The sequence below is a fragment of the Bartonella vinsonii subsp. berkhoffii ATCC 51672 genome, assembly GCF_902825225.1.
Classification (GTDB): domain Bacteria; phylum Pseudomonadota; class Alphaproteobacteria; order Rhizobiales; family Rhizobiaceae; genus Bartonella; species Bartonella berkhoffii.
In genome coordinates, this window is record NZ_CADEAK010000004.1 from 57,672 (window position 1) to 115,342 (window position 57,671).

44 protein-coding genes, 1 tRNA gene, 1 other RNA gene and 1 pseudogene (1 of these 47 only partly in view) are annotated in these 57,671 nt (G+C 38.5%); 13 read left to right on the forward strand and 34 right to left on the reverse strand.

Annotated elements, in window-relative coordinates:
* Positions 1 to 254: 254 nt before the first annotated feature.
* The 24 genes from ligA to ettA all read right to left on the reverse strand — a co-directional run bounded on the left by ligA (position 255) and on the right by ettA (position 31,192).
* The gene (gene ligA / locus J7R10_RS03095) at positions 255 to 2,414 is read right to left on the reverse strand and encodes an NAD-dependent DNA ligase LigA (RefSeq protein ID WP_010705420.1); all 2,160 of its coding nucleotides are present in this window, start codon (positions 2,412 to 2,414) and stop codon (positions 255 to 257) included.
* A 92-nt stretch (positions 2,415 to 2,506) separates the two neighbouring features.
* The gene (gene recN, locus J7R10_RS03100) at positions 2,507 to 4,168 is read right to left on the reverse strand and encodes a DNA repair protein RecN (RefSeq protein WP_010705421.1); all 1,662 of its coding nucleotides are present in this window, start codon (positions 4,166 to 4,168) and stop codon (positions 2,507 to 2,509) included.
* Positions 4,169 to 4,174: 6 nt separating this feature from the next.
* Positions 4,175 to 5,071, reverse strand: coding sequence for an outer membrane protein assembly factor BamD (locus J7R10_RS03105; RefSeq protein ID WP_010705422.1), 897 nt, complete (start codon positions 5,069 to 5,071; stop codon positions 4,175 to 4,177).
* Positions 5,072 to 5,241: 170 nt separating this feature from the next.
* Positions 5,242 to 6,114 (reverse strand): UDP-3-O-acyl-N-acetylglucosamine deacetylase, encoded by an 873-nt coding sequence (gene lpxC / locus J7R10_RS03110; RefSeq protein WP_010705423.1) that lies wholly within the window; start codon positions 6,112 to 6,114, stop codon positions 5,242 to 5,244.
* A gap of 210 nt (positions 6,115 to 6,324) precedes the next feature.
* Positions 6,325 to 8,076, reverse strand: a complete 1,752-nt coding sequence (gene ftsZ, locus J7R10_RS03115; protein WP_010705424.1) for a cell division protein FtsZ — start codon at positions 8,074 to 8,076, stop codon at positions 6,325 to 6,327.
* Positions 8,077 to 8,141: 65 nt separating this feature from the next.
* On the reverse strand, positions 8,142 to 9,443 hold the full coding sequence (ftsA, locus tag J7R10_RS03120) for a cell division protein FtsA (protein WP_010705425.1): 1,302 nt from the start codon (positions 9,441 to 9,443) through the stop codon (positions 8,142 to 8,144).
* Positions 9,440 to 10,348 carry a cell division protein FtsQ/DivIB gene (locus tag J7R10_RS03125; RefSeq protein ID WP_010705426.1) on the reverse strand — a complete coding sequence of 303 codons (909 nt, stop codon included), beginning with the start codon at positions 10,346 to 10,348 and terminating at the stop codon, positions 9,440 to 9,442. The genes ftsA and J7R10_RS03125 overlap by 4 nt, the downstream gene beginning before the upstream one ends.
* Positions 10,336 to 11,256 (reverse strand): D-alanine--D-alanine ligase, encoded by a 921-nt coding sequence (locus J7R10_RS03130; protein ID WP_010705427.1) that lies wholly within the window; start codon positions 11,254 to 11,256, stop codon positions 10,336 to 10,338. Before J7R10_RS03130 ends, J7R10_RS03125 begins: the two co-directional genes overlap by 13 nt.
* A 239-nt stretch (positions 11,257 to 11,495) precedes the next feature.
* The gene (gene murB / locus J7R10_RS03135; protein ID WP_010705428.1) at positions 11,496 to 12,473 is read right to left on the reverse strand and encodes a UDP-N-acetylmuramate dehydrogenase; all 978 of its coding nucleotides are present in this window, start codon (positions 12,471 to 12,473) and stop codon (positions 11,496 to 11,498) included.
* Entirely contained in the window at positions 12,451 to 13,878 is a 1,428-nt protein-coding gene (gene murC, locus J7R10_RS03140) for a UDP-N-acetylmuramate--L-alanine ligase (RefSeq protein ID WP_010705429.1), read from the reverse strand. Before murC ends, murB begins: the two co-directional genes overlap by 23 nt.
* Positions 13,862 to 14,998, reverse strand: coding sequence for an undecaprenyldiphospho-muramoylpentapeptide beta-N-acetylglucosaminyltransferase (murG, locus tag J7R10_RS03145; RefSeq protein ID WP_010705430.1), 1,137 nt, complete (start codon positions 14,996 to 14,998; stop codon positions 13,862 to 13,864). The genes murC and murG overlap by 17 nt, the downstream gene beginning before the upstream one ends.
* The gene (locus J7R10_RS03150; protein ID WP_010705431.1) at positions 14,988 to 16,145 is read right to left on the reverse strand and encodes an FtsW/RodA/SpoVE family cell cycle protein; all 1,158 of its coding nucleotides are present in this window, start codon (positions 16,143 to 16,145) and stop codon (positions 14,988 to 14,990) included. Before J7R10_RS03150 ends, murG begins: the two co-directional genes overlap by 11 nt.
* 132 nt (positions 16,146 to 16,277) lie before the next feature.
* Complete coding sequence (murD, locus tag J7R10_RS03155; RefSeq protein WP_010705432.1) at positions 16,278 to 17,678, reverse strand: UDP-N-acetylmuramoyl-L-alanine--D-glutamate ligase; 1,401 nt, start codon at positions 17,676 to 17,678, stop codon at positions 16,278 to 16,280.
* 4 nt (positions 17,679 to 17,682) lie between these two features.
* On the reverse strand, positions 17,683 to 18,753 hold the full coding sequence (gene mraY, locus J7R10_RS03160) for a phospho-N-acetylmuramoyl-pentapeptide-transferase (RefSeq protein WP_010705433.1): 1,071 nt from the start codon (positions 18,751 to 18,753) through the stop codon (positions 17,683 to 17,685).
* Between the two features lie 21 nt (positions 18,754 to 18,774).
* A complete protein-coding gene (locus J7R10_RS03165; RefSeq protein WP_010705434.1) occupies positions 18,775 to 20,196 on the reverse strand; it encodes a UDP-N-acetylmuramoyl-tripeptide--D-alanyl-D-alanine ligase in 1,422 nt (473 codons plus the stop codon).
* The gene (locus tag J7R10_RS03170) at positions 20,193 to 21,644 is read right to left on the reverse strand and encodes a UDP-N-acetylmuramoyl-L-alanyl-D-glutamate--2,6-diaminopimelate ligase (RefSeq protein ID WP_010705435.1); all 1,452 of its coding nucleotides are present in this window, start codon (positions 21,642 to 21,644) and stop codon (positions 20,193 to 20,195) included. Before J7R10_RS03170 ends, J7R10_RS03165 begins: the two co-directional genes overlap by 4 nt.
* A gap of 23 nt (positions 21,645 to 21,667) precedes the next feature.
* Positions 21,668 to 23,410: a peptidoglycan D,D-transpeptidase FtsI family protein gene (locus tag J7R10_RS03175; protein WP_010705436.1), complete on the reverse strand. Its 1,743-nt coding sequence runs from the start codon at positions 23,408 to 23,410 to the stop codon at positions 21,668 to 21,670.
* Entirely contained in the window at positions 23,410 to 23,814 is a 405-nt protein-coding gene (ftsL, locus tag J7R10_RS03180; protein ID WP_010705437.1) for a cell division protein FtsL, read from the reverse strand. Before ftsL ends, J7R10_RS03175 begins: the two co-directional genes overlap by 1 nt.
* Complete coding sequence (gene rsmH, locus J7R10_RS03185) at positions 23,811 to 24,809, reverse strand: 16S rRNA (cytosine(1402)-N(4))-methyltransferase RsmH (protein WP_026501296.1); 999 nt, start codon at positions 24,807 to 24,809, stop codon at positions 23,811 to 23,813. Before rsmH ends, ftsL begins: the two co-directional genes overlap by 4 nt.
* Before the next feature lie 252 nt (positions 24,810 to 25,061).
* Positions 25,062 to 25,453: RNase P RNA component class A (rnpB, locus tag J7R10_RS03190), an RNA gene on the reverse strand.
* Positions 25,454 to 25,538: 85 nt separating this feature from the next.
* Positions 25,539 to 26,048: a lytic transglycosylase domain-containing protein gene (locus J7R10_RS03195; protein ID WP_010705439.1), complete on the reverse strand. Its 510-nt coding sequence runs from the start codon at positions 26,046 to 26,048 to the stop codon at positions 25,539 to 25,541.
* A gap of 822 nt (positions 26,049 to 26,870) precedes the next feature.
* On the reverse strand, positions 26,871 to 27,245 hold the full coding sequence (locus tag J7R10_RS03200) for a hypothetical protein (protein ID WP_010705440.1): 375 nt from the start codon (positions 27,243 to 27,245) through the stop codon (positions 26,871 to 26,873).
* Positions 27,246 to 28,170: 925 nt separating this feature from the next.
* Positions 28,171 to 29,109 (reverse strand): ArsR/SmtB family transcription factor, encoded by a 939-nt coding sequence (locus tag J7R10_RS03205; RefSeq protein WP_010705441.1) that lies wholly within the window; start codon positions 29,107 to 29,109, stop codon positions 28,171 to 28,173.
* A 433-nt stretch (positions 29,110 to 29,542) separates the two neighbouring features.
* A complete protein-coding gene (gene ettA / locus J7R10_RS03210; RefSeq protein ID WP_010705442.1) occupies positions 29,543 to 31,192 on the reverse strand; it encodes an energy-dependent translational throttle protein EttA in 1,650 nt (549 codons plus the stop codon).
* A 162-nt stretch (positions 31,193 to 31,354) separates the two neighbouring features.
* On the opposite strand from ettA, the gene J7R10_RS03215 reads away from it, so the two are divergent.
* Both J7R10_RS03215 and pncA read left to right on the forward strand, forming a co-directional pair.
* Positions 31,355 to 31,891 (forward strand): hypothetical protein, encoded by a 537-nt coding sequence (locus J7R10_RS03215; protein ID WP_010705443.1) that lies wholly within the window; start codon positions 31,355 to 31,357, stop codon positions 31,889 to 31,891.
* Positions 31,892 to 31,938: 47 nt separating this feature from the next.
* On the forward strand, positions 31,939 to 32,547 hold the full coding sequence (gene pncA / locus J7R10_RS03220; RefSeq protein ID WP_010705444.1) for a bifunctional nicotinamidase/pyrazinamidase: 609 nt from the start codon (positions 31,939 to 31,941) through the stop codon (positions 32,545 to 32,547).
* A gap of 39 nt (positions 32,548 to 32,586) precedes the next feature.
* Here pncA and J7R10_RS03225 read toward each other — a convergent pair whose 3' ends face one another.
* Complete coding sequence (locus J7R10_RS03225; protein WP_010705445.1) at positions 32,587 to 33,645, reverse strand: DUF475 domain-containing protein; 1,059 nt, start codon at positions 33,643 to 33,645, stop codon at positions 32,587 to 32,589.
* Positions 33,646 to 33,980: 335 nt separating this feature from the next.
* Here J7R10_RS03225 and J7R10_RS03230 point away from each other — a divergent pair, with 335 nt between their 5' ends.
* Together J7R10_RS03230 and J7R10_RS03235 are read left to right on the forward strand one after the other, a co-directional pair.
* Positions 33,981 to 34,520 carry a helix-turn-helix domain-containing protein gene (locus J7R10_RS03230; RefSeq protein WP_010705446.1) on the forward strand — a complete coding sequence of 180 codons (540 nt, stop codon included), beginning with the start codon at positions 33,981 to 33,983 and terminating at the stop codon, positions 34,518 to 34,520.
* A 401-nt stretch (positions 34,521 to 34,921) separates the two neighbouring features.
* Complete coding sequence (locus J7R10_RS03235) at positions 34,922 to 35,101, forward strand: YegP family protein (protein ID WP_010705447.1); 180 nt, start codon at positions 34,922 to 34,924, stop codon at positions 35,099 to 35,101.
* A 253-nt stretch (positions 35,102 to 35,354) separates the two neighbouring features.
* Here J7R10_RS03235 and J7R10_RS03240 read toward each other — a convergent pair whose 3' ends face one another.
* A complete protein-coding gene (locus tag J7R10_RS03240) occupies positions 35,355 to 35,669 on the reverse strand; it encodes a hypothetical protein (RefSeq protein ID WP_010705448.1) in 315 nt (104 codons plus the stop codon).
* A gap of 1,349 nt (positions 35,670 to 37,018) precedes the next feature.
* Between J7R10_RS03240 and J7R10_RS03245 the strand changes: the two genes are divergently transcribed.
* Positions 37,019 to 37,333, forward strand: a complete 315-nt coding sequence (locus J7R10_RS03245) for a helix-turn-helix domain-containing protein (protein ID WP_010705449.1) — start codon at positions 37,019 to 37,021, stop codon at positions 37,331 to 37,333.
* Here J7R10_RS03245 and J7R10_RS09880 read toward each other — a convergent pair.
* Complete coding sequence (locus J7R10_RS09880) at positions 37,257 to 37,439, reverse strand: hypothetical protein (protein WP_015399199.1); 183 nt, start codon at positions 37,437 to 37,439, stop codon at positions 37,257 to 37,259. The genes J7R10_RS03245 and J7R10_RS09880 overlap by 77 nt on opposite strands.
* A gap of 1,192 nt (positions 37,440 to 38,631) precedes the next feature.
* Positions 38,632 to 38,708: transfer RNA gene (locus tag J7R10_RS03250), tRNA-Ile, on the reverse strand.
* Positions 38,709 to 38,883: 175 nt separating this feature from the next.
* On the opposite strand from J7R10_RS03250, the gene J7R10_RS03255 reads away from it, so the two are divergent.
* Positions 38,884 to 39,621 carry an SIMPL domain-containing protein gene (locus J7R10_RS03255; RefSeq protein WP_010705450.1) on the forward strand — a complete coding sequence of 246 codons (738 nt, stop codon included), beginning with the start codon at positions 38,884 to 38,886 and terminating at the stop codon, positions 39,619 to 39,621.
* Between the two features lie 38 nt (positions 39,622 to 39,659).
* Here the strand turns inward: J7R10_RS03255 and J7R10_RS03260 are convergent.
* The 3 genes and pseudogenes from J7R10_RS03260 to dnaG all read right to left on the reverse strand — a co-directional run bounded on the left by J7R10_RS03260 (position 39,660) and on the right by dnaG (position 44,647).
* Positions 39,660 to 40,071 (reverse strand): annotated as a pseudogene (locus J7R10_RS03260) (YkgJ family cysteine cluster protein).
* A 268-nt stretch (positions 40,072 to 40,339) separates the two neighbouring features.
* The gene (gene rpoD / locus J7R10_RS03265) at positions 40,340 to 42,340 is read right to left on the reverse strand and encodes an RNA polymerase sigma factor RpoD (RefSeq protein WP_208436379.1); all 2,001 of its coding nucleotides are present in this window, start codon (positions 42,338 to 42,340) and stop codon (positions 40,340 to 40,342) included.
* Positions 42,341 to 42,709: 369 nt separating this feature from the next.
* Positions 42,710 to 44,647: a DNA primase gene (gene dnaG, locus J7R10_RS03270; RefSeq protein ID WP_010705452.1), complete on the reverse strand. Its 1,938-nt coding sequence runs from the start codon at positions 44,645 to 44,647 to the stop codon at positions 42,710 to 42,712.
* 136 nt (positions 44,648 to 44,783) lie between these two features.
* Between dnaG and J7R10_RS03275 the strand changes: the two genes are divergently transcribed.
* From J7R10_RS03275 to J7R10_RS03285, 3 genes are all read left to right on the forward strand, one after another.
* Positions 44,784 to 46,001, forward strand: coding sequence for a mechanosensitive ion channel family protein (locus J7R10_RS03275; RefSeq protein WP_010705453.1), 1,218 nt, complete (start codon positions 44,784 to 44,786; stop codon positions 45,999 to 46,001).
* 70 nt (positions 46,002 to 46,071) lie between these two features.
* Entirely contained in the window at positions 46,072 to 47,748 is a 1,677-nt protein-coding gene (locus J7R10_RS03280; RefSeq protein WP_010705454.1) for a Na/Pi cotransporter family protein, read from the forward strand.
* A gap of 645 nt (positions 47,749 to 48,393) precedes the next feature.
* On the forward strand, positions 48,394 to 48,645 hold the full coding sequence (locus J7R10_RS03285; RefSeq protein ID WP_010705455.1) for a GlsB/YeaQ/YmgE family stress response membrane protein: 252 nt from the start codon (positions 48,394 to 48,396) through the stop codon (positions 48,643 to 48,645).
* Positions 48,646 to 49,273: 628 nt separating this feature from the next.
* Here the strand turns inward: J7R10_RS03285 and J7R10_RS03290 are convergent.
* Entirely contained in the window at positions 49,274 to 49,546 is a 273-nt protein-coding gene (locus tag J7R10_RS03290) for a hypothetical protein (protein ID WP_026501299.1), read from the reverse strand.
* Between the two features lie 25 nt (positions 49,547 to 49,571).
* Positions 49,572 to 50,141, reverse strand: a complete 570-nt coding sequence (locus J7R10_RS03295; protein WP_026501300.1) for a phage DNA encapsidation protein — start codon at positions 50,139 to 50,141, stop codon at positions 49,572 to 49,574.
* Positions 50,142 to 50,354: 213 nt separating this feature from the next.
* On the opposite strand from J7R10_RS03295, the gene ubiC reads away from it, so the two are divergent.
* Entirely contained in the window at positions 50,355 to 50,873 is a 519-nt protein-coding gene (gene ubiC / locus J7R10_RS03300) for a chorismate lyase (protein WP_010705456.1), read from the forward strand.
* A gap of 897 nt (positions 50,874 to 51,770) precedes the next feature.
* Positions 51,771 to 52,967, forward strand: coding sequence for a glutamine-hydrolyzing carbamoyl-phosphate synthase small subunit (gene carA / locus J7R10_RS03305; RefSeq protein WP_010705457.1), 1,197 nt, complete (start codon positions 51,771 to 51,773; stop codon positions 52,965 to 52,967).
* A gap of 157 nt (positions 52,968 to 53,124) precedes the next feature.
* Here carA and J7R10_RS03310 read toward each other — a convergent pair whose 3' ends face one another.
* Positions 53,125 to 54,366, reverse strand: a complete 1,242-nt coding sequence (locus J7R10_RS03310) for an MFS transporter (protein ID WP_026501301.1) — start codon at positions 54,364 to 54,366, stop codon at positions 53,125 to 53,127.
* Between the two features lie 507 nt (positions 54,367 to 54,873).
* Here J7R10_RS03310 and J7R10_RS03315 point away from each other — a divergent pair.
* A complete protein-coding gene (locus J7R10_RS03315; protein WP_010705459.1) occupies positions 54,874 to 55,713 on the forward strand; it encodes a DUF1460 domain-containing protein in 840 nt (279 codons plus the stop codon).
* A gap of 563 nt (positions 55,714 to 56,276) precedes the next feature.
* Positions 56,277 to 57,671: the 5' end (the start) of a carbamoyl-phosphate synthase large subunit gene (gene carB, locus J7R10_RS03320; protein ID WP_010705460.1), read on the forward strand. The gene runs 2,091 nt beyond the window's last position; 1,395 of the gene's 3,486 nt are visible here — the first part of the coding sequence; the start codon lies at positions 56,277 to 56,279; its stop codon lies beyond the right edge, outside the window.

Genomic DNA, 57,671 nt, shown 5'->3' on the forward strand with positions numbered 1-57,671 from the left:
AGTTTTTTGCTGGTAACGCTAAACTCGCGTGGAACAAGTAGAATAAACTTGCAAGTGAGAGTGCTTTGACTCCTATCCCATCAACTCCAGACAGTTACATCCCCCCTTTTCTTTATAGAAACTTTTATTATATCATCATCCTGAAGGACAATGTTTTACAGCACTAAAGATGATGATAAAATTCCTTAAAAATCGCGCCTTTTGAAGAATGATAAAGATGCGTGAATTCTCATCATACTTGAAGCATCACTTTCCTAAACATATTGTCCTTCAATCAACTGCAACCAAGTCTCTTCATCTATAGCTTCAACCCCTAACTCTTGTGCTTTGGCTAACTTCGATCCTGCGCCAGCTCCAACAACAAGAAGATCGGTTTTTTTAGAAAGTGAACCAGAGGTCTTTGCACCTAATCGTTCTGCTAATGCTTTTGCTTCATCGCGTGACATGCGTGCCAAAGTCCCTGTAAAAACAATAACCTTTCCCGCTATTGGAGAAGAATCTGTCATAACAGGTTCCTCATCCAGAGGTGTTACTTCCTCAAGCAAGACAGATAAAACCGCACGGTTATGCGCTTCTTGATAAAAATCAATAATTGCACTTCCTACCTGTGGTCCAATTCCTTCGATATTGGTAAGCTCCATCCAAGCTTCATTGCCTTTTTCATTTTTCTCATCACATGGTATAATAGCTGCCATCACCGCTGCTTCAAAAGCTGTATAATTTTGATAAGCACGTGCAAGACGCCGTGCATTAACCTCTCCCACATGGCGAATTCCTAGCGCAAACAAAAAACGACTTAAAGGAATTTCGCGGCGTGCATTAATGGCATCATAAAGTTTACGAACTGAAACAGCACCAAAACCTTCCATATTTTCTAAACGCGTCAAAGATTTTTCTTGCCGCCGCTGTAAAGTGAAAATATCAGCAGGTGTATGAATAGAAAAGGTTTCATCTTGAACATGGAAAAAGAACTCCACCTGCTTTTTCCCAAGCCCCTCAATATCAAAGGCATTACGCGAAACAAAATGACGAATACGCTCCATTGCTTGTGCTGGGCAAATAAGCCCACCTGTACATCGACGCACAGCCTCACCCTCTTCACGAACAGCATGGCTCCCACAAGCTGGACATAAGTGAGGAAAAACAAAAGCAGAAGCATCTTTCGGGCGCTTTTCAGCAATAATGTCAACAATCTGAGGAATCACATCACCCGCGCGCTGCACAACCACTGTATCGCCAATACAGATATCACGGCCTTCACGAATAGGCTCTCCTTTATGGCCAATTCCCTTAATATAATCCTCATTATGCAAACTTGCATTGGTCACCACCACACCACCAACAGTAATAGGTGCAAGACGCGCAACAGGCGTTAATGCACCAGTTCGACCAACTTGAATATCAATGCCTTCTAAAAGCGTCATAGCTTTTTCTGCTGGAAATTTATGTGCAATTGCCCAACGTGGTGAACGAGAGACAAGCCCCAAACGCATCTGGAGCATTAAATCATTAACCTTATAAACAATCCCATCTATATCATACCTTAAGGAATGACGGCATTCCTCGATATCATGATAATATGAAAGCATCTCTTCTACTGTCTTAAAAACTTTTATTAATGGGTTGATGACAAAGCCATATTCTTTTAACTTTTTCATCATCTCCATTTGGCTTTCTGCAAACATTTCACTCACTTCACCACAAGCATAAGCGAAAAATTGTAGCTTTCTGCTAGCAGTTATCCGTGAATCAAGCTGACGTAGCGAACCCGCTGCCGCATTCCTAGGATTAGCAAAAATTAACTTGCCTTTCTCCTGTTGACTCCTATTAAGTTCTTGGAAATCTTCCTGCCCCATATAAACTTCACCGCGAACCTCAATAATATCAGGAAATTCACCCTGCAAAACTTGAGGAATATCAGAAATGGTCCGTGCATTTACTGTAACATTTTCACCCACATATCCATCACCACGCGTTGCAGCACGCACAAGTCTTCCTTTTTCATAGCGTAAAGAGAGGGATAAACCATCAATCTTCGGCTCAGCAGTTATTTCTAACGCTTGTGTTGCTGGAAGCCGTAAAAAACGACGAATACGCTCAACAAATTCACGCACATCTTCAGGGTTAAATGCATTATCAAGTGAAAGCATTGCCTGTGTATGAACAGATTTTTCAAATTTCTCAGAAACGGGTGCTCCAATTTTATGTGAAGGAGAATCTGAACGAACAAGCTCTGGAAAAAGGGTTTCAATTTCTGCATTACGGCGACGAAGAGCATCATATTCTGCATCAGAAATTTCAGGCTGGTCATTACTATTATAAAGCACATCATGACGCGCAATCTCTTTTGCCAACCACTCCAATTCACTTTCTGCTTCAAGAGCAGTGAGATTTTTAATTGTGTCCTTGTTCATAAAATCTATTCCAAATTATGGGCTATGACCATAAAATTCTCAACTCTTCTGCACGAATAAAACCTCAATGAACGCATGCGCGTCAATTCTATCTATGTGAGAAGCTTTTGAGCAGCTGCACGAGCTTCTTGAGTAATTTGCTCTCCTGCTAACATGCGAGCAATTTCTTCTGCACGCTCATGCTTCTCCATTTTATGCACCCCCGTCATAAAACGCCCTTTATTATCACTTTCAACTTTTGAAATAAGAAAATGACTATGCGCTTTGGAAGCTACCTGTGGCGCATGTGTAATAGCAAAAACCTGAACAGTTTTTGATAAACACTGCAATCGTTGTCCAATAGCAGCAGCAACAGCTCCCCCAACCCCCGTATCAATTTCATCAAAGATCAATGTGGGAGCTGATCCACGATCAGACAAAACAACTTTTAACGCTAATAAAAAACGAGACAGTTCACCACCCGAAGCCACACTAAGCATTGGTCCCGCTCGTGTTCCAGGATTTGTCCGAACCCAATATTCAATACGATCTATCCCTTCTGCACTTCGTTTTTCAGTATCACTTTGCATTTCAACAATAAACTCTGCTTTTTCCAATTTCAATGCCGGCAATTCAACCATAACACTTTCAGACAAGAGCTTTGCTGCTTCTCTACGCTTTATTGACAATGCTTGCGCTAAAATATCATATTTTTTTTGTGCTTCCCGCGCTTCATGTTCCAAACGCGTTAATGCAGCTTGTGCCTCCTCAAAATGCGCAAGTTCAGCGTCCATTTTATCACGCAACAGAGCCAATTCATCTGCAGAAACATGATATTTACGAGCAAAACCACGAAGAGCAAAAAGACGCTCTTCTATCCGTTCCAATTCACCAGTATCAAAATCCAATACCCGCACTGCCGCTTCGATACCCTCTTGTGCTGTTGCAAGGGCATGTAATGCCTCATCAATAGATTTCACCACAGGTGTAATGAGCTCTTGCGCTTCAGAGATTTTCCGCTCCAAACGTCTCACCAAATTGGAAAGGACAGGAATTGGTGATTTAGGCCCACTTAAGAGATCATCAGCCTCTTTAATATCCATTGCTATTTTTTCTAATTTCAGCATATCTGCCCGACGAAGAGACAGTGTTTCCTCTTCTCCAACTTGAAAATCAAGCTTTTCAAGCTCTTCCACACATGCACGAAGATAATCAACCTCACGTACTGCGTCCTCTACCTTTATACGCTGTTTTTGCAAGTGTTCTTCAAATTCACGCCATATCCGATAGCACTGCCGCAAATTCTCCGTTTCATCCTCAAGCCCCCCAAAAGCATCTAATAACTGGCGATGTGTTGCAACATCAACAAGGGCGCGATCATCATGTTGCCCGTGGATTTCAACCAACAGACGACCAACATGACGCATCAACGCAACACTAGCGACCTGATCATTGATAAAAACACGACTACGTCCATCACTTGATTGCACACGTCGTAAAATGATATCGCCTTCATCATCAAAACCATTTTCACGGATAAGTTGGCGTGCAGGATGCGAAACAGGCACATCAAAGACAGCCGTTACCTGCCCGTGGGTAGCACCATGACGCACAAGCGAAGCATCCCCACGCCCCCCAAGAGCCAATGACAAAGCATCAAGAAGAATAGACTTCCCAGCACCTGTTTCTCCAGTTAAAACCGATAAACCCGCTGTGAAATAAATATCAAGCGTTTCGATCAAAACAATATTATGAATCGAAAGCTGCACCAGCATATAAAATCAACGTGCCTTATTACTTTTACCACCACTTAAAGCATGTGAGATCCAAGAAGATTTATGCTCCTGTGGAGATATGCTATTCTTTTGCAATAAATTATAAGAAAACTTATACCACTCACTTTTAGGATAATTCCGTCCCAAAATAGCTGCTGCTGTCTGCGCTTCTGCAGTTAAGCCAAGAGCAAGATTAACTTCCGTCAAGCGGAAAAGTGCTTCTTCAATTTGATTTGTATCGGAATACTCTTCAACCACCGTACGAAATCTTCTACTTGCAGCAAGGTAGCGGCGACCTTCTTCATAATAACGGCCAACCTGCATTTCTTTACCAGCCAACTGCTCTCGACCAAAACGTATCTTTGCTTTAGCATCCTCCACATACTCAGAATGCGGATAGCGCTCTATGAGAAGTTGCATAGCAGCAATAGCACGCTTCGTATCACGTTGATCTCGTGTAACATCTGCAATCCGACGGAAAGAAGAAAGCCCAATAATATAATAAGCATAAGCAGAATCATCTGATCCTGGATAAAGAGTAATATAGCGCTGAGCCATGCTAATTGAATCATCATACTTGCCAAGTCGATAATTTGTAAAAGCACCCATCACTAAGGATTTACGTCCCCAGTCAGTATAAGCATACTGTTTTTCAATCGTAAGGAACTTTTTCGATGCATCCCCAAGTCGTCCATTATTAAGGCTAGCAAGTGCCTGATTATATAAAACATCCGGTGGATCCATTTTTAAAACATACGCAGAAGGATCAAGGGTATTTTTCTCTTTAAATAAACAACCTGCTAACATGCAAGTGCTCCCCAAAAGCATAACCCCCAATACCTTGCGTACAATATTAGATTTCCTATATGCCAAATTTTCAATACATCTATAAGATTTTATCATAGTTTTCTCGGCCTCCAGAGAATATCACCTTGTAGCAAAAGTTATTTATTAACAATTTCTATACCATATCACTTTAAAATCCACTAACCAATTTAGTGGCTTAGGTCAATCATCCCCTTAAAAATTAAATCAACCATAAGAAAAGCTTTTCAATCTTTCTCTCATACCACTTATAAATAACTTTCTTCGTAACACGATTCGTCTGCCAAAACAGCTTTCACCAATTGCGAATTAATCCTATGCCCACTACAATAGGAGCGAAATAATCCAATAAAAGGTGCTCCAAGTAAAGCAGTATCACCAATCGCATCAAGCATTTTGTGTCGCACACATTCATTCTTCCAATAAGGACCATCTGGATTCATGATTTTATCATCAAGGCCGATAACAAGAGAATTTTCCAAAGAAGCGCCTCTCCCTTTTCCAGAAACCCATAATTTTTCCACGTCTTTGACAAAACCAAAAGTGCGCGCACGGGATAAATCATCTCGAAATCCCTTTGTCGTAAGATCAAAAATGAAGTGTTGCTTACCAATAGCAGAAGAAGGAAAAGAAATCGTAATATCAAAACGACGCCCATTAAACGGCAAAAACTCTGCAACACCGCTATCAACTTCAACACGCAGTGGCTTTTTTATGATAAAATAGGAACGCAACGCATTCTGCTGCACAATGCCAACTTCTTCAAAAGCTTGACAATACTGCCATGCAGAGCCATCTAAAATAGGTATCTCATGAGTTGACACTTCGATAACAAGATTATCCAAATTATACGCAGCGATTGCAGCCATTAAATGTTCAATTGTTTCAATTCTGTATTCTCCATGCCCAAGCACCGTTGATAATTGAGCCACTCCCGTTTGCGATGCATGTGCTTGAAATATTTGATCTGTTCTGTCTAATCCACAACGCTTAAAAACAATCCCACACCCAATATCGGCTGGATAAACCTTTACCACAGATAAATCTCCACTATGAACACCGTAACCCTTAAATGTCACAGCTTTTTTAAGAGTGGATTGATATTTTTGCTCCAGATTCATCACATCACTATATTGAATTGCTTTTACGCTTTTTAAAAATAGTTATAAAACCATAAAAATGATATGCATAGTAAATAATAAACCCACTTATGAAAAGCGGGTTTATAAAAACAAAATATTTCCTCAAGAACGCAGTATATCTGACTACACAAAGCCTTTTTTCACTATAGAAAAAGGAGTAAAATTCCTCTCTTTGCTCACTTTTGCCAGTTAATTGGCCTGACGACGCAAAAACGCTGGTATTTCTAACTGGTCTTCTTCACTTATGAAATTACGTTGATCTTGTGGTACATGGGGGTGTAAAGCACCAGAACGACGTGGAACATAAACAGACGCATCCTGAGACAGTGCCTGAGAACTTTTATTATAAACACGTGCTTCTGGCTGCTGAGAAGATCTCACAGCGGGCTCTAGGCGAGCTTCTGGCTCTACTTCCTCACGATGTGTCAAACTTTGTTTCAAACGCTGCCAAAGATTACGAGGACCTTGGCCAGCTGCAGATGACCTCACACGTTGATCATGAACAACAGGGGGAAAATCCTTTAACTCAGGCATACGCAGCGGTGAACGTACTTGCATCTGTTGTACCTGCTTGTCTTTCTGTTTTACAACTTCTGTCATCTCATCAAGAACATGAGCCGTTGCCTCCATGCTTACTGGTGCAATCATAGATTGCGGAGAACCACGGCCAACTTGCATCCGTGGCGTATTTGACATCTGCCCATGCATAGCACTTGCTCCATAAGGAGCAGTATTCGCATTTCGTGCAACAGCATCTGCAGGTTGTGCAAAAATTTGACTTTTAGGACGGAACTGTTCTCCAACCGACTTGCCGTTTTCTATTTCAAGTGCTTCTATTACTTCTACCATTGTCTCAGAACGTAAGGGAGGTGACTGAACATGCAAAGCAGTTTGCGGCACAGCAGGATCGCTCTTGCGCATGGAAGGTGCAGGTTTCTGAAATTGAGGATGAGAGGGTTGAACAATCTCACTAACCTCACGATCAATACCCGTTGCAACCACAGAGACACGAATAACACCCTCTAGTGACTCATCATCAATAGCGCCAAAGATAACATTCGCATCGGCATCCACTTCTTCACGAATACGATTAGCAGCTTCATCTACTTCAAAGAGAGTCATATCACGACCGCCAGTAATGGAAATGAGTAAGCCACGCGCACCACGCATAGAGGTATCATCCAACAATGGATTTGCAATAGCAGCTTCAGCAGCAGCCAAAGCACGCCCATCACCAGATGCCTCACCAGTTCCCATCATTGCACGCCCCATTTCATGCATAACAGAACGAACATCAGCAAAATCAAGATTAATGAGCCCTTCTTTAATCATCAAATCCGTAATGGAAGCAACACCAGAATAAAGCACTTGGTCAGCCATAGCAAAAGCATCAGCAAATGTTGTTTTTTCATCCGCAATACGAAAAAGATTCTGATTAGGAATAACAATCAATGTATCGACAGACTTTTGTAATTCTTCAATACCAGCCTCTGCCGTTTTCATACGGCGTGCACCTTCAAACTGAAATGGCTTTGTCACAACACCAACGGTCAAAATACCTTTTTCACGTGCTGCACGAGCTACAACAGGCGCCGCCCCAGTTCCGGTACCACCCCCCATACCAGCAGTAATAAACACCATATGGGAATCCGCGAGATGATCGATAATTTCATCAATACATTCATCTGCAGCCGCTTGCCCCACTTCTGGCAAAGCACCAGCACCTAAACCTTCTGTAACTGCTGCACCAAGCTGGATAACACGTTCAGCCTTTGACATAGCCAAAGCCTGTGCATCTGTATTTGCCACAACAAAATCAACTCCCTGAAGACCAGCATTGATCATATTATTCACGGCATTCCCACCACCACCGCCAACACCAAAAACGGTAATGCGTGGCTTCAATTCCGCGATATCTGGCCGATGCAGATTAATCGTCATTTCCTTTTCCTTCTCATAAGACACCGCAAGCTAAAGCGATGAAATTTATACCTCTATAGACTTACTTAAAAACTCTCACGCAACCACTGACCAACACGCTGAAAATACCCACGCGTACCCATCGATAAATGATTCACTGCACCCTGCATTGTTTTTTCTTCAAACCCCATCAATTGCGGATAAATCAACAATCCAACAGCAGATGTAAACGCCGCCCCTTTTGCAAGAGAAGGAAGCTTTGAGATACCCAAAGGCCGTCCTATACGAACATTTCTTCCTAAAATACGCCGTGCCATCTCTGGCAATCCTGTTAACTGGCTTGCTCCCCCAGTCAAAATAACACGTTTACCAATAATGTGACAAAAACCAGAACGATTTAAACAATCACGTACCATCTCTAAAATTTCTTCAACACGTGCGCGAATGATACGACCAAGAACAGCACGAGGATATTGCGTTTCACGATATCCATTCCCAATCTCTACTACATTAATCATATGCCGCTCATCAGCACTTGTCTGAAGTGCTGAACCATAGACCACCTTTAAACGTTCTGCCTCTGTAAGTGACATAGAAAATCCACGCGCAATATCAAGCGTCACATGATGACCACCAATTGCAAAAGCATCCGCATGAACAAATTTTCCCTCAAAAAACACTGAAAATGTTGTTGTCCCACCACCAAAATCAATACATGCCGCCCCTAAATGCGCCTCATCATTCATCAAAACAGCAAGACCACTTGCAAAAGGAGTTGCAACCATTACTTCAACACTCAAATGTGCACGATTAATGCAAGTTTCTAAATTACGTAAAGACGCTGTTTCTGCTGTCACCACATGCACATCCACACCAAAAGAATCCCCTGTCATGCCAACAGGATCAGAAATTCCTTTATCCCCATCCAATACATAAGAGACTGGAATGGAATGCATGACATGACGCTCTGCATCAAAAGCTTTGCGAGAAACATCTGAAAATGCCATACGCACATCATGGCGTGTTATTTCACGGCCATCCAAACGGACCATGCCATTAATAAGAGCGCTCTGTAACCGGCTTGAAGAAAAGTTTACAATTACCGAATCCACCACCAAACCAGCCATTTTTTCTGCCGCATCAACAGCCAAACGTATTGATTGCTCTGCTTCAAACATATCCATCACAACACCAGATTTGATACCGCGTGAGCGCTGCACTCCAAATCCTAGGATCTCGATAGAATGTGTACGACCATGTAAATAATGCGTATGTTTCAAAGGACGCAAACAAGCAATAAAACAGACAATCTTACTTGAGCCGACATCAAGAACCGTTAAAAAACGTGTTTTACGTCCCCCCATATGATGTGATCCGAGTAACATCATAGGCTTCCTGCCTTTCGTGCTTTTAAAATGCGTTCTTCTTCTGCCACAACAGCAGCACGACGTGCTAACGCCTCATCCGACAAAGAAACTGTAATACGATCAGAAAGACGCAAATCAAGACTGAGAATATCGCGAGAAAAAAGATCTTGTGCTGTCTCTGTCTTAAGAAGAGAAGAAAGCCTTTCAAGTGCGCTCTTTTCAGGTAACATCACGCGCACACCATTATCCAAGACCAAATCCCAACGCCGTTCACCTACACGCACAAAAGCACGAACACGACTGTACAACTGTGGATAGATTGAAAGCTCTTGAAGAAACATTTTAGCAGCATTTTGCGCACCCTTGCCAACCACAAGAGGCAACTCCCGAGCGACTCCTCCTTTAAAGGGCAAAATAACACGACCTGTATCATCAATAATATCCATCACGCCATCATGTTGCCAAATTGCATAAGGTTCACGCTCCACAACTGAAATACGCACTCTATTGGGATAAATTTTTTGAATATTAGCCGATTGAACCCAAGCTTGCTGCTCTAAAAGAAAACGCGCCCTGTCAACATCAAAAGTGAATATAGATTCAGCAGTATCAAGTCCTAAAATTTTCAAAACTTCCTTTTTTACTAAGCGTTTATTACCATTTATATCAACATCAGTAATTACAAAACCAGTATCTGTTATTACAGTCTTCACAATCATTCCCATATGACCACTTGATGAAAGTCCATAAAGCGCTGTAAAAAAGAAAAACAATAAAACTGCAAAAGATCCCAAGTGGCGAGGAACATGGATACCGGCTATAAACTCAAACATAAACCGGAGCACACGACGATAAAGACGTGGCAAAACTGACACGAACAACACCTCCATCGAAACATTTGTTTTATCAACACTCAACGCATACACGACGCGTCCTCCACCATCCACTGAACAATATCGCCATAAGTACGACCACTCGCTTTTGCAATATCAGGGAAAAGAGACGTTGATGTCATACCGGGCTGGGTATTAATCTCAAGCCAAACCAATTCTCCCGTTTCCTCATTAAAACGAAAATCAGAACGGCTAACACCTCGACAACCAATCGCCTGATGCGCAGCTAATGACATTCTTTGCACCTTTTGGTAAATATTTGATGAAAGTGGTGCAGGACAAATGTGAAGAGAGCCACCAGTTTTATATTTTGAATCATAATTATAGAATTGAAAGTGCTGATCGGGGAGAATTTCACAAACATCCAGCACCTCATTTCCCAAAACAGCACAAGTAAGTTCGCGACCAGGAATATATTTTTCAACGATCACCTCATCCGCATAACCCCATTCAGTCCCCACAACATGATGGGGCGGCGCAGATTCATTTTCTTTGACAATCACCACACCAAAACTGGACCCTTCACACACAGGCTTAATGACATAAGGAGGCTCCATGGGATGTACTCCCCCAACAGCAAAACGGTTCATAACACAAGAAGACGCAACAGAAACTCCAACGCTCGCAACAACAATTTTTGCACGCCCCTTATCCATCGCCAATGCTGATGCCATCACTCCAGAATGGGTATAAGGAATTTTCAAATATTCAAGAATACCCTGAATACGACCATCTTCACCAAAAGGCCCATGCAATGCATTGAAAGCGATATCAGGCTGCAACTCTTCAAGAACAGAAGCGATATGACCATCAACATCCACGCGGCTTACACGATACCCCTGAGCTTCAAGAACATCAGCACAAGCAGTACCTGAAGACAAACTTACAGACCGTTCAGAGGAAAATCCCCCCATTAATACAGCTATATGTTCATCTTTCATAACAACTCACCCTCCTCTGTCTACTATATATAGACCACCTAAAAACCACTCACACCATATACAGAAAATACTAAGATTTATCCTTGCGAATCAACAACCTAGCATTTTTCATAATGAATCAGACTCAGGCGCAAGACGCAAGAGCCTCTCTGTTAATTTATTGATTCTTAATGGATTTTTTTATTATCTCTTTGAAATGACTCAATTTTTTATTGTAGTTTTTTATTGCACTCAATAAATTAATGGGAGTGCTCAAAAAAAGGAACATGACGACCTTGTTCAAATTGACCAACACGCCATATCTCCCACTGTAACAGGTGAGATGAGTAAGCAAAAACACGAGCACGCACTGTTTCACCCAATGCTTCAAGATCATAACCTGTTGCTTGCCCCGTATTAATCATAAAATTACAGTGCATTTCGCTCATTTGAGCACCACCAACCCGCAAACCACGGCACCCTGCCTCATCAATAACGCGCCATGCAGACGTACCTTCAGGATTACGAAAAGTTGATCCACCTGTTTTTTCGCGAATAGGCTGTCCTGTTTCTCGATGGAGTGCAACTTCATCCATAGATGCCCTAATCTTGTCTTTATTTCCTCGTTGTCCTTCCAACAAAGCAGCAGTAAAAATAAAGTCTTCAGGAACATTACAATGGCGATAGGAATACTGCATATCCTTCAAACTCAAGATATGACGTCGTCCTTTACGATCAAAGGCATAAACCTCAACAACACGTGCTGCTGTCTCAATACCATTCGCCCCTGCATTCATTTTGAGTGCGCCTCCAAGACCTCCAGGAATACCATGATAAAAATGAAAACCTGCAATCTCAGCTTCTAAAGCCGCTGCTGCTAAATGTTTATCTGCCGTAGCAGCGCCAACAAAAAAACGCGTTGGAGAAACTTGCTGCACTTGGCTAAAACCTTTAGCCGAGAGACGAATAACAACACCGGGAATCCCCCCATCACGCACCAGAAGATTAGAACCAATCCCCACAATCGTTACAGGAATAGATTCAGGAAGATTTTGAAGAAAAAGAGCTAAATCTGCTTCATCTGCAGGTTGATAAAAAAGTTCTGCTCGTCCACCAGTGCGAAACCACGTCACTTTACGCATCTCAACATTAGGTGTAAGTTTACCTTTTATTCCGCCCAACATCGGTTGCAATCGCGCCAACAGCGCTTCTCCATCAATGCGCTGAAAATTTATCATTGTTATCAAGTACCGCCAAGTGATGAGGCAACGCACAAGCCCACTGTGTGATATTGCCAGCACCAAGAAAAATAACAGAATCGCCCCAGCGTGCAAATTTAGAGACAATCGAAACAACATCCTCTAGACCATGAATCAAACGGACATCGCGATGACCTGCCATTTGAATATGTTCCACCAACTCTTGAGAACCAAAACCAGAAATAGGCTCCTCACCGGCTGCATAAACGGGTGCAATCAACACTGTATCTGCATCATTAAAACAAGCAGCAAAATCATCAAATAAATGATACAAACGCGAATAACGATGTGGTTGTGCAATCGCAATTACACGCCCTTTTGTACTCTCACGCGCCGCACATAAAACAGCCTTTATTTCAATAGGATGATGCCCATAATCATCAAATATTTCAATACCACGCCAACTTCCTGTTTGCGTAAAACGCCGTTTTACTCCACCAAATTCTGCTAAGCCCTTTTTTATCGATTCATTTGAAATACCAAGTTCATGCGCAATAGCAATCGCTGCTGTCGCGTTAGAAACATTGTGTTGTCCAGACATTGGCAAAATCAAATTTTTCAACTCAGTCTTTCTACCTGTTTTGCGCGAACGAATAAGAACATCAAAATGCGTTTTTTGACCATCCATCGAAAGATTAAAAAAACGAACATCTGCCTGTGGATTCGCACCATATGTAATCACCCAACGATCATCAATACGACTAGCCAATGACTGAACCTCTGGATGGTCAAGACACAAAACAGCAAAACCGTAAAAAGGAACATTCTCTACAAATTGCAAAAAAGCCTGACGTACAGCATCAAAGTTCCCATAATGATCCAAATGCTCAGCATCGATATTCGTAACAACAGCAATATCAGCAGGTAACTTTAAAAATGTACCATCGCTTTCATCGGCTTCAACGACCATCCAATCCCCTTCTCCCATACGCGTATTCGTACCATAAGCATTGATAATACCGCCATTAATGACCACCGGATCCAAATGACCAGCGACAAGAAGTGCGGCTACTATTGATGTGGTTGTTGTTTTACCATGCGTACCACCAACAGCAATCGCCCGACGAAATCGCATAAGCTCCGCTAGCATTTCCGCACGTTTTACAAGTGGCAAATGTCTTTCTTTGGCAGCAATATATTCAAGATTTGTTTTTTTTACAGCAGTAGAAAAAACAATAACTTCTGCATCTCCTAAATTGTCAGCATGATGCCCTATATGAACGTGAATTCCTTTTCCCCGTAAACGTTCAACATTTGCACTCTCAACTTGATCTGACCCTTGAACTTTATAGCCAAAATTATGAAAAACCTCAGCAATTCCACTCATGCCAATACCACCAATTCCGATAAAATGGATAACGCCTATATTAAGCGGCATCTTCATCAAAAAACTCCTCTTTTATATCTGACAATGATTGCCCCGCAATCAATGCTTCAGCCATATCAGCAAGGCGAATGGTTGCATAAGGTTGTCCAACTTTTTTTGCAGCAAGTGCTTGTTTTTCCAATAAGTGCGGTGCACAACAGGCTTCTGTTAAGAGAGAGGCCAGTTTTTGCTCAGTTAAATCTTTTTCCAATACAATCTGAGCAGCTCCCACACGTGCAAGAAGTGCTGCATTTTCTGCCTGATCATGATCTAAAGCATAAGGATACGGGATAAGCAAAGCAGGCCGACCAATCACAGCTATTTCACAAACGGATGAGGCACCAGCACGTGATAAAATAAAATGAGACCGTGCCATACGTTCAGCCATATCATCAAAAAAAGAGGCAATCTCTGCTTGCACACCCATCGCCTGATAGATTTTTATTAATTCTCCAACCTCACCCCGAACTTGTTGGACAATCCGTAAGCGCTTACGGTTTTTATCATCCAACAAAGCAATTGCTGCAGGAACAATTTTCGAAAAAGAAGAAGCCCCTTGGCTACCACCAAAAACCAAGAAATGAAAAGGCTTTTCACCAGTTGATGGATGATAAGGAATTTCTGCTGCTTTAAGAACAGCCTCACGCACAGGATTGCCCGTAAGAAATATCTTATGTGCATAAGTATGATTTTGTGATAACATCCCCCCTGCTATTGCACGCACAAAAGCTGCCAATACCCGATTGGCACGCCCCATAACGGCATTTTGTTCATGAACAAATGTTACACGCCTCATAAAAGCAGCCACAACAAGAGGAGGAAAGGTAGGATATCCTCCAAACCCACCAACAAGAACAGGACGCAATTTATAAAACAACGCCAATGATTGCCCCATTCCTTTTAACAAAGCCCAACATGTTTTTATGAGCGCGAAAGGATGACACCGTGTAAATGTTGCTGATGATAATATATGCGTATGCTCCTCATCAAAGCAGCGAACAAAACAGCGAGCTCTTTCATCTGTTGCCAAATGGACATCATATCCACGCTGTCTTAATTCCACAGCAAGCGCTTCTGCAGGAAAAAGATGCCCACCTGTACCACCAGCCACCAAAACAATAACTTTTTTATGAGTCATAAGTGGTATCCAAAACAGAAGAAGAAGGAAAAGCTGAAAGGCGTGCTTCTGGCCACCGGCGTGTTAAACTAAGCAAAATACCCATTGAAAATGCAATCGCCACCATAGACGAACCACCATAAGAAATAAACGGCAATGTCATACCTTTTGGAGGGATGAGATGAAGATTAACTGCCATATTAATGGCCGATTGAAAGCCAATCATCATCGCTATGCCAGTAATACCAAGACGTATAAATGAATCACGTGTATTTAATGCTATATACAATGAACGTATAACAATAAAACCAAAAAGCATCATAATGAAAAGACAGAGGATAATACCATATTCTTCAGCAGCAACGGAAAACACAAAATCTGTATGGCTATCAGGAATGATACGTTTCACTGTTCCTTCTCCTGGTCCTTTCCCAAACCAACCACCATTCAAAATAGCATCACGTCCTACATCCACTTGAAAGGTATCTCCTTCACCGGTCAAAAAACTATTGATACGTTCACGAACATGATGAAGAAAAAGATATGCGAAAACAATTCCTATAATGCCTAAAACAATAAACAAGAAAATAATGGTAAGAGGCACACCAGCAACCAAAAACAAACCACCCCATGTAGTACTTATTAAAAGTGTTTGACCAATATCAGGTTGTAGAACAAGAAGCACACAACAAACAGCATAAAGTACAGTAGCTAATGTGTAGCCGGGGATACCTCTTCCCCGTATATGTTCCGAAAAAAGCCAAGCAGACATCACTACAAAAGCTGGCTTCATAAATTCTGAAGCTTGTACAGAAAAACCAAAGAGAGGAATCCACCGCCGCGCTCCCTTTAATTCTGGACCAACAAACAAGGTCGCAACCATAAGAACAAGCGTTACAATGAGCAAAAGAGCACATAAACGGCGAATATTACGAAGCGAAAAAAAAGAAATCGTAACCATCGTAAAAAACGCTGGAATACTAAAAATGATATGCCATCTAACAAAATAAAAACTATCAGCAATTCCGATTTTTTTTGCAATAGTGGGGCTTGCTGCAAAAGACAACATAATGCCAATCCCCATTAAAATCAAACAAGCCGCAAAGATAGAGCGATCAATCGTCCACCACCAATTCGCAATTGGGTCTCTATCTGCACGCGTGACCATTATAATCTACCTTATTCTTTTCATCATTCTACTCAAAGTGATAGGTTTGTCACCTTTTTTAGCAAACATTTTAAAAACTGAATTACACAAAAAAAGATTCCGGAGTCTTAACGTAAAAATATTTTTTAAAATTTATGCTTCTTTTAACTGCATAACAAAAGAAACAAACGCTTCTCCACGCATTTCATAATTTTTAAATTGATCATAACTAGCACAAGCGGGTGAAAAGAGAACTGCAACCTCTTTCGCCCCACAACACAAAGCATCAGCAGCAGCTTCACGCACCGCATTTTCCAAAGTTACACTCATTGAAAAAGGAAAAGCAGATCCAATAACGCTGGCAAATTCTTCCACCGCAGTCCCAATTAAATAAGCTTTTCGAATTTTAGGAAAAAAGCCTTTCAAAGACTGAATCCCACCCTCCTTTGCTTGCCCTCCAACAATCCAAAAAATATTATGAAAAGCAGAAAGTGCAGGAGCTGATGCATCTGCATTTGTAGCCTTGCTATCATTGATAAACAAAACCGCTCCCATTTTACGCACTTGCTGCATACGATGAGGCAACCCTTTATAATTCGCCAAATACTTTTCTATCTGAGGATCTGTTATTCCTAAAGCCTGCAATGCTGCTAACGCCATAAGAGCATTTTGCGCGTTGTGACAACCACGCAATGCAGTGATATGAGCAAGATCTGCAAGCAACTGACGCCGCCCATGACGAACAGAAAAGAGCTTCGTTCCCTCTGCATAAAAACCATTTTCAACAAAGTGTTCTTTAGAAACGGCTTCAACTTGATGATCTTCATCAAGCAATTGATGATACAAAGCCTGACAAGCGGTATCATCAACTGAAATCAAAGCATGAGAAGCCCTAGCAACTAAATGCCGTTTGGCTTGCACATAAAGATCAAAGCTACCATGGCGATCAATATGATCCGCCGTCATATTCAATAAAAGTCCAACAGTTGGCTGTAGAGAGGGCGTGAGATCAATTTGAAAGGATGAACATTCAATCACATAAATACGTTTTTTAACAAATGGCTTAAGCGTTAATATTGGAGTTCCAATATTTCCCCCCATCTGCACATCATAGCCCATTTGTTCTAACAAATGAGTAAGCAAAGCTGTCGTTGTTGATTTCCCATTTGTGCCGGTAATAGCAATGAACGGAACATCCTGATCGCAAAAACCATAGTGCTGTAAAAAATGACTACGTGCACGAACAAATAATTCAATATCACCGATAATTTCTATATCTTTTTGACGTGCTTTCTCAACAACCCAATGAGGCTTAGGATAAGTTAAAGGAACTCCCGGAGCTAAAATCAATGCAACAAACTCTGACCAATCCGCATGACGAAAGTCTCTCGTTGGAATATTTTGCCGAAAAGCAGCTTGTACACCTGAAGGATTGTCATCCCAAGCAACCACTTCTGCACCGCCCCTGATCAGAGCTTGCGCAGCAGATAATCCTGATTGCCCTAAACCAAACAAAGCAACTTTTTGACCTTTATAACACGCAACAGAAATCAAAGTTTTACCGCAATTTAAGTGTTGAGAGACCGATGAGAGCAAGAACAATTGAAATAATCCAAAAGCGTATTACAATTTGACTTTCAGTCCACCCTTTTTTCTCAAAATGATGGTGTATCGGCGCCATGAGGAATACACGCTTTTTTGTTAATTTGAAATAACCAACTTGAATAACCACCGAAAACCCCTCCAGAACAAAAAGTCCACCAATAAGAGCCAAAACAATTTCATGCTTGGTTGCAACAGCGACAATACCCAAAAGCCCTCCAAGAGCCAACGAACCAGTATCCCCCATAAAAATAGCCGCAGGTGGTACATTGAACCATAAAAAGCCAAGCCCCGCACCAACAACAGCCCCCAATAAAACAGCCAATTCACCTGTTCCTGATACATACCGAATTTGGAGATAATCCGCAAAATTGATATTACCAGAAAGGTAAGAAATCAGAGCAAAAGACAAAGCTGCAACCATCACAGGAACGATAGCAAGCCCATCTAGACCATCGGTCAAATTTACCGCATTACCAGTTGCGACAACGACAAAAGCAGAAAAAGGAATGAAAAACCAGCTCAAATTGATGAAATACTCTTTCACAAAAGGCAGAGCCAATCCAGGAGAACCAACCTGTAAGAGAACAAAAGCAGCAATCGCTGCAACCAAAAACTCTAAACTTAACCGTGCTTTACCAGAAAATCCTTTGTGTGTTTGTTTTGTCACCTTAAGATAATCATCATAAAAACCAATTGCCCCAAAAGACAGCATAACAAAGAGAGATACCCAAAAATAAAGATTTGATAAATTACACCATAAAAGTGCCGATACCACAGTGCCCGTTAAAATCATCAATCCACCCATGGTAGGCGTGCCTGCCTTCTTAAAATGTGTTTGAGGACCATCAGCGCGAATGGGCTGCCCTTTTCCTTGCCGTAATTTAAGAGAAGCAATAATGCTAGGACCAAATAAAAACACAATAAGGCCTGATGTAAGCATAGCAGCTACAGTGCGAAAAGTAATATAACGAAAAACATTGACGCCTGGAAACCAATCACTAAACGAAGAAAGAAACAACATCATAATACAAAAAACCTCTTTAAATTAGAGAGAAACCCTTGGATAGCGATCAAGCAGTGCAGTCACAATATCTGATGAATAAAGACTATGGGATGATTTAATCATAAGCAGATCTCCATTAGAAATTTCTGCAAAAATAAGTGGTAAAATTTGTTCAATATTTTCAGCATAATGAACTTTCACATATGCGGACAGATCAATGGCTAAAAACTTCATTGCCTCACCAAATAAAAAAACCAGATCAGCACCAGAAAGAGACACCGGCTTTACTAAATCACGATGGAGTTTTTCACTATAAGTTCCTAACTCCAGCATATCCCCTAAAATAGCAATTCGCTTTCCCCCTACCCCTACTGGCCCTGAAGCAAGCAAATCAAGAGCAGCACGCATAGAAGCGGGATTAGCATTATAGCTTTCATCAATTAAATGAAATTCGCCCCCACTTGGTAAAGACAATCGATAACGAATACCACGCCCCTTTTGAAGAGAAAAACAACTCAAAGAACGCAAAACACGCTCCAAATCAACGCCAATGGCATCACAAACGGCAAGAACACCTAAACTATTCTGGAGAATATGTCGTCCGGGAGCACCAATCTTAATCAGCCTATCTTGTCCAGAAATATGGACACGCATAGAAGAATAATCTGTTAAAAGACGTATATCCCGCGCTTGATAATCACAATTTCCAGTCTCACCAAAGCTTAAGATCTTTTTCACACCCCATTGCTTCGCCTTTTGAACTAAATAAGAAAAAAAATCATGATCCGCGTTTAAAATGGCAATGCCTTCTTCATCTAACCCTTCAAAAATTTCAGCTTTTGCATCTGCAATTTCTTCAAGATTTTTGAAGTAACCCATATGCCCTGCAGAAATATGCGTAATAAGAGCCACATGAGGATAAACCAACTTAACAAGAGGGCGAATTTCATCTTTATGATTCATACCAATTTCAAAGATACCATAATCACTCTCCATAGGCATCCTTGCTAAAGTAAGCGGTACTCCCCAGTGATTATTCAAAGAAGCAAGATTCGCATGAACCTTCCCCACAGTTGCAAACACTTGTTTGAGAGCCTCTTTTGTCGTTGTTTTTCCAACAGAACCTGTTATCGCTATAATCTTAGCTCTTGAACGCTTGCGTGCGGCTTGCGCAAGTTGTTCTAAAGCTTGCAAAACATCAGAGACAACAAGCAGTGGAGCGGATATTTTTTCCATATCAGTCAAATGACTTTCCGCAACAACAAGAACGCCTGCCCCTCGTGCATAAGCTTGCGCAGCAAAATCATGACCATCAAGATGATGTCCTTTAATACAGAAAAAAATATCACCTTCCGTAAGAGTACGACTATCAATAGAAACTCCAGAAAAACTTTCTGGCATGCTCCCCACTACAAAGCCATCAATTGCAGAAACAAGCGCTTGTTTATCCCATAAAGCTATCATCTATTGCGCTCCTGCAAAGCATCAATCGCTTTTAGACGATCTGAAAAAGGAGTTGTTTTTTGCCCTATAATCTGACCATTTTCATGTCCTTTTCCAGCAATAATTAAAGTATCCCCTGCTTTTAGAAGTCCAATCGCATAAGTAATAGCTTCACCACGATCTGGAATTTCTATTGCTCTTGGGACTGCTTGTAAAATATCCTTGCGAATTTTTTCTGGTATTTCTGTGCGCGGATTATCATCCGTTACAATAACAATATCAGCCTTCTGTTCTGCAATTTTTCCCATCAAAGGCCTTTTTCCTTGATCACGATCACCTCCGCAACCAAAAACAAGGATTAAACGTCCTTGGGTAAAGGGGCGAACAGAAAGCAACACCTGCTCTAAAGCTTCTGGTTTATGCGCATAATCTATATAAACAGGCGCATTATTTTCTGTCTTTCCAACCAATTCTAATCGCCCAGGAGCTCCTTGCAAAGTTTCAAGCGAACGAAAAACCTTCTCAGGACAAACACCTGTTGCAATTGCTAATCCCGCGGCCATAAGCGCATTAATTACCTGAAAATCTCCAGCTAAAAGCAAATCAAATGTATAAATATTATTTTCCATACGACATTCAACACGCTGCTTAGAACGCTGATGCTCAACACGATTAATAGTAATAAATTGTCCTTTCCGTCCAATTGTTAAAACACGACGACCTGCTTTTGTAACTTGGTCAATAACCTTTTGTGAATAAACATCATCTGCAAAAATCAGAGCTGGAGCATCTTGTGGCAAAACCGTATCAAACAACCGCATCTTAGCACGTAAATAATCCTCTACACACGTATGATAATCCATATGATCACGCCCTAAATTAGTAAAAGCCGCCGCAGTTAAATGGACACCGTCCAATCGGCTTTGATCAAGACCATGCGAAGATGCTTCAAGAGCCACATGTGTAACACCTTCATTGGAAATTTCATAAAGGAGGCGTTGTAAGACTACAGGATCAGGTGTTGTGAGAGAACCAGAATCATTCCTATGAGGGGAAACAACACCTACTGTCCCTATGCTAGCAGCACAAAATCCAACATGAGTCCAAATTTGTCGAGTAAAAGAGACAACAGATGTTTTTCCACTTGTTCCTGTCACAGCCACAACCGTTTCAGGCTGAGAACCATACAAACGTGCAGCTGCCATCGCTAAACTATGACGAGCATCATAAACGCGTAAAAGGGGAACAGATAAATTCTCAAAAACAACAGGACAATCCGTAACGATTGCTCGTGCACCACGCTTTAGCGCATCATTTATATAATGTTTGCCATCACCTTGCTTTCCTTGCACAGCCACAAAAACATATCCCGGCAAAACTTGCCGGGAATCTGCACTTATTCCTGTTATTTCCATTGAAGAAAGAACTTCATCTTCAATACATTCTGGAAAAACTGTTCCAAACAACATGATAACACACCTTTATATTAATTTTACTGTTGTTTCACAACTCTCGAACTGTTCTTTGTGTTCAAAAGAGGTTCATATTCTTTTTCAAAATCTGGTTTTATTCCCAAAAAACTCGCTGAACGGCGAATAATATTAGCAAGCATCGGCCCTGCATTCATTGCTGCTGTTGCTGAACGCTGTCCATCTTCAGGCTGAGGTTCATCGATAATTGTTAAAACAACATAAGCAGGATTTTCAATAGGAAAAGCAGCAAGAAAACTATTGAAATTTTTTGTTTTAGAATATTTCCCATTTTCAACTTTTTCAGCTGTCCCCGTCTTACCACCAACCCGATAACCCTCTACTTTTGCATTACGCCCAGAGCCAATATCGCTATTTAACTTATAAAGATAACGCATATTTTTACTCGTTTTGGGTTTTAAAACCTGCTTTGCATATTTTACAGCTTCTGCTTGTGTGCGTTTCAAAAAGGTTGGTTCAATCAACCACCCATCATTCATCAAAGCAGCAGCTCCTACTGCTGTTTGTAAAGGCGTTGTTGCCATCCCATGTCCAAAAGCAATTGTCATAGAATGGATATCTTTCCAATGACGTGGCGCAACAGGATGGGCAACTTCAGGCAATTCTGTTGTCAATCGATCAAGTAAACCAAGTCGTCTCAAAAAATTACGATGTCCATCGATCCCTACCGCCAACGCCTCCTTAGCAGAACCAATGTTAGAGGAATAAATAAAAACCTCCCAAAGTGCTAAAGGACGATTTTTTCCATGAAAATCACGGATAAAATAATTTTGTCCTGCTTGAAGAGGCTGTGAAGCATCAATGACACTCTTTAAATGAAAAAGCCCTGAATCAAGCGCCATCGCGGTTGTAAAACTTTTAATGATAGAACCCATTTCAAAAATTCCAGCAGTCATTCGATTGAGGCGATCACTTTTGAGAGCTTCAACGGGGTTGCTAGGATCAAAATCTGGTAGTGATGCTAAAGCCAAAACTTCACCAGTGTGGATATTTAAAATAACAGCTCCTGTAGCAAGCGCTTTATAACGTTTCATTGCCTTCATAAGTTCATCATGCACAATAGTCTGAATACGCACATCAATCGAAAGCTGAACTGGTTTTAATGATTCTTCCGTTGCAAGACCAGCAGCACGCAAAGCACTCAAACCAGCATCATCAATATATTTTTCCATCCCCGCTATGCCCTGATTATCAACATTAACCATGCCGAGAATATGCGAAAACACCGATCCACTTGGATAAAAACGACGAATTTCAGTACGAAAACCAATTCCTGGAATACCAAGAGCCATAATTTGCGTCTTTTGCGTTGGTGTTAAACCACGTTGAATCCAAGAAAAACTAGATTTTTTTTTGAGACGCTTATAAGTTTCCTGCCAATTAAGATCGGGCAAAACTGTTGAAAGTAATTCGATTGTTTCATCTACATCAAGAATGCGTCGTGGTTCCGCAAAAAGCGAATAAGTCTTAATATCCGTTGCCAATAAACGGTTATTACGATCAATAATATCAGGGCGTGCAGTTAACTGAAGGACCGTTGGCCCTTTTGCTTCTTCAATCTGCCCACCTTCAAACCCATAAGAAATAAGGCAAGCCCCCATAACGCCATATAAAATAAGGAAACAGAACAAAGAAAAAAGCAAGCGTGCACGACTAGAATACGAACGACGAACGGGAAAGTTATGTACATCCAACTGGGGCTTTAAGCGCTTTTTTTTCTGTGAGAATAAAAAGTATGATTTCATCACTGCACGCCTTTTTGAACACCGCCATTTACCTGAGAAGCACGATTATTCGCCAAAATATCCTTACTTTCTTCCAAGATATTTTGTTTAATGACTTCTTCAATTTGATCATGGTCACGTACCGGAATATCCTCGAATTCTACAATTTGGCGCGGCTGTATAATCTCTAAACCAAGCTCTTTTTGATAACGTCTTGCAAGTTTTTGCATGCGTGAAGGCTCTATCATCATAGCCCATTCAGCATGAAGCAAATTTACCGTATTTTTTTCTGTAGCAATTTCATGTTCAAGACGACGAATTTCGTTCATCCGTTTTTGAACATCATATTTTACCTTATATGTAAGACCTGCCATACAAATCATAATCATCACTAAAATCATATCAAATGTACGAAAAACTGTCATTTCTTGCTGCCTTCAAAACGAGCAATCTCTGCCATACCAAATAATTTCATATCTGTGCTAAGACTTTCTGCCTTTGTACGTACACCAATACGCAACCGCGCAGAACGTGAACGAGGATTTTGCTGCAACTCCTCTTCATTTGCAGTTATGCCACCTTTAAACAAAGGCAAAAATGTTGCTGGAGCCGTCTCTATTTCAGGAAGATAGCGCGATCTCACACGCTCTCCTGAACGAGTAGAAAAAAATCTTTTGACCATACGATCTTCAAGAGAATGGAAACTCACAACACCTAAACGGCCTCCTGCTTTTAAAACACGTTCAGCAGCAAATAAGCCACGCGCAAGTTCACCAATTTCATCATTAACATAAATGCGAAGAGCCTGAAAAACACGCGTTGCAGGATGAATGCGGTCTCCGCTTTTACGACCCACCAATGCCTTGATAGCGTGAGCAAGATCACCTGTACGTAAAAAAGGCTGAACGCAGCGACGCTTTTCAATCATCCGTGCAATTCGTCCCGCATGGCGTTCTTCTCCCAATATTTTAAAGATTCGAGCTAAATCATTGCCTTTTAAACGATTCACAACATCGGCAGCAGTAAAACCAGTCTGCGCCATTCGCATATCTAAAGGACCATCTTTTTGAAAAGAAAAACCCCTTTCCGCTTCATCAAGCTGCATAGAAGAAACACCTATATCCAAAATAACAACATCCACCTTTTCTTCAACGACACGATCCAACTGTGAAAATTCCATTTGCACCAAACGAAGCCGTGGAAAAAATTCGTCAACAAGCGATTGTCCTTTACGAATGGCATAAGGATCACGATCAAGAGCAATAACCTGTGCACCCGCATTTAACAGAGCACGTGTATAACCACCAGCACCAAAGGTACCATCAATCACTCTTGCCCCAACCAATGGCATAAGTCCAGTTAAAACCGGCTGTAATAACACTGGAATATGGCATTCAGCTTTATGAACTTGTTTTGTCAAAATAATTCGTCTTGATTTATGCTTTTTCAAATCAACAGCCAGCAAAGGCAATTGATGTCAAAATAACAAAAACTTTAACTCTCATATCTATTACAATGAAAGCGAAAGTTAACCTGATGCACATCCTAATGCATTATACTTAAAGAAATGTTATAGTTGTAAAAAATACTCTTCATTTGAGTGTACACTTCAAGAGATATACACTTCATAGAAAAATTCCTGACACTATCAATCAAAGAGAATTCAATCATAAATATCAGTCGGCCTATAAGCCGGGTTCTGTATGGTAAAGTTTACACTTTCCATGGCAACCATTCATCTGGGACGGATGTTACCATCCGCCTCGTGCAACCTACCCGAATGACTCGCCCGGAAACCGGCTGCAAGTTAAACCTTGCGCGTCATTTCTATTTGGTCTTGCTCCCGGTGGGGTTTACCTTGCCACATTCATTACTGAATGTGCGGTGGGCTCTTACCCCACCCTTTCACCCTTACCTATAAAAATAGGCGGTTTTCTTTCTGTGGCACTCTCCCTAGGGTTACCCCCGCCGGGTGTTACCCGGCACCGTTTTTCCATGGAGCCCGGACTTTCCTCACCTGCACGCCTTTAAGCACGAAACAAGCGCGGCTGCCCAGCCGACTGACATATCCCTTATAAAACATTTTTCGTCACGTGCAAATAGCACCTTCAAGATATTTTAAAGTAAAAACATCTCCTTAAGGCTCTTTTTATCTTAATGAAGCCAGATAAGTTTTTACTTTTGAGCAATATTTTGCTGAAATGGAATTCATTTTTCTTGCCCCATGACCTGCATTATATTTAAGGATTGTACCACATGTATTTCCACCACTGAGTGTATATGCCCGCGCCAAATAACGCATACCATATTCAAGATTGGTCGCAGGATCATAAAGATCTTGAACAGAACCATTAAAACCCAATCCTCGTGCAGTAGATGGTTTAATTTGCATCAAACCTATTTCGCCAGCTGCTCCCTTGATACGTGCCTTATAATTACTCTCAATTCTTACAACAGCATGCGCTAAGTTAACAGGAACATTATACTTATTTGCAAATTTCTGAATAAGAAATTCATAAGGACGAGCAAGAATCTTAGAAGAAGGAGGCACTGAGCTTTTATTTGAACCTGCAACATTTAAGCTCGTATGAGTCCAACTTATATCAAACACAAAAAATACAGCAAATGCTGTATTTAAAAGGAGTTTCAAAATTCGCATTTTTTTCTCTTCACTCAGACATTTTCAAATCCTAACGGCAACGGTATTGCGAGTGCATTCTACAGAAAAAGAAAGCGAAAGAGCGGCTTGAAAATGAAAATATTAAGACAATTTCAAGATATTTTTTTGTACCAGAAGAAAGTTACTCAACTTACTTATTATATCCTTCTATATCGCATAAGAAATCGAACAATAAAGAAACTATAATGAAAGTTTTAACATGCTAAAAAAGATAATATACTCTACAAATTGTTGTTACAATTACAACACAGCCAAATTTTAGCAACCGAAAACAGTATTCAAAATGCCTCTACTATTTTTTACATATGATTATTAAATTCTTTTGTGAAGTCAATTCCATAATTGCAAAAAGCAACATAAACGAGAACGCCTTCACCAAAGTCCCTTGATAACACAAAAGTCTGACTCAGAATAAAAACCGCTATCTACGCTTTTCATTGGCTAATAAATACTGGCTACCAAAAAACCTCTACTAAATAAGCTATCCACCAAAATCAACATCGTGTATGGAAAGCATACCAATATACATAAATACAATAGTTCTGGGTCCTATAACAAAACTCAATAATTATGTCTATCTGTTTTTAGAAAACTCTATAAAGAGGCAAAATAAAAATCCCAAAACTGCCTGAATAAAAATTCACATCACTCATTTTCATTCAAATATTTTCCCACATACTGTGATTTCATCAAGCTTGCACACCCCCCATCTTTAGGACTTATACAATGAATAAAGATCTTGAAATTCACGAAAAGCCAAAAAACACCCTTAAGATCACATAAAAGCACATTTTTAAAAAACTAAAAATAAGCATCAGCAATGGAAGGATGTAGAATCGCTTTTGATAGAACCATAACAACAGTTTCTCCCAATTTACGAGCCTGTTCACTGCTCTGACCATTTGCAGATGCAGCAGAAATCACATCACGACGGAATTCCTCAATTAACTGCTTCTGTTGCTCAGAATTAAGCTTAGAGAGTTGCGTTATAATATCTGGAAACAATACTGCCAATCTCTCTAGAAGAATTTCCTCTGTAACATCAACCTGCTGAGAAGAAAAAGAGCCTCCAAATAAAAACTTATGAACTGCAACATTTCGAGAAGCAAAAAGACTGGCAAAAAAAATGAAAAATACAAATAAGACGAAAAGGATACGACGCCAGCAAAATCCCATTATCTCTTACCTAAGCAAAAAAATCTCCAAAGAAAAAATTCCTTAAAGCATCCAACAAATTTTCACCAAGGAAGAATTTCCTTATGAGCAAAAACCACCACTCAGCTCTTAACTATTATCTTTACCCTATACCATGTAACACTAGATACCTATACTTGCCCCCTTATAAAATTTTAACAAACTTTATAGATAGAGCCTGACTGAGGAAATCCTCAGTCAGGCCAGACAATCTAAGGGATCCACGCGGGGGGGGGAGGAGGTTCCCTGATCGTCTTCTTACATCAACTATTAAGATAGCCGATGCAATATCCTTGCTATGGAGTAAAATATTTTAAACAACAAGAAATTCTTGTCATCTTTTAAGCAAAAAAAGACAAAAAAATTATAAATCGTTTGAAAATGGAAAAATTTAGGCAAAAAAATATTCAAAATGATCCAATTTGAAGCAATTTTATTCCAAGAATCATCAATACGAATCTATAAACATCATCATTTTCATATTTTCCCAGAAACTCCAGTTTGTATAAACTTCCCTGATAAAAAGCATAAAAACAGAAATAACTTATTCAAAAACTCTCACCGCAATAATCTCAATCATGGATCTTTTAACTCTTTTAAGTTTATAGAATTACGCCTTTTCGAACGTCATTTATTCCGAATCATTCATCATCGAGGATTAAGATGAGGACGGGTTATTTTATAACCAGCAACAAATTCAAACACATTATAAATGACTGCTCTCACGGCCTTGGCTTTATAAAAGTGCCTTTAGAAAGATCCTCAATAAACACAGATTGACGCATCACTAATCCCATGCAAAAAACACAATGCGCAAAAAAGCGATAAGGTTTCAAAGACTTAACAAAAACTCTGGTGCCTTTAATTGAAAAAAAATCAAAGAATATAACACGTAAAAAAAATATAATTATGCAAACTGCACTTTTTTATCTTTAAGGTCATCTACCAGTAAACGTGGATCACGTGCAAGCCAAAGCTCAACCAAGAGTCCTTCCTTCTTTTCATCTTGCATAGGAACAAGAGACACTGTTTGTTCCAGAATAAGGCCCGCATTTTCAAGCCATTGTTCTATGTGTGAATCTGAAAGTCTAAGATTTCTATGAGCATGATAAGAATATGAAGACTCAACTTCACCGCCAACAAAATCTACAATCAGCAAACGTCCCTGAGGACGTAAAATACGTGCAACCTCATGAAGAGCCATCTTAGGATTCTCAAGAAAATATAAAACCCAATGAAGAATGACCAAATCAAAAGTTGTATCTCCAACAGATAAATGCAAAATATCGCCATCTAGTGCAACTTCAACTGCACGGCTATAAAGACCTGAAAACAATTTTAAGAGAGAGCCTGTATCTGTACCGATACCCATCATAGTCTCAAATGGTTTATTGCCAATAATTTCAAGTAAAGCATTTTCCACAATCGGATTTGCAATATAGGATAACCGTAATGCTTCCCACTGCGCTATCTTTTTTAAAAAACACTGTCTCTCGATTGTTTGGCGCTGTTTTTTAACATCCACCAAACGTGCTAAATCACACGCGAACATCACATCGTGCTTTGGCAAAGCTGAAAGAGCAGCCATCACAATGTCTTTACCAAAATAGCCGGAACAAAACTTAAAATAAGTCCGTTCCCTCTTTTGATAACAAGAAACCAACCCTGCCTCATATAATGAGCGTAAATGCCGTGATACATGTGATTGAGACTGGCCAAGGATAAAAATAAAATCAGAAATTGTTAAATCATCCTGATACAAGAGTGCAAGAATACGTAAACGACTTATCTCCGCTATCGTTTTCAACAGTATAATCAACGCATCCAAACTTAATGGTTTTTTCATCACTATTCTCTCAGAGAAACATTTATTTCCTACGAATAGAAAATGAAGAAGAAGGCATAGAGTTGCATCACTTCTGTTGATAGTGTTTTCTGTTATATAAAAAACAAACAATTGTTAAAGAACAAACAGCACTCCTTCCCGCTATCCCTTAAAAAAATAGCGGAGTTACTTGCATTGTAACCTGTCAACTGCATATAAAAACTTGCGTCCTTCCATTATAACCTGATGTGTAACAGGTTCTCATATACATCACCAACATATAAAACATAACGACGTATTGCGTAAAAGATACTATCAGGATTCCACACTGTGATTCTTAATCTTGGAGTAACAAATAAAAACCTTACAACATGGTCGATACTCTCTCTTTTGAAAAACAAAAATACGAGACAGCATCACCATTTCTCAATGAATTTCAAAAAAATAAGAAATTCTAGCGTGTAAGTGGTTTATAATTGACACGCTTAGGATTAAGAGCGTCCGCACCAAGCCGGCGAACCTTATCAGCTTGATATTCGGCAAAATTACCTTCAAACCATTCAACATGCCCATCCCCTTCGAAGGCCAAAATATGTGTTGCCAATCGATCAAGAAACATACGATCGTGCGATATGATAACTGCACAGCCTGCAAAATTTTCCAATGCATCTTCTAGTGCACCTAATGTTTCAGTATCAAGGTCATTTGTTGGTTCATCAAGGAGAAGAACATTGCCTCCCTCTTTTAAAAGCTTAGCCAAATGGACACGATTACGCTGCCCACCTGATAAATTTGCCACCTTCTGCTGTTGATCTGTTCCCTTGAAATTAAAAGCACCACAATAAGCGCGGCTATTCATCTCATATTTACCCAACTTAATAATGTCATTTCCGCCAGAAATTTCTTCCCAAACAGTTTTATCTCCCTCTAGAGAATCGCGACTCTGATCAACGTAACTCATATGAACTGTTTCACCGATGCGTATTTGACCTGAATCTGGCTTTTCCTGTCCCGTCAACATTTTAAACAATGTAGACTTTCCCATACCATTGGCCCCAATGACTCCGACAATACCACCCGCAGGAAGCTTGAAAGAGAGAGAATCAATCAACACACGCGTACCATATGCTTTAGAAAGGTTATCAACTTCAATGACAACCTGCCCCAATCTTTCGCCAATAGGAATAATGATTTGTGCCTCTCCAGGACGGCGCTCACGTGCAGCTTGAACTAACGCATCATAAGCCTTAATACGAGCTTTTGATTTTGCTTGTCGCCCTTTTGGACTAGAAGCTATCCATTCTTGCTCACGCGACAAAGCACGCTGACGTGCAGCCTCTTCCCGACCTTCCTGAGCCAAACGCTTGGCTTTCGCCCCCAAATAAGCCGAATAGTTCCCCTCATAAGGAATACCTTTCCCACGATCTAATTCTAAAATCCAACCTGTCACATTGTCGAGAAAATAACGATCATGTGTAATCAAAAGTACCGCACCAGGATATTCACGCAAATGCCTTTCAAGCCAAGCCGTCGTTTCGGCATCTAAATGGTTTGTCGGTTCATCCAAAAGCAACAAATCAGGTTTTGACAAAAGCAATTTACAAAGCGCAACACGCCGTTTCTCACCTCCTGAAAGCTTTATCACACTCTCATTAGCTGGTGGACAACCAAGAGACGCCATAGCCATTTCTACTTGACTTTCTAAATCCCAAAGATTCTGGCTGTCGATAATATCCTGAAGACGTGCACTTTCATCAGCCGTTTCCTCACTATAATTCATCATCAATTCATTATAACGCTCAACGATTGCCTGTTTATCTGCAACACCTTCCATCACATTGCCCCGCACATCTTTGCTTGTATCAAGAAGAGGTTCTTGCGGCAGATAACCACAACGCGCCCCTTCAGAAAGCCACGCTTCTCCAGTATATTCCTTATCTAGCCCAGCCATAATCCGTAAAATAGTTGATTTACCTGCACCATTCGGTCCTAAAATACCGATTTTTGCATCTGGATAAAAAGACAAATGAATACTTTCTAAAATTTTTTTATTGCCGTAAGACTTGTTAAGCCCAGCCATGTGGTAGATAAATTGACGTACCATAAATTTCTCTTTATATTGTGCAGTATTCAAAGATGAGGACTTTGAAAAAAATCTTTTGCTTTTCTTACACTGTGCGGTAAAGAACGCTTGCATTGTAACGAAAGCTTTTCGCTTTATATTGATATATTTTTTCTGTTCTCACAAGCCCCACCACGGTTCTAAATGCAAAAAAGTGCCCATTCGAAGAGCAAAAAGCAAATCTTTTTAGCTGTACCTGAAACATGTTATCAAACATCACCTCTCTTTTCCATACCAGATACAACATTGTGTTTTTATCGTATTAAACCAACATATCAATGGAGTATGGTATCACCAAGAAAACCAATTCTCTATGCTCCTTCTTTTTTTGCGTTATGGGCTGTTCATTATGCGGTAAAAAACCCCTCTCTTTTTTCATCAATTTTGTGTCACGGAAAACAATGGGCTTCACCTCTTGCATTGCTCTGGCTCAAATTGTGCTTACAAAACGACCGCCGCCTTATGGGATCTGACGTTCCAAGCTTGAGAATCATGAAAGCTTTACACAGACATGTAGCAATGAGTGACTATAGTGCCCTCCCCATTGGTACATGGTTACAATTCGTGAAAAACTATAAAAAAAACTGTCAAAACCTATCCCTCCCCCTTTTGTGGCTTGATAATTACAAAAATAATAACAATATCCGTGAGATTATCTCGAAACTTCAAGATGAAATATAGCTTCTTAAAAGTCTCACAAAAGGTAAGCCTTCTATAGGAATATGTTCATGGAAAAAAAAGCCTTAATCGTTATTGATGTTCAAAATGACTTCTTACCAGGTGGAGCACTTGCAGTACCACAAAGCGATACGATTATACCTGCTATTAATAATCTTATAGACCAATTTGATCATGTTATCTTAACCCAAGACTGGCACCCCAAAAACCATTGCAGCTTTGCTTCTTCCTATTCTGAAAAAGCACCCTATGACACCGTTGAGCTTGACTATGGCCCGCAAATAGTTTGGCCTGATCATTGTATACAAGGAACACAAGGAGCAGAATTTCATACATCTCTCAGAATTGAGAAAACACAACTTATCCTTAGAAAAGGCTATAATAAAAAAATTGATAGCTATTCTGCCTTTTTTGAAAATGATCAAACAACACCAACAGGCTTGCAAGCTTACCTTAAAGAACATGGTTTTACAAAGCTTGCTATGTGTGGCTTAGCAACGGATTTTTGTGTAGGATTTTCCGCACTTCACGCCATACAATGTGGCTTCAAAGTAAGTGTTTCACTCAACGCCTGTGCTGGTATTGATCTCAACGGATCATTGAACACTATGCTTAAAACTATGAACGAATCCAGTATAGAACTTTTAATGGCTTCCTAAAATATCTTCTTCTGCCTTGTTATGGCAACGTATAAAAAATTAATTTTTCTCAGAGACACCATGTTTATTCAGACGTTGGCGCTTAAAACGAAGAGACGAATAAAAAGCCATTCCAAGAATACAGCTCCCCACCAATCCTGTTAAGACTTCAGGAACTGATATAATCGTTTGCAGATACATAATCACCGCGAGAACCAAGATAGCATAAAAAGCTCCATGCTCCAGATAACGATAATGCAACAATACCCCTGATTCGACCAGCATAATCGTCATAGAGCGAACATAAAATGCCCCTATACCAAGACCAATTGCGATAATAAAAAGATTGTGTGAAAAAGCAAAAGCACCAATAACACCATCAAAAGAAAAACTAGCATCTAGAATCTCTAAATAAAGAAAAGCGCCTGCCCCTCCTTTGGCAACCGTCGTTAAAGCTGTTTTTGGAGCATCTAAAAGTGAACTGATGGCTTCCACACCTATAAACGTCAAAAGTCCATAAAGGCTAGCAAGCAAAAAAGCCATTTTATCTTCTCTTGCAATCTGTTCTGAAAAAAACAATATCAAAGTTAAAACGATTGCAATATCAATGCCAGCAAGAGTTCCAAGCTTTTGAGCCGGTTTTTCTATAAAAGCAAGCCAATGCACCTCTTTTTGGGAATCAAAAAAATATCTCAAACCAACCATTATCAGGAAAGTCCCTCCAAAAGCGGCAATCCCCACATGAGCATCTGTTAAGATTGCAGCATATTGATGTGGTTCCCATACCGCTAATTTCACTGCTGCAATTGGATTAATTCCAACAGCAATAGCAACCACCAATAACGGAAAAACAATCCGCATCCCAAACACCGCCACCAAAATACCCCATATCAGGAAACGGCGACGCCATAACGGATCCATTTTTTCAAGAACACGCGCATTAATAATAGAATTATCAAAAGAGAGAGAAATTTCTAAAATTCCTAATACACAGCAAATAAAAAAATATTTCAGAAAACCACTAACACTTTCTGTTTCAAACCAACCAATCGCCCCTCCCATAAAGACACCAACAATTGTGAAAAAAAAAGCCCATCTAAAATAGCCTAATAAGGCCATGATCATTCCTCACAATTTACTTCTTTAATTTGTAGCATTAATCGAAAGATTGCATTCATTAATGTGAAAAGAGAAAGAATCCACATGACAATTTTATATGGAATCTCTAGAAAAACAAGAAAAGCACAGAAAATTTTATATTCCCTCTAAAATGAATACCAATTTTAAATAATATGTAATACGATAAGTTGAAAATCGCATTCTATTCATTAAAATTAAAAAAATAAAGAAAAATAAAACTATAAATATTGACATTACATCATGAGTTATTAATACATAGTGTGCCTTTAATGGTTAAAATCTATACCATGATGATTTACTGAGGGAGATAATTCGTGGCACGTCCTGAAACTGAATCAAAAACTATATTTGGAAAACGTTTACGTTATGTACGCCTCGCTTTAGGGGATCCATCACGTGAAGCACTGGCTAAAAGTTTTAGCATGACAAAAAACTCCATTGCCTTTTATGAGCGTGGAGAAAGAGAACCCAATCTGAGTGTCTTACAAACATATCGCACATTGTACGGTGTCAATATTAATTGGCTTTTAACTGGACAAGGAAAAATGTTTGATAGCGAGTATACTAAAAGCGACTTCGATTGGAACTATTTTATAAAAAAAATGGAGGGGCTTGAAAAAATTCTTGCCAACAGTGATCGTAGTGAAAAAATAAACCAAGAAAAAGTTGATGGCTCTTATGAAAAGTTGCAGCAATATTTGTCAAAACAAGGCTTATCTCATAGCCTTAATCCCAAAGCTGCAACTTCTCTGATGGATATGAAGGCTAAAATGGCAAATTCTTATACCCTTAGCTTATTCATTGATTTACTCATTCGAAGTGTATCGCAAAAAGAGATGATAGCTAATCAATAAACATCCTGATCATAAGGGATAAAAAACGGATATAAGCTTTATCAGCACGGAAAGAAGCACTCTTTTTTTCCATGCTGGTGGAATTTTATGTGCCATGTGGGATTTATTTTGTTAACCCAATATACTTTCTTACCGAAAAAAAAAATTCTAATATCAACCCGAAATACACCCTAATTAAAGTTTAAAAAAGCCAGTTTTGTAGTATGAAATACCTATTTACAGCTTATTGACAATAAATATTTTCTTGTTACTATACACACAGCCCTCATAGAAATTTTGTTTAAGACACAAAAATCAAGGGGAATATATTGACTACTCGCTACAGAGACATACCTTAGCTCATAGTCGTGGTGGTCGAGTGTTTATCCTACAAATTACGGCTATTTTATGAGGTGGAAAGCATGTTTTTTGAGGTATTTCAAGGTGTTCACAATCAATGGTACTGGCGTTTAATCTCTGGAGACGAACAAAAGATTGCTTTTTCAAGTAAAGGTTATCCAACAAAACAAGACATCTTAGTAAATATTGAGCAGATAAAAGAAATTACGCATAAAGCCCTTATTAGAGAGTTACAATTCTAACGTTCCTACCATTAAAATAAAAGTTCACACTTTTTATATGTGGAATCTCGCATCACACTTGAGTGATGAATAAAGAAGAGCTCTTTTTTTTTCGATGAAGGGGAATTTTTATGTGATTTCTAACGTACACCAAAAACCTACAGTCTTTTACAATTAAGGGTTACCCCTTTCTCTCTCCTGCTTCTTTTTATTTCCTTATTTTAACACCTCTAAAATCTTTTAGTACAACATCCAATATAAAATGTAGACACAATTACCTTTTCATATCCTCTTTAGATTTTACTCCATCTTGATATTGTTTCATGGCCTCTTCATATTGCTTAATTTGTTCTTTCAGTTTTTCAATTGCTTGATCACGTCTTTTAATCACCATACTTTGCTCTCTAATCGCCCTATCTCGTTCTTCAGTCATCTTCATAGAATCTCTAAAGAACTCATGCTTTATCTTTTTTGCTTCTTCTTTAAGAGCTTTAACCTGATCACGATAATAAAAAGCAAAACGAAACATGAATCCACTGCAAACCAAAACGACAATCACCACTCCTAATAAAATTTCATTTACACTCATTTTTATCTCCTTGAAGTACCATTAAATTGACCATACCGACCAATTTTTTGTTTCGCTTTCCATCAAAAAAGAACGCCAAAATTACAACGTACTAGATAAACAAACTACGCTTAGTACCCTTATTTTCTCCACCAAACACTCTAACAAACAACGCAAAACAAACCCTATGAAGCTGCCAATCCCACACCCTCATACAATCGGCGCCGTATTTATTTATATAAAACGCTAAGAATATAACTAATCTCAAACAATTTTAACGACGCAATGCACTCCATAAGCACCTTCTCCTTATTATTCTTGCCATCTTTCTTTGACTATGGAGAATGCTGATGCACCCATACAAAATTCTTTGCCATTGCAAAAAACTTTATCGTTAAAAACATCCGTGTTACCATAAACTTTTGCTTTCCTATGAAACTCTGTATAACCTTAATTAAAGCGTTGACATAAATTTTAACATTTTTGAGAATCCTATCGTTATAAACTTGAACATTACTGTAAAAACGATTTCCTCCATTAACATGTGCATTGCTATTAACCTTGAAATGACAATAAAGCTTCATCTTGTCATAAACATACAGCCTACTGCGAATCTCTAAACTTCAGTTGTGCATTACGGCACACATGAAAAAAGCTGGAAACAGGCAACATACAGTTCATCTGTGCACTATCATAAAGAGTGTTGTCATTACCAAACACAGGCATCATTATAAAACATGGCATTAGCAAAAACGCATCCATCTTCGATAAAACGTCTAGCACTTATATTATACTCTACCCAACAATCCCCTTCATGATTGAAAAGACTTTCATGTTCTATAAAATCACTAAAATCATTTTTTTGTTATTTTTTAAATCTCTTAACGCACACATGCGACATACCATCTATAAGTAACTTAATTTATTAAAACAAAAGAAAAAACAGCGTCCTGAACCAATGAATTTGTTGTATTTTTTACAGCCATGACCTTGTTCCTTAAGGCTGTGGAGCTTCATTACATCCACACGCCACCTTAATGCAGAAATTTCTTACAAATGCCAATGTTGGGGTATATCTTGATTCACAATGGCGCTGCGTATACTATCAGTGACATTTCATGAACACGCTAGGTGTATTTCCATCTCTGGATTATACGCATCCACTCCGTCACGATCGTGAAACTGAGCAACCATTTTTTACTGATTCAAATCTGAAAGTGTATGGGAACATTTTGTTATTAGTTAAAAACAACTCTATATCCTTCATAAGCGAAAAGCTACGCATGGGTATTTTTACGCTCCTTGTATCATGTACTCTAGATTCGCAGTGTAGTATTAACGCTATAGCGTAAATATGTAAAGGTCTAAAAATGACAAAGACTGAAAAAGATTGGTTCCAACGCTTAATTGAATTAATAAAAAGCGATGGACGCACAATGATTGAAATAAGCAAAGCAGCAGGCTGTGGACAAAACTACGTACAACAAATGATAAACGGAGGGAAAAGACCCTCTGTAGATAAACTCATGGCTATTCTTAACACACTTGGAAATGCTAGCGCCATATATGTAATAACTGGTTTTAACATCTCTGATGAAGATTTAAAACTTATTGCTTTGATTTCGTCTGGAGATAAAAAGAAGATTGAAGCTTTAAATGTTCTGTTGACTGAGCAGCATTTGTAGAATTTTCTACTATTTCCAATATTTCTTGCTTTTGAGCTTTAGACAAAGCCTCCCATTTCACAATAATATCGGATAAAACTGCCTCAATTTTTTTGTCATTCTTCATAGTTACACTCCACATAGCCAAACTATATAACGCTAAAGCAGTTCAATATATTCCATACCTTAGAAACCAATATTTGCAATAGACCATATGGAAGCAGTTGCGTATAAACTGGTTTTATAAAATCAAATGGAATTCTGTTAATTATGTACCATGGTGAAACAGAAAACATCGCACAGTTCAGACCTTTTTATAAAAAAAACTGGCATCATCATTTTTATCAACAACGCTAATAATATTACTCAGATCTCGTGATTCGAACCAAGTGCTAATCGATGTGAAGATATTTCTGAAAATACTGCCAACCTCTACGTGAGAGAATAGGAAAAAGCTTATTTTGAAAGAAGAATATATCACAATTTTATTCTATACAGCACGACCTATATTTTTTAAACGATATCGCAAAGCAAAAATACAACAATGCGATATGTATAGTTCTTATGAACAGCAGCGCTGTCTACGACACTATGATATCCCTTCAAAAAAGACAGCCTCCTCTCGAAAGCATCCTTGAGATAAGCATAGAGATTTATCATGAACAAAAATGGAAATACTTTAAAAAATACAATGGGTCAAGCCCGAATGACGTCCACACATACATTACACAAGAATTTACAAAAAGAAAAAAGGTTCTTAAGCTTGGAAAAGAAAACAGCGATAGATATTATCATTGTTGACCACATAGAACACATAAACATTTCTAAATTATGTTTTTATTGAACCTGAAATCATGATGATACGGTTCGGAGTCAGCTGTAAAGGCGTAACAGCAATACCATTCACTTAAAAAAATAGAAAAAACCACTTTAAAAATAAGTATTTTCTTCCGACTTTATATGACAAAACAAAAAACCTTAGAATTTCTCTTATGTGGATAAAATATTCACCTATAAAAAAACAACTCCTTAAAGAAAACTTTAATACGCCGGTTTCATGAAACAATATCACGCAGCAGAAATTAAAAAAATGAGCTGATGAATTTAAGAAAGTGAACGACAATACATAAGCTTAGAGAGAATGTGGTACCGTAAATAAAAGTCTTTTTCTACTGAACTGAAGAGTGCAAAACATTATTCTACACCTAAATAGCGGGTAGGAAAACCACTCACAACAGAACAAACATTAAAAATTTCACGATAAACAAAAAAACAAAGAAGGAAAAATCCTGAAACTTTTTTATACTCTGTTTATTTAATGGTGGGCCCGGAGGGACTCGAACCCCCAACCAAGCGGTTATGAGCCGCTGGCTCTAACCAATTGAGCTACAGGCCCCACACAGGTTGCTTTTCTTTAAACTAAAATGCCCTATGACACAAGAGCTTTTACTTAGAATCATAACCCATCTTTTCCTTTTTATCTATCGGTTTTTTTATCAAGTACCCTAATTTCTTTACAAGAACTCCCAAAAATGAGAAAGTAGTAAACTAATAAAGATAAAGGAACAGATATGACAAAAACAATTTTCCAACCGCTGAATCATTATAGCATTAAAATAGCTATGGTAGCACTCGCGCTGATAGCCAGTTCACTCTCCATACATGCTGAAGCAAGCAAAATAAAAAACGCAACCATTACAGTCACTGCAATTGGCGAAAGCCAAGCAGCACCGGATATGGCTATTATCAATCTAGCCGTTGTTACAGAGGATCAAACCGCCCAAAAAGCATTAGCAGCCAATAATAAATCTATGAATGATATTGTAACTGCCTTTAAGAACAATGGAATCCAAGCAAATGATTTACAAACATCAGGCTTGTCCATTTATCAATCTAGCCCTGAGAAACCTCATGACAAAAAGAATCATGAAAAACTTTATCATGTTTCAAATTCTTTAACAGTGCGTATTCGTGACCTTGCCAATGCTGGTAAAATATTTGATCAAGCAATGGCCCTGGGCGTTAACTCAGTAAATGGCATCACCTTTACCAATGCCGATACAAAACCATTTTATCAAGAAGCACGTAAAAAAGCGATTACTGAAGCCATTGAAAAAGCTGAAACTATAGCACAGGCAGCAAATTTAAAATTAGGAAAAATCATTGAAATCAATGAAAATAATGACAACTATTATCCCAAGCCACGCCTGATGAGCATTGCAGCACATGCAAACTATGCTGATACCAACTTCTCAGGGGGTGAATTAGGTTATAATGTGAGCGTTACAGTAGTATTTGCTATAGATTAAATCATATGCGTCATAAATTATTGCGTGAAACAATCATATCACTTGCCTTCACAAAGAAGTCTGGTGATATGATCGAGATAGGTTTCTTCACACAATAATTCATCGTCGTGAACTTCTATTTGTCCACGTGCAGAAAATTGTGTTTGGTGTACGGTCTGCCAATTTCCCGACACCAGTGGATGCCACCATTGAAGATCTTTTCCTTCATTAATCAGCCAATAACGATATACAGTCTGGAACAATTGATTTACGGTGAACATAGTTTCGGCACCGACAAGTTTCCGCGTCTAAAAGACGATAAGCAACACTGGTTGCATAAATATCTCCAGTATCATCATCTTCTACTTTGTGTAAACAACAACATCCACAGCCATCGCAGAGATTCTCCCACTCAGAAATAGAAGTTTCTTCTAATTTTTTTACTTTCCAAAAGGGAATTTCTTTACTCATAAAATCAGTCATATCTCTTTGAAAGACAAAAAACTACCAAAAGCAAAAGGAATAAAATTAAATCCTTATAATTTCACACCGCGTATTTGTTATTTTTATAAATGACATCATAAATATCAAAGCTAAAGAAATATTGAATACCGAATTTTTTATAGATCGCTCAGTATCTAGCTTTTACCTTTCTAAAAAAGACCAGAAGAACTAGATTATATGTGTTTTATCTCCATTCATCAAGAAAAGATACATTTTTGAAAATGCGCCCTCCTTCTTAAGAATCAAGAAAACTGCGCAATTTGCGTGAACGGCTAGGATGCTTTAATTTACGAAGAGCCTTTGCTTCAATCTGACGAATACGCTCCCTTGTCACTGAAAATTGTTGACCAACTTCTTCCAAGGTATGATCAGTATTCATCCCTATACCAAAACGCATTCGCAAAACGCGTTCTTCACGAGGTGTTAATGACGCAAGCACGCGAGTTGTTGTATCCCGTAGATTAGCCTGAATAGCTGCATCAATGGGCAATAATGCATTTCTATCCTCAATAAAATCACCTAAATGAGAATCATCTTCATCACCAACAGGTGTTTCAAGTGAAATAGGTTCCTTTGCAATTTTAAGAACTTTTCGCACTTTTTCTAACGGCATAGAAAGTTTGCTTGACAATTCTTCTGGTGTGGGCTCACGTCCAATTTCATGGAGAATCTGACGCGAGGTACGAACAATTTTATTAATTGTTTCAATCATATGAACAGGTATACGAATAGTGCGCGCCTGATCAGCAATTGAACGGGTAATTGCCTGACGAATCCACCACGTTGCATAAGTTGAAAACTTGTACCCACGCCGATATTCAAACTTATCGACAGCTTTCATCAAACCGATATTGCCTTCTTGGATAAGATCAAGAAACTGCAAACCACGATTGGTATATTTTTTTGCAATTGAAATCACAAGACGGAGATTAGCCTCTACCATTTCTTTTTTAGCAATTGTTGATTCGCGTTCACCTTTCTGCACTTGGGTCACAATACGACGAAATTCACCAATCGAAATAGCTGTTTCCTGTGCAAGACTTTGTATTTCGCTACGCAGTCTCTGAATTTCTTTCGCTTCGCGCCTTGAAAATTCTTTCCAACCAGATCCTGGCAAAGTTCCAATATAATTTAACCAATCCGCATCCAACTCACGGCCTCGGTATTCTTTTAAAAAGTCCTCATGTCCAATGCCATAACTGTTGGCTATTCTTTTCAGCTTACCCTCATTATGAATCAGTCTCTTGTTAATGTCATAAAGCTGCTCAACCAAAGATTCGATACGATTTTGGTTCAAAGAAAGGGATTTTACTGCTTGAATCAACTTACCCTTTAATTGAATATATTTTTTCTTCTGAGAAGATGAAAGAGCGCCCTCTTTACGCTCTGCCAAACTGCTTTCAACATGTTGATCTTGTAATTTTCGTAATTTTACATAGGTTTGTGCAATAAAATCCAATGTTTCCATGACTTGAGGACAAAGTTCATTTTCCATTGCAGCAAGTGACAAGTTAACCTCGTCATCATCCTCGACGCCCCGCTCTCCCGCAATCCCCTCCATATTACGCATAGCAGAAGAGGTCTTTTCCTCTTTTATCTTATCAACTTCACTTCGTTCAACAACAGGAGCCTGCTTTGCCTCTGGACCAGCATAAGTCATTTCAAGATCAATAATTTCACGAAGAAGAATACGCTGCTCTCTCAGTTCCTCACGCCAGATAATGAGAGCTTGAAAAGTCAAAGGACTCTCACAAAGTCCGGCAATCATTGTCTCACGCCCTGCTTCAATACGCTTAGCAATAGCAATTTCGCCTTCCCGCGAAAGCAGCTCAACAGCTCCCATCTCACGCAAATACATACGCACGGGATCATCTGTACGATCTGTTACTTCACGCTTATTGATTGTCGTTGCAATTGCATGGCTAGAGGCCTCTACTAAATCCCCTCCCTCTACGGTGACTTCTTCCTCATCGTGTTCAGAATCGACCTCATCTTCGTCGTCCACAACATTAATACCCATCTCAGAAAACATCGCCAAGATATCTTCAATTTGTTCGGAGATAACCTCTTCAGAAGGAAGAACTGCATTCAATTCATCCATCGTCACATAACCATTTTTTTTAGCGAGTTTCACCATTTTCTTGATGGCATCATCAGAAAAATCAAGAAGAGGGCTATCCAAACTCGCTTGGGTTATTACTTCCACATTATCTTTCTGTTTAACCTTTGTTGCCATACCGTAACTCCACTTGATCACTCCACAGCTTCCACGTGACCAGCTTTTTGCGTTCTCACTTAACGTATCAACAGTTTCTTATATATACTTCCTCTTAAAGGAGATTACTCTTGGAAAGAATACATTTTGTATACGCGCTTCATCGACACAAAAACGCGGGAAAACTCCAGAAGTTTCCCCGACACCTCTCAGCCTTTCTGAGATAATCTCTGCAGCATATAGTAGCATATAGTAAGAACCAATTTCCCGCTTTTCCTAAAATTCCGTCGTCATTCTTTACAAACGTCGTCATTCTCTTACAAAAATGTTGCTCTACATAAACTTCCTCATCTTAAGCCTTAGGTGACAGATTCGCATCAAAAAAGCGAATCATTTTATTGTCTCTTGATTATTCCCGTCTCTTTTTTCATCCAACCAACCTCCAAACCCTTCAATTAATGCTTCTGTCGCCTGCATCTGTTGCAGCTCACTTTGTATCTCACGAATCAGATCAAAAACCTCACTCTTAGGATTTTCTACGAGTTGCTCTTCAATATCTTGTAATCTCTTATGTAGGTGGTGTTCTTGAAGATGCAAGTAGATAGCCTGTTTTAATATAGCACGAGCATCTTCTAGAGGAGCTCCAATAAAGACAGTACGCATACCAACATGTTGTACAAGATGTTTCATACGCTCTAAAAGAGCTTTTTGTCCTTTTTTTTCTAAGAGCGCAATCATTGTCTCTTTATCATGAAGCTGCTGATTTCCAAGAATTTCCAACATGGATTGATGGAAGCACACTAATTGTGTATTTTTTAATTCCAATTCAGCAAGAACTTCGAAATTTTCATACCACAACTCAGGATAGTAAGCTAAAATCAATAAAATAACAGCTTCACGCAGAGGAATAGATTGCGAAGAATTGCGCACTATATCGGAGTTTGCCAAAACAGAAAAAGATTGGTCTTTAAATATCTTATTTTGGGAAAACTGGTGGTGTCTCCCCGTACCTTTTTTTTTCGAAAAAGAAGAACGAAAAAAATCAAAAAGCCGTTTTTTTATATCTTGCAAATAATAACGGCGTATATTTTCATCCTTAATTGTAAAAATTTGCTGTTTCAGTTGTTTTTCTAGAGCCGCTCGAGCTTCTGGAGTTTCAAAGTTTTTTCCATAAGCAGCACGCCACCACAAAAGCTCAATCAAAGGAATTGCTTTTTGCAAAAAAGAAGAAAAAAGTTGTGCACCGCCAGCAGAAATAATTTCATCTGGATCTTTCCCTTGTGGCAACAAAACAAAGCGCACAGAAACACCTGCCTTTAAAAGAGGAAGCACACGATCAGCAACACGAAAAGCAGCTTTTAAACCAGCATCATCTCCATCAAAACATAAAATGGGATCCGTCCCTATTTGCCATAAAAGCCCAATTTGCGCCTCCGTTAATGCTGTCCCCAAAGGAGCCACGGCTCCTTCAAAGCCAGCTTTAGTCAACGCAATCACATCCATATAACCTTCAACAACTAAGAGTGAATGATTTTTTTCATCGCCAACCAAACGGCTATTTTTGCGAGCAGTAGCTGCATTATAAAGCATATTTCCTTTATGAAACAACACGGTTTCAGGACTATTGAGATATTTTGCAGGTGCATCTTTCTCTAACGCACGCCCTCCAAAAGCTACCACGCGTCCGCGTAAATCTTCAATCGGAAACATAATACGATTTCTAAAACGATCATAGGAAACCGTTTCATCTTTACCCAGTTTGAGAAGTCCACAATCTTCCATCTGTTTTATTGAAATACCACGAGCACTTAAAGCTTCTCTCAAAGCTGTACGTTTCATTGGAGCAAAGCCAATTCGAAAACGCTCTACAAGCTCTGGGGTCACACCACGTGCATCAAGATAACGACGCGCCTGCATACCACCTTTATCGTGTAAGCTACGTTGAAAAAAATCCGTAGCCATTCTCATAACATCATAAAGATCAGCCTTTTCCATCCGACGTTTGTGACTTTGTGGATCAAAAAGAGGTAATTTTATCCCTGCAAGATCAGCCAAATGCTCGACACTTTCTGAAAAATGCAATCCATCAAGCTCACACAGAAAAGTAAAAATATCACCACTCACACCGCAACCAAAACAATAATAGTGACCTTTACGATCATCACAATGAAAACTTGGCGTTTTCTCACCATGAAAGGGGCAACAACACCAAAAATCTCCTCGCGAAGGCTTGCTTTTTTTAGGATCAAAGACCACCCTTTGGCCAATAACTGTTGAAATTGGTAATCTGGCGCGGAGATCATCAAGGAAATCAGGCGGAAAGTGCATTATCTCTCACAGAGTTTTAAAATTCTTTTTTGCATATTTAACGAGTTTGAAGCATAATTCCAATACTTCCTCTTAAGTGGTTTTTTTAAAAAATAAAAGTTCAACCGCATATTTTTCAGAAATGGAGAGTGAAAAAGTGATCAAATTTCTTGTTCAATATCCTTTGCTAGAATCTATTGTTTGGCTTATTATTCTTATCATTATCGCACTTTTAGTCAATTTTTTAGCACGAAACCTCCTCTCTCATGGAGCAAAACGGCTTTCTTCTTTTCTTCCTAAAAATACCAGCGTTGATATTGAATACACCATTGGGTACATAGCAAATATTGTTGCAGCCTTTATTCTCTCAATCGGTATTAATTTTATTCCGACACTCCCTGATACATTTAGCACCATTATAGAAAATGTTGCTAACGCCTTCATTATTCTTTTTGCTGTTCTCGCAATTTCTTCTTTCCTTAATGTTATTAATATCCTCTACGAACAACAACCAACAGCGCGGTTAAAACCAATAAAAGGTTATATTCAAATTGCCAAAATTGCGCTTTTTACTGTAGCTGCGATTCTCATGGTAGCAACATTAATTGACCGTTCACCTCTTATCCTTTTATCCAGTCTTGGTGCAATGGCCGCTGTCTTGATGTTGATTTTTCAAGATACACTCCTTTCTCTCATTGCAGGCATTCAAATTTCATCTACCGATATGGTTCGTGTTGGCGATTGGATTCAAATCCCCAGTCTGGATGTAGATGGCGATGTCACTGAAATTGCACTCCATACTGTCAAAGTTCAAAATTTTGATAAAACAATCACGACCGTCCCTATCCGTAAACTGGTGACAGACCCTTTTAAGAATTGGCGTGGAATGGAGGAAGCAGGTGGACGACGCATTAAACGCTCCCTCTTTATTGATCAATCAAGCATCCGTTTCCATACAGAAGAAGAACAACAATATCTCTCCCGCTTTAATTTGTTAGAAAATTATCTCACACAAAAAATACCAGAAATCCATGAATGGAACACGCAATTAGATAAAAATCCGGACGTCTTAGCCAACACCCGCCGTTTAACCAACATTGGAACTTTCCGTGCTTATGTTTTTGCATATTTAAAAAACCATTTAAATATCGAACAAAACATGACCCTGATGGCACGACAATTACCACCGACGCCAAATGGCTTGCCCCTGGAAATCTATTGCTTTACCAATACAACTGCTTGGCTAGAATATGAACAAATTCAAGCTGATATTTTTGACCACCTTTATTCCATTCTTCCTAGTTTTGGTCTAAAAATTTTTCAAAATCCAAGTGGCTATGATTTCCGTCATGTCTTAGAAGCGAAAGAAAAGTAAAATGATAAACTTCAATTCATCCATTTTTTAAATCACCCTTATTTATAACAACAACGAAAGAAAAAGTATCATGAATGGTTCACTGGTACTCCTTCATCTTGCAGGTGCTGTTTCTTTACTTCTTTGGGCTACACGCATGGTACGTACGGGTGTTGAACGTGCCTATGGTGATAAGCTTAAATACAAAATGTGCCACGTTATTTCCAAACCATTATTTGCTGTCAGTTTTGGACTTTTTACAGCAATGATTTTACAAAGCTCTACAGCAATAACACTCCTTGTTGGTTCTTTTGTCGAATCTGGTTTTGTCTCTGGATTAGCGGGGCTTATGGCTGTGCGTGGAGGAGAATTAGGATCGGCACTCGTTGTTAAAATTCTCTCCTATGACCTCACTATCGTTGTGCCCCTGTGTCTTTTAATTGGCACCTGTATTTTCATGACAACTGAAAAACGGGATTGGCGTCAAATAGGACGTATTGTCATTGGTATTGGCCTTTTGATTTTATCTTTACAGATGATAAGTGAAGCAACCGAACCTTTACGTGATAGCGCTATTTTACCAAGCATCATTCGTTATCTTTCTACCGATCCTGTTTCTACCTTTTTGTTGGCAGCCACATTAACTTATCTCTTACACTCATCCATTGCTGGAATCATTTTGCTGATCAATTTTGCTAATTATGACCTCATCCATGCTCAACTTTGTGTTATCATGGTTCTTGGCGTTAATTTTGGTTCTTCTCTTATAGCACCCCTTTTAACACGCAACGCCTCTCCTAATACCCGCCTCGTTCCCTTGGGGAATTTACTTATGCGCGGCGCTGGTTCAATCCTTGCTCTTATCTTATTTCTTTCCTTTCAACCACCAATCACATGGTTTGGTGATAAGCCCTCTACTCAAGTTATCAACGCCCATATCATTTTTAATGTCTTCATTCTTCTTGCTGGAATACCACTCTCGAAATGGGTTTTAAAACTAACCACTCAAATTGTTCAGATAAGTACAAAAAAAACACAAGGCGATAAAACGCTTAATTTATCTGATCAAACCGCCCTTGATGATAGCGTTATTGAACGCCCAACTTTAGCACTTTCTAATGTCAAACGTGAGGTCATCCATATTTGTGATCTTGTGGATATTATGCTAGAAAAAATCATGGGACTTTATGAGAAACCTGATCCTGACATCATCCGTGAACTCAACCAGCTGAACACTATATTGGATAAAAAACATATCGCAATCAAACTTTATCTCGCACGATTAGCTGGACAAAAATTGTCTGATGAAGAAGCTCTTCAAACACAAGAACTTTTAGGTGCTTGTATAAAATTGGATCAAGCAGGAGATATTATCATTCATAATATGCTTATGCTGATTAAAAAGAAACAACAAAAAAATTTACAATTTAGCAGCGAGGGATGGGACGACCTTCTTCGTTTCCACGCTATTGTCCTAGCCAATGCGCATATCGCATTTAATGTTCTTGTCTCACATGATACACATACCGCACATTTATTGGTACAGAAAAAAGATCAGCTTCGAAATTTAGAAAAAGAGATGAGTTTGAAGCATTTGAAACGCCTTCGTGAAGGTGATCTCACAAATGTAGAATCGTCAAACCTTCATCTTGACACTGTACGCGATTTGAAACAGATCAATTCCCTTTTAACCTCAATGATCTACCCAATCTTAGAAGCACAGGGACTTCTCCAAAGTTCCCGCCTACGCAATCCTGCTGAACAGTAAACGGCTAAATCTTCACTTTGAGGATATTTAAAAGATAACGAATCATATCGATCATGATATTTAAAAATTCAAAATGTCTTACTCAAATACTCTTACCAAAAGTACACCATTTCATAACATCAAAGAAAAAACACGCCATGAGAAATAAAAATATCTGTCAGATTACAATAATGGTAATGTTTTTACAGATTCAACCTATACAAGATTTTATAAAGAATTAAACAACATCACTTCAAGAGTCATTGATATCCTAATAATACGCTTTTTTAAAAAAATTTTGGATATCCATTTTCTCATTATTTTAGGCATATCATTTTAATTTTTCCAGAATTTTTTATAATAATTGGAAAAATATACTTATAAATACACTTTTATACTATAAAAGTACTTTTTAAGACGTTTTTTTACATAAAATAGTTGCACACTTCAGTGTTTTTTTGTATTATTGAGATAGTGATGTGTATCTGTGATTTTATGGATATAATACTGCACGCATAAGATGTTCGCGTGAGTTGAAAAAACAACGAAGTAAAAATAAAGTTTCCAACAGCAATATCCTTTCTCTGGGGAAAAGAGAGTCTTGACCTTTACAAAGCTTACCCTAGTTAGAACTAACAGTTTAGATTCAGGCAAAGGAGAATATAAATGGAAGACGCAAACATTGGCTGGATTGCAGCTATTATTATCGGTGGTCTTGCAGGTTGGGCTGCACAGTATCTTATGAAAAGCCAGACAGGTGTATTTCTAAACATTATCCTAGGAATTATTGGAGCCGCATTAGCGAGCTTTGTTTTTGGCCTTTTAGGCGTGAGCTTTGCTGGATGGCTTGGCTATCTTATTTCAGGTTTTATAGGAGCCTGCATTCTTATATGGATAGGAAGAAAAATTCGCCCATAAATATTTGTTCATTTCTCTAAAAGCATCTTTTGGTGCTCAATAGAATAAGTGAAGTATTTCTACCATAGTTTTAAATATAGCTATTGGTGGAGTGATGGTTAGATGCTTAAACAGCCATCTTTTTGCATCACCATCTTTTTTGGGCAACATTTTGTCTTTTTGGGACCACTATTTTGGGGACCATTATTATTGTGTCGTTAAATGAGAAACGGCAAAGATTTGTGATTTACCATCCCCTATCAATAGCTATAAGCATTTATACGAATAGAGATGATGCTGTTAGTTTAGTGCAATACTGTATTCGTTTCATTTTTTACAATTCGCGTTCAAGATCTTGAAGAACTGGTTACTCCAATACTCTTCCTATACTCAAAATTCCGCTAATAAAAAAATATTACAAGATAATATATACCCCATTTTTCTTTCATTTTTTTCATTAAATAATTTTTATAGTCAACTGATTTGTAATCATAAAGCAAAAAAACAGAATATATTACATTTTATTTTAAATAAATAAATCAAAATTATTTTTTCTAAATAAGAAAAAACAATACACTTATGGTATATATTTATTTTATGTGAATATTTGACATTATTAATGTATATTATTTCATAAAATCAGACCTTTTTAATGAAAGGTTCCATAGGCTCCTTTTACAGCCGGTGTATGAAAACAAACATTACCTTCTCTAATAAATTTAGCTAACTGTTTTAAATGGGAATCTCTTGAAACTTTTCCTTTAATTGCATTTTCATACAAAACATCATTATCTATACTATATGTAATATATCCATTACTTCTCCCATTTTTGATGAATAGTTTCTCATTTGCAAAAAATATAGCTAACTCTTGCCCATCTATAATAAGATTAATGAATGGATTTTTATGTACAGATTTCATCTTGTCTACAAAAGCAAAATCGTCTTTAAGAAGGGTGTTTGCTAATTAGAATACTCCAAGAGTTATAATGAGTAAATTCATTATTTTCATGATTATGTAATGCAAAAAAGTCAAAATAAGGATTAGATCTTGAATGACTACTTCCAAAGCATATTACTCTACCATCATTACGGTTTTTGAAAACAGTTTCACATAAGCTTACTAATTTTTGTGGTTCATCTCTTAAGTACCTATTATTTTCACAAATATATTCCTCGAATATAATCGTTTTAACGTTTGGAAATGCGTTCTGTTTGTACTGATGCACTAAAGCTAAAGGTATGAGGTAACCACATATTTTATCATGTTTAGGCTTAATTATAGGAGGCCTTTTGTAACTCTTACTCCATTTCACTCTTTCTAAATTATTTAAATGCGTTTCTGAATTATAAATAATACAATCACCTTTACATCTAAACTCAAATGGTCCGAGTATTCCTTCATTCCTTTTTTTATATGCATTACAAACGAATTTTAAGGTACTAAATGTTTTTCCCAATCCCCTGTTGCTATCAAGAAAATTCCACAGTGCATTGTATGAAAGAGCTTTAGACAAATCGTAATATATTATATTTTACCTTTTCTCATAGAAATACGACCCATCATATAATTTTCATATCTCCTTTTCTTAAGAGCTCTCATACCATTTTCCCTTATATCTTTTTTCCGTTTAAAAACTTGCTGCCTTTGCCTTTCTATATTAAAATGGGAATATCTATTTTTATCACTTAACATGGCGTACGGAACACGGTTTTAGATATGGAGTGAAATGATTTCTAAACCAAAAGACTCCATCTTGCCCCCTCTCAAATGGCTATCTGATCAAGACCCCTCAATACCAGAGAACATTCGTGATTGGCTCATGGAAGCGAACTCTATGACACTCCGATTGAAAAACTATTGTACCTGCATACATGTCGAACCACAACGGGAATGTTTCATTACGCGGGATAAACTAAAAGAAGAAGCTCAACATCTCCCTGTTAGCTCACGTTATTGGTTACGCGAAGTCATACTGATGGGAGACAATCAACCTTGGCTTCTTGGACGCACTGTAATCCCGCAAGAAACTCTCTTGGGACATAATCAAGCACTTATGCATTTGAGTACTATACCATTGGGACACTATCTATTTAACAGTGGCAAATTAACCCGCGATTACATTCATATTGGCCAAAAAAATGCATTGTGGGCACGCCGTTCCCGTTTGCGATTAGCAAACAAACCATTGTTGCTAACCGAACTGTTTTTAGCAGCTTCACCGCTTTACACAACAAATCTTACGTAAATGAAAAAAACAATATCTTAAAGAAGAAGAGTATAACGTAAAATAGATGACAGATGTCTTATTGACTCATTAATAAAAAGAACCCATCTGTTTACTTTAAAATACGCCTTTTGTTGTAATTTTCCTAAAAACTGTTGCTTATTTACCCCTGTCTCTTTACGAAAGAGCACTAATGATAAAATATTTTCAGACACACTGTGTTGCTGGATTAAAATTTACTGCAATTTTTTACAAAATCTCTTGCCAACCTTAGAAAAATTCATTTTCTCAGTAGAGCGTTTCTTGAACATACTATAATCTCTTACCAATATCACTGAAGAATCCTGTTTCTTCTTGCCCTAAAACTTTACCAAGCAACTCCCCGCCTTCCTTTTTATCAAGCTGATAAGAAAAGAATTCGTGAAAGACTATTATTTTCTCTTGTTTCTCTCAATTGTAAACAAACAGATTCGTATAAACGTGCATAAACTCCTTATACCATTTTATTATTTTAACTAAAATAAACTGCCTCTGATAAACATCTCTTTCTAGTCTCCTTTTATCACGCTCTCTAATCGGCCATATTAATATTTAACTAAAGTACCCCAAGAATAGCGTTATCCTGCGCCTTCAAATAATATGAAGCGCTCCGCCAATCTGATTAGAAAATATAAATTTATCTCATTCTATCTACTGAGAAAAACTGCTTTTTCAGCAATCCTTCTACGTCTTACAATATACAAAAAATAATTAATCGGAGATTTTAGAAAAATTCAAAAACAGGACTTTACCTCCTTATAGAATATACCTATACTCTCTATCTCAAGCGAAACATTGTAAACAATATACACAAAAGCTGTTATGCTTTTGCGCGGTGTTGGTTATTATACCTTTCAGAAATAATTGTGGATGCACACTATGACACAAACTACCCCATCTTGCGATCCTTGGAGTGTAAGAAAACCTACAGCCCTCTTAGTATTAGCTGATGGAACAGTTATTGAAGGTAAAGGAGTCGGTGCTACAGGCATTGCTGAAGGTGAAGTGTGTTTCAACACCGCCATAACAGGCTATGAGGAAATTCTTACAGATCCATCATATACGCAGCAAATTGTTAATTTTACTTTTCCTCACATAGGAAATGTAGGGACAAATAGTGAAGATATTGAAGATCTCACTCCTCTCAACTTTCATGGTGCCATCGGTGCTCTTTTCAAAGCAGACATTACACGTCCCTCCAACTATCGCGCAAATGAAAACCTGCATCAATGGCTCAAAGCACGTAAAATTATCGCACTTTGCGGTATTGATACACGCGCACTCACCATTCTTATTCGAGAAAAAGGTGCACAAAATGCTATCATTGCACATGATCCTCATGGGCATTTTGATATCCCTTCTCTGCAGAAACGTGCACAAAAATGGCCAGGTCTTATCAATCTTGACCTTGCGAAAAACGTCACCTCTAAAGCATTAGGGCAATGGAATGAAAAGCCATGGGTATGGGATAAAGGTTATCATACAAACAGTGTGTATAATCTTCATATCATTGCAATCGACTATGGTATTAAGCGTAATATTCTTCGTCTGATGGCTACACAAAATGCGCGCATTACTATCGTGCCTGCACATACAAGTGCAGAAGAAATTTTAACAATGAACCCTGATGGTATTTTTCTTTCTAACGGTCCAGGTGATCCAGCAGCAACAGCGCAATATGCCGTTCCAACTATTAAAACATTGATTGATCATAATTTGCCACTTTTCGGTATATGTCTTGGTCATCAACTTTTAGCTCTCACTCTTGGGGCAAAAACCATAAAAATGCACCAAGGACATCATGGCGCTAATCATCCTGTTAAAGACCTTAACACCGGAAAAGTTGAGATTGTATCAATGAACCATGGTTTTGCTGTAGACGCTACCTCTTTACCACAGCATGTCCAAGAAACACATATTTCCCTCTTTGATGGTTCAAACTGTGGAATTCGAATTATTGGAAAACCGGTTTTTTCTGTTCAATATCATCCCGAAGCTTCCCCTGGACCACAAGATAGCCACTACCTCTTTCAACATTTCTGTGATCTTATTATGGATTATAAAAAAATAGCTTAATTAAAGTGCTCTTCTTTTAGATTTTCTCTCTTCAATCACACGCTTTTCCCTCGCAAAAATCCACTCTTTTTCAGAAAGCGTAATCTGCTCCTAGAACACGTAAGTTGTATTTTATAGGTCTTGAGAAAATATTCTTATTAATCAGAAACGCCAAAAATTAGCGTACCCGTAAAGCAAAAACTATCGTCGTCACCACAAGCACACAAAAGCTCCCCACAAAAGGAGCACCAGAAAAATAAAACATCGCGCCTTCATGGGTAAAATATTCGAAGAGAAGCATATAAAAAATAGGACCGAATATTAAGCTCAATGAAACAACTGATGTCATCGCTCCCTGCAATTCTCCTTGTGCATTCGCCGGTACCTGTTCTGAAGCAATAGCGCGCATAGGTGCATGAACAAGATACTCAAGCATAGTACACGAAAAAACTGCATAAAACATCCAGCCTTGTGTCGCAAATGTGTAACCAAACATAGCAGCCAATGCAAACAGAAGACCCAATATGACAATACGCCAATTGCTCCATCGCTTAGAAAAATAAGGCAAAATAAGCGCTACCACAATAATCTGTCCTATGCCGAAAACACTATAAGACACTCCAATAGACAACGTGCTCCAATCGTAGCGTTCTTTAGCAACAAATGCCCAAATGCTCGGCCATATAGATTCCGCAAGCCAATAAAGAAAAAAGACCAACAACATCCAGAGAACTTTTGGATATTGTCTGAGCTGTAAAAGGGCACCTAAAGGATTGGCACGTTTAATATCAAAAGAGCGTCTATTCCACATAGGAAGCGTTTCTGGAAGCATAACCCACGCAAAAATAAAATTCATGAGTGAAAAACCAGCAGCAAAATAAAACGGAACACGCGGACCAAATTGCCCTAAAAAACCTCCAATGAATGAACCTAAAATAAATCCCAACCCAGATGCAATTCCTAACAGAGCAAAATTGCGCGTACGAGTCCTCTCATCAGAGATATCGACAAGATAAGCCGTACAAATTGCAAAATTAGCACTACTCATCCCTGACAAAAGGCGCCCAATAAACAACATAGAATAGCTCCATGCTATAGCACATATAAAGTTATAAAGAGCAAAACTAATAATAGAAATAAGCAAAATAGAACGACGACCATAGCGATCAGAGAGATTGCCAATGACCGGAGCAAATAAAAATTGCATTGCTGAATAAGCTACAAATAATCCTCCCCCTTCTACAGAAGCTTCGCTAATATTCTTTCCCGTCAACTGAGCAAAATATTCAGGCAAAATAGGACTAATGATTGCGATACCAATAATATCCAGTAATAAAGTAATAAAAACTAAACTAAGCCCATGATGGATAAATTTTTGATCGAGCTTTTGGCTACTCATAGCATGTAAATTGCTTTCCATACAATCTTTCAAACCCTACCTGCTATTAAGAACTATGATAGAATATAACTTGTTCTTACAAAAACGATAATTAAAGCAAAAATTAAAAAAACAGAAAATATCACAATTTATCATTTGATCAGATACATAATACTGTATAAATTTCTATAAAAAATCATCATTTTTAAGAAATCATTTTCAATTCATGAAATAAATTGAAATTTTAACATTACAATTTGCCTATAAATTTCTTCTAACAAAAATAGCATTAATTAAATACATGATATAAAAATAGAAATTTATATTTCAAATAAAACAATTTCATCACAACAAAATTTTATATAATTCTATTTCAAAAATATACTTCTATTTCAAAAGTATTTAAATCATACGAAATCAGCATCACCTAGCATAAAACCCTCCATATACCTCTTTATACTACATTTATGATATGTTATAGTGAGTGTAAGATAATCTGATTAACGCAGAAAAGTACCACTTATTATTAAATTCAAAAATGGTGAAAAAATGCGAAAAATATTCCAATTCATTTTAATTTCAGCATTGGTTACAGGATGTGACTTTCAAACTTCTGATGGAAATAAAGAAACTTCTGAGAACAAAACAGAAATACAGCAAGAACAACAAGTGAATCTAGATCCCTATACTTTAAAGAAACTCAATGTTCTTCTTAAAAAGCGCTCGAAAATCACTGACCATGAGACAGGAAAAATAATCGACTTTCTCTCTGGTGCTTTTTTAGGAACACCTTACCAAGCAAATATGTTACAGGGTTCAGAGAAGGTAGCAGAAGAACTCATAATCGACTTTAGAGGTTTAGATTGCTTTACTTATCTTGATTATGTTGAAGCATTACGGAAATCAACTTCGCAAACAGAATTTATAAATAACGTGATCCAAACACGTTATGTTGACGGGAATATAAGCTTTTTGAATCGAAAGCATTTTTTCACTGACTGGGCTTATAAAGAATATAAACTTGCCGATGACATCACGGCACAAATCAGCCCCAATGCAATAAGTACCGAAAAATATCTCAATAAAAAAGCTGATGGTGGAAACTATCTCCCTGGATTACCAATTGTGAAACGCAATATAACTTATATTCCAAGTAACTTTATTAATGAAGACGTTATAAGCCAATTACAATCGGGTGATTTCATTGGTATATACACCAAACTCGATGGATTGGATGTAACCCATGTTGGTTTCTTCATCAAAACAGATAATGGCCCAATGTTACGAAATGCTTCTTCACGAAAAGAAAATGAAAAAGTCGTGGACTCTCCTTTTATGGATTATGTAGCAAAAACACCAGGAATTATTGTTTTAAGAGCCCTAAAATAACCTATATGGGGACAGAAATGTCCCCTATAATTAACAATATATGTTCGAATAAACCCTCAAATGATCAAACGAAACATTCAAATTCATATCATCTATACACATACAAGATCTTTTTTGATATTTTGAAGCGAAATAACAGAGAATCTTACTCTCGCTTTATACCTTAAATAAAAGAACCAGCTTATAATATTTTTTGCCATTCTCCATTTTTGATCAAAGAATGCTGTTCATGAGTTCGATTCATTTAGCATTATCACAAAAGAGGAAATGCAAAAGAACATAGTTCAAAAATTGATAATGACAAATAATGCAATAATAGTAAGGACACGAGCCCTCCACTCCGTATAAGAAGCCTTCTTTCTCTTAAAAGTTATATTCATGCAACGACATCAATTTGGTCAACACAAAAAAGACACTGATCTTCCATGCTATAAAAAAAACATGGAAAAGGCATTTTATGGCTTACTTTCTTTATCACTTAACCTATAAAATAGTTTTAGCCTTGAAATTTAAATATTTTGCCTGACGCAATCGCGCACGGATGTTTGTCATAGGAAAAAAACATGCCAAAACGCACAGATATAAAATCTATTCTTATCATTGGAGCAGGACCTATTGTTATTGGTCAGGCATGTGAATTTGATTATTCAGGCACACAAGCCTGTAAAGCATTAAAAGAAGAAGGGTACCGAATTATTTTGGTTAACTCTAATCCAGCCACTATTATGACAGACCCAGATTTAGCTGATGCAACTTATATTGAACCTATTACCCCTGAAATAGTTGCACAAATTATTGCTCGTGAACGTCCCGACGCACTTTTACCCACCATGGGAGGACAAACAGCCCTTAATACAGCCTTATCCTTAAAGCGTATGGGCGTTTTAGATCGCTATCACGTTGAAATGATAGGTGCAAATGCCGATGCAATTGATAAAGCTGAAGATCGTGCTTTATTTCGCAAAGCGATGGCAAAAATCGGTTTGGAAACACCACGTTCTATGCTAGCTAACGCAACAGAACTTAAAGAAAAAAATCGCCGACAACATGCCAAAAAACGCGATGAACTGAAAGCAAAACTTTCTGGTGATGCTCTTGATCAAGCCCTAGAAAAGCTTGAACGAAACTGGCGTCACACAGAATCTGACCGTAAACAACATTATATCGCACATGCTACAGCCAAAGCGGTTCAAGCTCTTGATGTTATTGGTCTTCCAGCGATTATCCGTCCTTCTTTTACCCTTGGTGGAACCGGCGGAGGAATTGCTTATAATCGCTCTGAATTTTATGAAATCATTGAACGAGGACTTGAAGCTTCACCGACAACAGAAGTTTTGATTGAAGAAAGTGTTTTGGGATGGAAAGAATATGAAATGGAAGTTGTTCGCGATAAGAAAGACAACTGTATCATTGTTTGTTCCATTGAAAATATTGACCCGATGGGTATTCATACTGGTGATTCGATCACTGTAGCCCCTGCCCTCACCTTAACGGACAAAGAGTATCAATGTATGCGCAATGCTTCCATTGTGGTACTGCGCGAAATTGGTGTTGAAACTGGTGGGTCGAATGTACAGTTTGCTGTTAACCCTGAAAACGGGCGCCTTGTTGTTATTGAAATGAACCCGCGTGTTTCCCGCTCTTCAGCACTTGCCTCAAAAGCAACAGGTTTTCCTATTGCAAAAGTAGCGGCGAAACTGGCTGTTGGCTACACACTTGATGAATTAAAAAATGATATTACAGGCGGTGTAACACCAGCATCATTTGAACCTTCTATTGACTATATTGTCACCAAGATTCCTCGTTTTGCCTTCGAAAAGTTTCCAGGTTCATCATCTGTCCTTACAACTGCGATGAAATCTGTAGGAGAAGTAATGGCAATAGGCCGCACATTTCAAGAATCGCTGCAAAAAGCACTCCGTGGACTTGAAACAGGTCTTACCGGTCTTGATGAAATT

Excerpts from the sequence above, each read along its gene's own strand:
- ligA (WP_010705420.1), bottom strand. The coding sequence starts at position 2,414 with ATGAACAAGGACACAATTAAAAATCTCACTGCTCTTGAAGCAGAAAGT.
- recN (WP_010705421.1), bottom strand. The coding sequence starts at position 4,168 with ATGCTGGTGCAGCTTTCGATTCATAATATTGTTTTGATCGAAACGCTT.
- J7R10_RS03105 (WP_010705422.1), bottom strand. The coding sequence starts at position 5,071 with ATGATAAAATCTTATAGATGTATTGAAAATTTGGCATATAGGAAATCT.
- lpxC (WP_010705423.1), bottom strand. The coding sequence starts at position 6,114 with ATGAATCTGGAGCAAAAATATCAATCCACTCTTAAAAAAGCTGTGACA.
- ftsZ (WP_010705424.1), bottom strand. The coding sequence starts at position 8,076 with ATGACGATTAATCTGCATCGGCCAGATATCGCGGAATTGAAGCCACGC.
- ftsA (WP_010705425.1), bottom strand. The coding sequence starts at position 9,443 with ATGATGTTACTCGGATCACATCATATGGGGGGACGTAAAACACGTTTT.
- J7R10_RS03130 (WP_010705427.1), bottom strand. The coding sequence starts at position 11,256 with ATGAAAGATGAACATATAGCTGTATTAATGGGGGGATTTTCCTCTGAA.
- murB (WP_010705428.1), bottom strand. The coding sequence starts at position 12,473 with ATGATAAATTTTCAGCGCATTGATGGAGAAGCGCTGTTGGCGCGATTG.
- murC (WP_010705429.1), bottom strand. The coding sequence starts at position 13,878 with ATGAAGATGCCGCTTAATATAGGCGTTATCCATTTTATCGGAATTGGT.
- murG (WP_010705430.1), bottom strand. The coding sequence starts at position 14,998 with ATGACTCATAAAAAAGTTATTGTTTTGGTGGCTGGTGGTACAGGTGGG.
- J7R10_RS03150 (WP_010705431.1), bottom strand. The coding sequence starts at position 16,145 with ATGGTCACGCGTGCAGATAGAGACCCAATTGCGAATTGGTGGTGGACG.
- mraY (WP_010705433.1), bottom strand. The coding sequence starts at position 18,753 with ATGATGTTGTTTCTTTCTTCGTTTAGTGATTGGTTTCCAGGCGTCAAT.
- J7R10_RS03165 (WP_010705434.1), bottom strand. The coding sequence starts at position 20,196 with ATGATAGCTTTATGGGATAAACAAGCGCTTGTTTCTGCAATTGATGGC.
- J7R10_RS03170 (WP_010705435.1), bottom strand. The coding sequence starts at position 21,644 with ATGTTGTTTGGAACAGTTTTTCCAGAATGTATTGAAGATGAAGTTCTT.
- J7R10_RS03175 (WP_010705436.1), bottom strand. The coding sequence starts at position 23,410 with ATGAAATCATACTTTTTATTCTCACAGAAAAAAAAGCGCTTAAAGCCC.
- ftsL (WP_010705437.1), bottom strand. The coding sequence starts at position 23,814 with ATGACAGTTTTTCGTACATTTGATATGATTTTAGTGATGATTATGATT.
- J7R10_RS03195 (WP_010705439.1), bottom strand. The coding sequence starts at position 26,048 with ATGCGAATTTTGAAACTCCTTTTAAATACAGCATTTGCTGTATTTTTT.
- J7R10_RS03200 (WP_010705440.1), bottom strand. The coding sequence starts at position 27,245 with ATGGGATTTTGCTGGCGTCGTATCCTTTTCGTCTTATTTGTATTTTTC.
- J7R10_RS03205 (WP_010705441.1), bottom strand. The coding sequence starts at position 29,109 with ATGAAAAAACCATTAAGTTTGGATGCGTTGATTATACTGTTGAAAACG.
- ettA (WP_010705442.1), bottom strand. The coding sequence starts at position 31,192 with ATGGTACGTCAATTTATCTACCACATGGCTGGGCTTAACAAGTCTTAC.
- J7R10_RS03215 (WP_010705443.1), top strand. The coding sequence starts at position 31,355 with ATGCAAAAAAGTGCCCATTCGAAGAGCAAAAAGCAAATCTTTTTAGCT.
- pncA (WP_010705444.1), top strand. The coding sequence starts at position 31,939 with ATGGAAAAAAAAGCCTTAATCGTTATTGATGTTCAAAATGACTTCTTA.
- J7R10_RS03225 (WP_010705445.1), bottom strand. The coding sequence starts at position 33,645 with ATGGCCTTATTAGGCTATTTTAGATGGGCTTTTTTTTTCACAATTGTT.
- J7R10_RS03235 (WP_010705447.1), top strand. The coding sequence starts at position 34,922 with ATGTTTTTTGAGGTATTTCAAGGTGTTCACAATCAATGGTACTGGCGT.
- J7R10_RS03240 (WP_010705448.1), bottom strand. The coding sequence starts at position 35,669 with ATGAGTGTAAATGAAATTTTATTAGGAGTGGTGATTGTCGTTTTGGTT.
- J7R10_RS03245 (WP_010705449.1), top strand. The coding sequence starts at position 37,019 with ATGACAAAGACTGAAAAAGATTGGTTCCAACGCTTAATTGAATTAATA.
- J7R10_RS09880 (WP_015399199.1), bottom strand. The coding sequence starts at position 37,439 with ATGAAGAATGACAAAAAAATTGAGGCAGTTTTATCCGATATTATTGTG.
- J7R10_RS03255 (WP_010705450.1), top strand. The coding sequence starts at position 38,884 with ATGACAAAAACAATTTTCCAACCGCTGAATCATTATAGCATTAAAATA.
- rpoD (WP_208436379.1), bottom strand. The coding sequence starts at position 42,340 with ATGGCAACAAAGGTTAAACAGAAAGATAATGTGGAAGTAATAACCCAA.
- dnaG (WP_010705452.1), bottom strand. The coding sequence starts at position 44,647 with ATGCACTTTCCGCCTGATTTCCTTGATGATCTCCGCGCCAGATTACCA.
- J7R10_RS03280 (WP_010705454.1), top strand. The coding sequence starts at position 46,072 with ATGAATGGTTCACTGGTACTCCTTCATCTTGCAGGTGCTGTTTCTTTA.
- J7R10_RS03285 (WP_010705455.1), top strand. The coding sequence starts at position 48,394 with ATGGAAGACGCAAACATTGGCTGGATTGCAGCTATTATTATCGGTGGT.
- J7R10_RS03290 (WP_026501299.1), bottom strand. The coding sequence starts at position 49,546 with ATGAAATCTGTACATAAAAATCCATTCATTAATCTTATTATAGATGGG.
- ubiC (WP_010705456.1), top strand. The coding sequence starts at position 50,355 with ATGATTTCTAAACCAAAAGACTCCATCTTGCCCCCTCTCAAATGGCTA.
- carA (WP_010705457.1), top strand. The coding sequence starts at position 51,771 with ATGACACAAACTACCCCATCTTGCGATCCTTGGAGTGTAAGAAAACCT.
- J7R10_RS03310 (WP_026501301.1), bottom strand. The coding sequence starts at position 54,366 with ATGGAAAGCAATTTACATGCTATGAGTAGCCAAAAGCTCGATCAAAAA.
- J7R10_RS03315 (WP_010705459.1), top strand. The coding sequence starts at position 54,874 with ATGCGAAAAATATTCCAATTCATTTTAATTTCAGCATTGGTTACAGGA.